General features: G+C 69.4%; 50 protein-coding genes and 1 other RNA gene (1 of these 51 running past the window's edge). 34 read left to right on the top strand and 17 right to left on the bottom strand.

Features of this window, described 5'->3' with window-relative positions:
- Positions 1 to 537, top strand: partial view of an adenosylhomocysteinase gene (gene ahcY / locus Psi02_RS29750; RefSeq protein ID WP_203979151.1) — the 3' portion only. Its footprint begins 891 nt before the window's first position; 537 of the gene's 1,428 nt are visible here — the last part of the coding sequence; the start codon falls outside the window, past its left edge; its stop codon occupies positions 535 to 537.
- Between the two features lie 481 nt (positions 538 to 1,018).
- Positions 1,019 to 2,248, top strand: a complete 1,230-nt coding sequence (locus tag Psi02_RS29745; protein ID WP_203979156.1) for an adenosylhomocysteinase — start codon at positions 1,019 to 1,021, stop codon at positions 2,246 to 2,248.
- A gap of 146 nt (positions 2,249 to 2,394) precedes the next feature.
- Here Psi02_RS29745 and Psi02_RS29740 read toward each other — a convergent pair whose 3' ends face one another.
- Entirely contained in the window at positions 2,395 to 3,396 is a 1,002-nt protein-coding gene (locus Psi02_RS29740; RefSeq protein ID WP_203979150.1) for an RDD family protein, read from the bottom strand.
- Between the two features lie 40 nt (positions 3,397 to 3,436).
- Here Psi02_RS29740 and Psi02_RS29735 point away from each other — a divergent pair, with 40 nt between their 5' ends.
- Positions 3,437 to 4,429, top strand: coding sequence for a stage II sporulation protein M (locus Psi02_RS29735; RefSeq protein ID WP_203979149.1), 993 nt, complete (start codon positions 3,437 to 3,439; stop codon positions 4,427 to 4,429).
- Positions 4,430 to 4,437: 8 nt separating this feature from the next.
- Here the strand turns inward: Psi02_RS29735 and Psi02_RS29730 are convergent, their stop codons facing one another.
- The 5 genes from Psi02_RS29730 to Psi02_RS29710 all read right to left on the bottom strand — a co-directional run bounded on the left by Psi02_RS29730 (position 4,438) and on the right by Psi02_RS29710 (position 10,419).
- Positions 4,438 to 5,814 carry a DUF58 domain-containing protein gene (locus Psi02_RS29730; protein WP_203979148.1) on the bottom strand — a complete coding sequence of 459 codons (1,377 nt, stop codon included), beginning with the start codon at positions 5,812 to 5,814 and terminating at the stop codon, positions 4,438 to 4,440.
- A 186-nt stretch (positions 5,815 to 6,000) separates the two neighbouring features.
- Positions 6,001 to 7,005 (bottom strand): AAA family ATPase, encoded by a 1,005-nt coding sequence (locus Psi02_RS29725; RefSeq protein WP_203956987.1) that lies wholly within the window; start codon positions 7,003 to 7,005, stop codon positions 6,001 to 6,003.
- The gene (locus Psi02_RS29720) at positions 7,002 to 8,222 is read right to left on the bottom strand and encodes a DUF4350 domain-containing protein (RefSeq protein WP_203979147.1); all 1,221 of its coding nucleotides are present in this window, start codon (positions 8,220 to 8,222) and stop codon (positions 7,002 to 7,004) included. Before Psi02_RS29720 ends, Psi02_RS29725 begins: the two co-directional genes overlap by 4 nt.
- Complete coding sequence (locus tag Psi02_RS29715; RefSeq protein ID WP_239095270.1) at positions 8,219 to 8,866, bottom strand: DUF4129 domain-containing protein; 648 nt, start codon at positions 8,864 to 8,866, stop codon at positions 8,219 to 8,221. Before Psi02_RS29715 ends, Psi02_RS29720 begins: the two co-directional genes overlap by 4 nt.
- A complete protein-coding gene (locus Psi02_RS29710) occupies positions 8,863 to 10,419 on the bottom strand; it encodes a glycerophosphoryl diester phosphodiesterase membrane domain-containing protein (RefSeq protein ID WP_203979146.1) in 1,557 nt (518 codons plus the stop codon). Before Psi02_RS29710 ends, Psi02_RS29715 begins: the two co-directional genes overlap by 4 nt.
- A 332-nt stretch (positions 10,420 to 10,751) precedes the next feature.
- Here Psi02_RS29710 and mtrA point away from each other — a divergent pair, with 332 nt between their 5' ends.
- The 6 genes from mtrA (at position 10,752) to Psi02_RS29680 (ending at position 17,910) form a co-directional block, all read left to right on the top strand.
- The gene (mtrA, locus tag Psi02_RS29705) at positions 10,752 to 11,429 is read left to right on the top strand and encodes an MtrAB system response regulator MtrA (protein WP_203885046.1); all 678 of its coding nucleotides are present in this window, start codon (positions 10,752 to 10,754) and stop codon (positions 11,427 to 11,429) included.
- A 16-nt stretch (positions 11,430 to 11,445) separates the two neighbouring features.
- A complete protein-coding gene (mtrB, locus tag Psi02_RS29700) occupies positions 11,446 to 13,197 on the top strand; it encodes an MtrAB system histidine kinase MtrB (RefSeq protein WP_203979145.1) in 1,752 nt (583 codons plus the stop codon).
- The gene (locus Psi02_RS29695; RefSeq protein WP_203979144.1) at positions 13,187 to 14,989 is read left to right on the top strand and encodes an LpqB family beta-propeller domain-containing protein; all 1,803 of its coding nucleotides are present in this window, start codon (positions 13,187 to 13,189) and stop codon (positions 14,987 to 14,989) included. The genes mtrB and Psi02_RS29695 overlap by 11 nt, the downstream gene beginning before the upstream one ends.
- 72 nt (positions 14,990 to 15,061) lie before the next feature.
- A complete protein-coding gene (locus Psi02_RS29690) occupies positions 15,062 to 15,793 on the top strand; it encodes a ComF family protein (protein WP_203979143.1) in 732 nt (243 codons plus the stop codon).
- 627 nt (positions 15,794 to 16,420) lie between these two features.
- Entirely contained in the window at positions 16,421 to 17,080 is a 660-nt protein-coding gene (gene hpf / locus Psi02_RS29685; protein WP_203956981.1) for a ribosome hibernation-promoting factor, HPF/YfiA family, read from the top strand.
- Between the two features lie 128 nt (positions 17,081 to 17,208).
- A complete protein-coding gene (locus Psi02_RS29680) occupies positions 17,209 to 17,910 on the top strand; it encodes a response regulator (RefSeq protein ID WP_203956980.1) in 702 nt (233 codons plus the stop codon).
- On the opposite strand, the gene Psi02_RS29675 is transcribed toward Psi02_RS29680, so the two are convergent.
- Together Psi02_RS29675 and Psi02_RS29670 are read right to left on the bottom strand one after the other, a co-directional pair.
- Positions 17,903 to 19,144, bottom strand: coding sequence for a winged helix-turn-helix domain-containing protein (locus tag Psi02_RS29675; protein ID WP_239095269.1), 1,242 nt, complete (start codon positions 19,142 to 19,144; stop codon positions 17,903 to 17,905). The genes Psi02_RS29680 and Psi02_RS29675 overlap by 8 nt on opposite strands.
- A gap of 68 nt (positions 19,145 to 19,212) precedes the next feature.
- Complete coding sequence (locus tag Psi02_RS29670) at positions 19,213 to 19,476, bottom strand: HGxxPAAW family protein (RefSeq protein WP_203979142.1); 264 nt, start codon at positions 19,474 to 19,476, stop codon at positions 19,213 to 19,215.
- A 214-nt stretch (positions 19,477 to 19,690) separates the two neighbouring features.
- Here Psi02_RS29670 and secA point away from each other — a divergent pair, with 214 nt between their 5' ends.
- The gene (gene secA, locus Psi02_RS29665) at positions 19,691 to 22,492 is read left to right on the top strand and encodes a preprotein translocase subunit SecA (RefSeq protein WP_203979141.1); all 2,802 of its coding nucleotides are present in this window, start codon (positions 19,691 to 19,693) and stop codon (positions 22,490 to 22,492) included.
- Positions 22,493 to 22,573: 81 nt separating this feature from the next.
- On the opposite strand, the gene Psi02_RS29660 is transcribed toward secA, so the two are convergent.
- The 3 genes from Psi02_RS29660 to Psi02_RS29650 form a co-directional block, all read right to left on the bottom strand.
- A complete protein-coding gene (locus Psi02_RS29660; protein ID WP_203979140.1) occupies positions 22,574 to 23,092 on the bottom strand; it encodes an Rv3235 family protein in 519 nt (172 codons plus the stop codon).
- Between the two features lie 413 nt (positions 23,093 to 23,505).
- Entirely contained in the window at positions 23,506 to 24,840 is a 1,335-nt protein-coding gene (locus Psi02_RS29655; protein WP_203979139.1) for a PTS transporter subunit EIIC, read from the bottom strand.
- A gap of 36 nt (positions 24,841 to 24,876) precedes the next feature.
- Positions 24,877 to 25,644, bottom strand: coding sequence for a GntR family transcriptional regulator (locus tag Psi02_RS29650; RefSeq protein ID WP_203956975.1), 768 nt, complete (start codon positions 25,642 to 25,644; stop codon positions 24,877 to 24,879).
- A gap of 125 nt (positions 25,645 to 25,769) precedes the next feature.
- On the opposite strand from Psi02_RS29650, the gene Psi02_RS29645 reads away from it, so the two are divergent.
- The 13 genes from Psi02_RS29645 to Psi02_RS29590 all read left to right on the top strand — a co-directional run bounded on the left by Psi02_RS29645 (position 25,770) and on the right by Psi02_RS29590 (position 36,844).
- On the top strand, positions 25,770 to 26,804 hold the full coding sequence (locus Psi02_RS29645) for an SIS domain-containing protein (protein ID WP_203979138.1): 1,035 nt from the start codon (positions 25,770 to 25,772) through the stop codon (positions 26,802 to 26,804).
- Between the two features lie 13 nt (positions 26,805 to 26,817).
- On the top strand, positions 26,818 to 27,054 hold the full coding sequence (locus Psi02_RS29640) for a PTS sugar transporter subunit IIB (RefSeq protein WP_203956973.1): 237 nt from the start codon (positions 26,818 to 26,820) through the stop codon (positions 27,052 to 27,054).
- A gap of 124 nt (positions 27,055 to 27,178) precedes the next feature.
- Positions 27,179 to 27,625 carry a PTS sugar transporter subunit IIA gene (locus Psi02_RS29635; RefSeq protein WP_203979137.1) on the top strand — a complete coding sequence of 149 codons (447 nt, stop codon included), beginning with the start codon at positions 27,179 to 27,181 and terminating at the stop codon, positions 27,623 to 27,625.
- Positions 27,625 to 28,272: an HAD family hydrolase gene (locus Psi02_RS29630; protein ID WP_203979136.1), complete on the top strand. Its 648-nt coding sequence runs from the start codon at positions 27,625 to 27,627 to the stop codon at positions 28,270 to 28,272. The genes Psi02_RS29635 and Psi02_RS29630 overlap by 1 nt, the downstream gene beginning before the upstream one ends.
- 21 nt (positions 28,273 to 28,293) lie before the next feature.
- Positions 28,294 to 28,551 carry an HPr family phosphocarrier protein gene (locus Psi02_RS29625; protein ID WP_203956971.1) on the top strand — a complete coding sequence of 86 codons (258 nt, stop codon included), beginning with the start codon at positions 28,294 to 28,296 and terminating at the stop codon, positions 28,549 to 28,551.
- A gap of 5 nt (positions 28,552 to 28,556) precedes the next feature.
- Positions 28,557 to 30,290 carry a phosphoenolpyruvate--protein phosphotransferase gene (ptsP, locus tag Psi02_RS29620; RefSeq protein ID WP_203979135.1) on the top strand — a complete coding sequence of 578 codons (1,734 nt, stop codon included), beginning with the start codon at positions 28,557 to 28,559 and terminating at the stop codon, positions 30,288 to 30,290.
- A gap of 81 nt (positions 30,291 to 30,371) precedes the next feature.
- Positions 30,372 to 31,691 carry a beta-N-acetylhexosaminidase gene (gene nagZ, locus Psi02_RS29615; RefSeq protein ID WP_203979134.1) on the top strand — a complete coding sequence of 440 codons (1,320 nt, stop codon included), beginning with the start codon at positions 30,372 to 30,374 and terminating at the stop codon, positions 31,689 to 31,691.
- 40 nt (positions 31,692 to 31,731) lie between these two features.
- The gene (locus Psi02_RS29610; protein ID WP_239095268.1) at positions 31,732 to 32,403 is read left to right on the top strand and encodes an HAD family hydrolase; all 672 of its coding nucleotides are present in this window, start codon (positions 31,732 to 31,734) and stop codon (positions 32,401 to 32,403) included.
- A 24-nt stretch (positions 32,404 to 32,427) separates the two neighbouring features.
- The gene (locus Psi02_RS29605) at positions 32,428 to 32,934 is read left to right on the top strand and encodes a DUF6912 family protein (protein WP_203979133.1); all 507 of its coding nucleotides are present in this window, start codon (positions 32,428 to 32,430) and stop codon (positions 32,932 to 32,934) included.
- Positions 32,935 to 32,985: 51 nt separating this feature from the next.
- Positions 32,986 to 33,621, top strand: coding sequence for an HAD family hydrolase (locus Psi02_RS29600; RefSeq protein ID WP_203956967.1), 636 nt, complete (start codon positions 32,986 to 32,988; stop codon positions 33,619 to 33,621).
- 118 nt (positions 33,622 to 33,739) lie between these two features.
- Positions 33,740 to 34,534, top strand: a complete 795-nt coding sequence (locus tag Psi02_RS29595) for an HAD family hydrolase (RefSeq protein ID WP_203979132.1) — start codon at positions 33,740 to 33,742, stop codon at positions 34,532 to 34,534.
- A 40-nt stretch (positions 34,535 to 34,574) separates the two neighbouring features.
- On the top strand, positions 34,575 to 34,796 hold the full coding sequence (locus tag Psi02_RS41355; protein WP_505859856.1) for a serine hydrolase: 222 nt from the start codon (positions 34,575 to 34,577) through the stop codon (positions 34,794 to 34,796).
- Between the two features lie 62 nt (positions 34,797 to 34,858).
- Positions 34,859 to 36,844 (top strand): acetoacetate--CoA ligase, encoded by a 1,986-nt coding sequence (locus tag Psi02_RS29590; protein ID WP_203979131.1) that lies wholly within the window; start codon positions 34,859 to 34,861, stop codon positions 36,842 to 36,844.
- 344 nt (positions 36,845 to 37,188) lie between these two features.
- On the opposite strand, the gene Psi02_RS29585 is transcribed toward Psi02_RS29590, so the two are convergent.
- The 4 genes from Psi02_RS29585 to Psi02_RS29575 form a co-directional block, all read right to left on the bottom strand.
- On the bottom strand, positions 37,189 to 38,652 hold the full coding sequence (locus tag Psi02_RS29585; protein ID WP_239095267.1) for an NADH-quinone oxidoreductase subunit NuoF family protein: 1,464 nt from the start codon (positions 38,650 to 38,652) through the stop codon (positions 37,189 to 37,191).
- Positions 38,649 to 39,452, bottom strand: a complete 804-nt coding sequence (locus tag Psi02_RS40325) for a hypothetical protein (RefSeq protein ID WP_239095266.1) — start codon at positions 39,450 to 39,452, stop codon at positions 38,649 to 38,651. Before Psi02_RS40325 ends, Psi02_RS29585 begins: the two co-directional genes overlap by 4 nt.
- Positions 39,453 to 39,699: 247 nt before the next feature.
- Positions 39,700 to 40,983, bottom strand: coding sequence for a DUF1996 domain-containing protein (locus tag Psi02_RS29580; protein WP_203979129.1), 1,284 nt, complete (start codon positions 40,981 to 40,983; stop codon positions 39,700 to 39,702).
- A gap of 22 nt (positions 40,984 to 41,005) precedes the next feature.
- Positions 41,006 to 41,593, bottom strand: coding sequence for a DUF4142 domain-containing protein (locus Psi02_RS29575; RefSeq protein ID WP_203956962.1), 588 nt, complete (start codon positions 41,591 to 41,593; stop codon positions 41,006 to 41,008).
- 129 nt (positions 41,594 to 41,722) lie between these two features.
- Here Psi02_RS29575 and Psi02_RS29570 point away from each other — a divergent pair, with 129 nt between their 5' ends.
- From Psi02_RS29570 to Psi02_RS29555, 4 genes are all read left to right on the top strand, one after another.
- Positions 41,723 to 42,283 carry a sigma-70 family RNA polymerase sigma factor gene (locus tag Psi02_RS29570; RefSeq protein WP_203979128.1) on the top strand — a complete coding sequence of 187 codons (561 nt, stop codon included), beginning with the start codon at positions 41,723 to 41,725 and terminating at the stop codon, positions 42,281 to 42,283.
- Positions 42,283 to 42,480 carry a zf-HC2 domain-containing protein gene (locus tag Psi02_RS29565; RefSeq protein ID WP_203956961.1) on the top strand — a complete coding sequence of 66 codons (198 nt, stop codon included), beginning with the start codon at positions 42,283 to 42,285 and terminating at the stop codon, positions 42,478 to 42,480. Before Psi02_RS29570 ends, Psi02_RS29565 begins: the two co-directional genes overlap by 1 nt.
- Before the next feature lie 115 nt (positions 42,481 to 42,595).
- On the top strand, positions 42,596 to 43,417 hold the full coding sequence (locus Psi02_RS29560; protein WP_203979127.1) for a tryptophan 2,3-dioxygenase: 822 nt from the start codon (positions 42,596 to 42,598) through the stop codon (positions 43,415 to 43,417).
- A 44-nt stretch (positions 43,418 to 43,461) separates the two neighbouring features.
- The gene (locus Psi02_RS29555) at positions 43,462 to 48,402 is read left to right on the top strand and encodes an NAD-glutamate dehydrogenase (RefSeq protein ID WP_373317706.1); all 4,941 of its coding nucleotides are present in this window, start codon (positions 43,462 to 43,464) and stop codon (positions 48,400 to 48,402) included.
- A gap of 9 nt (positions 48,403 to 48,411) precedes the next feature.
- Here Psi02_RS29555 and Psi02_RS29550 read toward each other — a convergent pair whose 3' ends face one another.
- Positions 48,412 to 49,458, bottom strand: coding sequence for a DUF8094 domain-containing protein (locus Psi02_RS29550; protein ID WP_203979125.1), 1,047 nt, complete (start codon positions 49,456 to 49,458; stop codon positions 48,412 to 48,414).
- An 83-nt stretch (positions 49,459 to 49,541) separates the two neighbouring features.
- On the opposite strand from Psi02_RS29550, the gene prfB reads away from it, so the two are divergent.
- The 7 genes from prfB (at position 49,542) to Psi02_RS29515 (ending at position 56,551) form a co-directional block, all read left to right on the top strand.
- Entirely contained in the window at positions 49,542 to 50,651 is a 1,110-nt protein-coding gene (gene prfB, locus Psi02_RS29545) for a peptide chain release factor 2 (RefSeq protein ID WP_203979124.1), read from the top strand.
- 369 nt (positions 50,652 to 51,020) lie between these two features.
- Positions 51,021 to 51,710, top strand: coding sequence for a cell division ATP-binding protein FtsE (gene ftsE / locus Psi02_RS29540; RefSeq protein WP_203956955.1), 690 nt, complete (start codon positions 51,021 to 51,023; stop codon positions 51,708 to 51,710).
- A gap of 14 nt (positions 51,711 to 51,724) precedes the next feature.
- A complete protein-coding gene (gene ftsX, locus Psi02_RS29535; protein WP_203956954.1) occupies positions 51,725 to 52,624 on the top strand; it encodes a permease-like cell division protein FtsX in 900 nt (299 codons plus the stop codon).
- Positions 52,625 to 52,693: 69 nt separating this feature from the next.
- Positions 52,694 to 53,176, top strand: coding sequence for an SsrA-binding protein SmpB (gene smpB / locus Psi02_RS29530; RefSeq protein WP_203956953.1), 483 nt, complete (start codon positions 52,694 to 52,696; stop codon positions 53,174 to 53,176).
- 9 nt (positions 53,177 to 53,185) lie between these two features.
- On the top strand, positions 53,186 to 55,102 hold the full coding sequence (locus tag Psi02_RS29525) for a penicillin-binding transpeptidase domain-containing protein (protein WP_239095264.1): 1,917 nt from the start codon (positions 53,186 to 53,188) through the stop codon (positions 55,100 to 55,102).
- Positions 55,103 to 55,395: 293 nt separating this feature from the next.
- Positions 55,396 to 55,781, top strand: a transfer-messenger RNA (tmRNA) gene (ssrA, locus tag Psi02_RS29520).
- 170 nt (positions 55,782 to 55,951) lie between these two features.
- Positions 55,952 to 56,551 carry a GntR family transcriptional regulator gene (locus tag Psi02_RS29515; RefSeq protein ID WP_239095263.1) on the top strand — a complete coding sequence of 200 codons (600 nt, stop codon included), beginning with the start codon at positions 55,952 to 55,954 and terminating at the stop codon, positions 56,549 to 56,551.
- Here the strand turns inward: Psi02_RS29515 and Psi02_RS29510 are convergent, their stop codons facing one another.
- The gene (locus tag Psi02_RS29510; RefSeq protein ID WP_203979123.1) at positions 56,552 to 57,571 is read right to left on the bottom strand and encodes an adenosine deaminase; all 1,020 of its coding nucleotides are present in this window, start codon (positions 57,569 to 57,571) and stop codon (positions 56,552 to 56,554) included.
- Positions 57,572 to 57,671 lie beyond the last annotated feature (100 nt).

Here is a 57,671-nt window from a genome sequence, read left to right as displayed (position 1 = left end):
GGTTTCCAGGTCACCACCCTGGAGGACGTCGTCGGCATCGCGGACATCTTCGTCACGACGACCGGCAACTTCGGCATCATCACGGCCGAGCACATGTCGCAGATGAAGCACCAGGCGATCGTGTCCAACATCGGGCACTTCGACAACGAGATCGACATGGCCGGGCTGGGCCGCATCCCCGGCATCGTGAAGAACAACATCAAGCCGCAGGTCGACGAGTGGGTCTTCCCTGACGGGCACTCCATCCTCGTGCTGGCCGAGGGCCGTCTGATGAACCTCGGCTGCGCCACCGGCCACCCGTCGTTCGTGATGTCGAACTCGTTCACCAACCAGGTGATCGCCCAGATCGAGCTCTTCACGAAGACCGAGGAGTACCCGGTGGGCGTCTACGTGCTGCCGAAGCACCTGGACGAGAAGGTCGCCCGCCTCCACCTCGACGCGCTCGGGGTCAAGCTGACCAAGCTGACGAAGAAGCAGGCCGAGTACATCGGCGTGCACGTCGAGGGCCCCTACAAGCCCGACCACTACCGCTACTGAGCCCCGTTGTACGGCGTGACCCCGGTCTTGTGGGGCGTGATCCCAGGCTTGTGGGGCGTGATCCCAGGCCTGTAGGGCGTGATCCCAGGCCTGTAGGGCGTGATCATGCACAGGGTCGTGCGCATGCCCTCTGAGCTGCGACGCTCCTGTGCGTGATCATGCACACATTCGGTCGAATGGCCGCTGAGCGGCCACGTCGCCGATCGTGATCATGCACACCTTCGTGAAAGTGGTGCATGAGCCGGGGCTGCGAGGTTCGTGATCATGCGGTGCCGTACGGTCACGCGCAAAGCGTGGCCGTACGGTGCATGATCACAAACTGTATTTTCGCAGGTCAGGATGGTCGTTTCCGAATCTGTGCATGATCACGCTCAGTGAAGGGCCAGGTCAATGCGGGTAACGGCGAACCTGTGCATGATCACGCGGGTGGTTGGCGCAGGTGGCGGCGGGAATCGAGGAATCTGTGCATGATCACGGCGGGATGGCGGAGGCGGGGGAGCGGCGGATCGGCTGGGCCGCCAGGTCCATGCCCGTGCTCGAGGCCATCGGGGCGGGGTTCGCCCAGGACAGGCCGCTGGACGGACTGCGCATCGCCGCCTGCCTGCACGTGACCGCGGAGACCGCGGTGGTCATGGGCGCGCTCAAGGCGGGTGGCGCCGAGATCGCGCTGGCCGCCTCCAACCCGTTGTCCACCCAGGACGACGTGGCCGCGGCGCTGTCCACGTACGGCATCGCCGTACATGCCCGGGCCGGGGTGGACAGGGACACCTACTACCGGCACATCCATCGGGCGCTCGACATCGCGCCGAACATCGTGCTCGACGACGGCTGCGACCTGGTCAACATCCTGCACACCGAACGAGTCGAACTGCTCGACGAGGTCATCGGCGGCTGCGAGGAGACCACGACGGGCATCATCCGGCTCCGCCAGATGGCGGCCGAGGGCGCCCTCAGGTTCCCCATGGTCGCGGTCAACGACACCCGCACCAAGCGGATGTTCGACAACAGGTACGGCACAGGCCAGTCCACCCTCGACGGCATCATGCGGGCCACGAACATCCTGCTGGCGGGGCGTACGGTCGTCGTCGCGGGCTTCGGCTTCTGCGGCCGGGGTGTCGCGGAGCGGGCCAAGGGCCTGGGCGCACGGGTCGTCGTCACCGAGATCGACCCGGTGAAGGCCCTGGACGCGGCGCTTCAGGGATACGACGTGCAGCCGATGTGGCGGGCCGCGGAGATCGGCGACGTGTTCGTAACCGTCACCGGCAACCGCGACGTGATCCGCGCCGAGCACCTGGCCGCCATGAAGGACGGCGCGATCCTCGCCAACGCCGGTCATTTCGACGTCGAGATCGACGTCCGCGCCCTGGAAGAGATGGCGCAGACCGTGCATTTCGGGATCCGCCCGAACACGGATGAATACGTCCTGGAGAACGGCAGGCGACTGCTCCTCCTCGCCGAAGGCCGCCTGGTCAACCTGAGCGCCGCCGAGGGGCACCCGGCCGCCGTGATGGACATGTCCTTCTCCGCCCAGGCCCTCGCCGTCGCATGGCTCGCCCAAGAGGCCGTACGGCTGACGCCCGGCGTCTACGACGTTCCGGCGGAGGTCGACTTCCAGGTGGCGAGACTGAAACTGGGAGCGGCGGGGATCACGATCGACGCGCTCACCTCCGAGCAGGAGGACTATCTCCACTCCTGGCGGGTCGGCTCCTGAGCTCACAAACGAGCTGAAAAGAAAGGTGGGCACGACCCGTGCGGCCTCTCCTCCGCACCTGGTCGTGCCTCACCTCAACCCCATTAGCAGGCATGGCCCCATGACCTGCATTCCAGACCAATGCCCCTATGGTCTGGGTCTACACCTCATGTCGGGGGGACGAATCCTCCCGGTGTCGGACCGGCCGGCTCCGCGGGCGGGTTCGGGACGGAACCGGGAGTCTCCTGGCCGGGGTTCCGAGGTGCCATGCCCGACGGGTGCGCCGGTGTCACGCCGGACGGGTGCGCCGACGCCGTGCCGTACGGGAACGCGGGTGATCCGGGCGCTCCGTTGTACGGCGGGGCGACCGACTGAGAGGCCCCTTGATTCCACTGCGAAGCCCGGCCGTACGGCGAGGCGGGACCCCGGGTCTGCGCGAGCCGCAGTTCCTCCCGGCGGCGGCGCTCGGCGAGCACGGCGGCGAGGTAAGCGTACGGCGGGACGCCGGGCGGGGGCGGCGGCGCGACGCAGGCGCTCACCTGGCCCGCGATTCGCATCCCCATGTCGTGTTGGGCGTTCGGGGACAACTGGTGCCAGCGGGAGAGGTACTGCCGGGCGGTGTTGGCCAGCTCGTCCTGGAGTTGGGAGAGCTGCAGCGAGGAGGCCCATCCGGCGAGTTGCGGCGGCATCGGGGGCGGCGGCGCCTGTCGCGGCGAGCGCTCGCCGATGACGATGGTGCCCGCGAATATGTCGCCGAGTCGCTTGCCTTTTTGGTTGATCAGCGAGGTGATGAGCGCGGGAGCGCCGGACAGCGTCCAGAACTCCACCAGGCCGGCCAGTCCGCGGAAGAGGGCCTGGCGGAAGCGCTCGGGTCCGCCGTCCTCGCTGACGACTCTGAGCCCGAGCGCGAGCTTGCCCAGGCTCCGTCCTCTGCTGACCGTCTCGAAGATCACCGGGTAGCCGACCAGGACCAGCGCGGAGAACAGGATGCCCAGGCCGGCGGCGAGCGCGCCGTCGGTGATGATGGTCGCGTTGGCGAGCAGCAGGGAGATCACGATGAGGGCGGCCACCTGCACGAGCCAGTCGATGATGAAGGCCGCTGCGCGGCTGGGCAGCTGGGCGATCCGCACCTCGACGACGACGGCCTCACCCGTCACGACTTCTGACACACTCGCACCCTACTGTGCGGCGGTCGATAGGGTTTGATCTGTGGACATCGATGCGTTTGTCGCGGCCAGCAAGCCGACCTGGGACCGGCTTGAGGACCTGGTCCGGCGGCGTCGCTCGCTGAACGGCGCGGAGGTCGACGAACTGGTCGAGTTGTACCAGCGGGCCGCGACGCACCTGTCCATCGTCCGGTCCGGTTCCAGGGACGCCATCCTGGTCGGCCGCCTGTCCACGCTGGTCGCCCGGGCCCGCTCGGCCGTCACGGGGGCGCACAGCCCGGCCTGGCGTGAGGTCGCCCGGTTCTTCACCGTGTCATTCCCCGTGGTCGCCTACCGGGCGCGCCGGTGGTGGCTGGGGGCGACGCTCGCCTCGCTGGTGGTCGCGTGGGTCATCGGCGTCTGGATAGCCAAGAATCCCGACGTCCAGGCCGCGATCGGCACCCCCGAGGACATCAGGCAACTGGTCGACCACGACTTCGCCGACTACTACTCGGAGAATCCGGCCGCGTCGTTCGCCGGACAGGTGTGGATCAACAACGCGTACGTGAGCATGCAGGTCATCGCCTCCGCGGTCCTGCTGGGCCTACCGATTCCCTACATCCTGTTCCAGAACGCGGCGAACGGCGGCCTCCTCGGCGGTCTGATGGCGGCGCATGGCAAGGCCGACATCTTCTGGGGGCTGATCCTTCCGCATGGCCTGCTGGAGCTCACCGCCGTCTTCCTCGCCGCCGGGGTCGGGATGCGCCTCGGCTGGACGGTCATCGACCCCGGGCCGCGGCGGCGCGGGGAGGCGCTGGCCGAGCAGGGGCGGGCCGTGATGAGCGTCGCGCTGGGCCTGGTCGCCGTGCTCTTCGTCTCCGGCCTCATCGAGGCCGGCGTCACCCCGTCCGGCCTGCCCACATGGGCCCGCATCGGCATCGGCGCGCTCGCCGAGACCCTCTTCCTCGCCTACGTGATCGTCTTCGGGCGCCGGGCCGTACGGCAGGACGAGACGGGCGACATCGAGCTCGCCCCGGACCTGGCCCCCACCAGCTGACGCACGCGTCAGAGACGGCCCGCCGCCTTCAGCGCGATGTAGGCGTCCGCCAGCGCGGGGGCGACGTCCTCGGGGAGGGCGTCCACGACCTCGACGCCGTGACGGCGCAGCAAGGACGTGATCCGCCGCCTCTCGCCCCGCAGTTGCTCGGCCGCCGCCGCGTCGTAGACCTGCTCCGACGTATCCCGGCCCGAGGCCATGGCCGCGACGCGCGGATCGGCGACGGCGGCCACGAGCACCAGGTGCCGCGAGGACAACTGCGGGAGCAGGGGCAGGAGGCCCTCTTCCATGGCGGTGGCGTTGAGGTCGGTCAGCAGCACCACCAGGCAACGCCGCTTCGCCCGGGCGAGGACGGCCGCCACCATGCCGGGCGAGTCCGCCTCGACGAGCTCGGCCTCGATCGGCGCCATGACGTTGACCAGGGACGACAGCAGTTCCGTACGCGCCGCCCCCGACAGCCAGGCACGGACCGCGCGGTCGTAGGCGAGGAAGTCGACGCGGTCGCCGGCACGGGCGGCGAGGGCGGCCAGCAGCAACGCGGCGTCCATCGACCAGTCCAGCCGGGGCCATCCGGGAGGCGGCCGCCGCCTGCCGTCCCCCTGGTCCGTTCGGTCGGCTTCGGCCTGTCCGGCCGCTGTCGGGACCGGAGCCGTGCCCACCCGGCCCGCCGAGGTGCGGCCGGTGTCGAGCACGATGAGGACCCGGCGGTCACGTTCCGGGCGCCAGGTGCGCACGACGACGTCGTTGCGCCGCGCGCTGGCCCGCCAGTCGATGGACCGCACGTCGTCGCCGACCACGTATTCCCGCAGCGAGTCGAACTCGGTGCCCTGGCCCCGCACGAGCGCGGGGTGCTGACCGTCCAGCTCCCTCAGGCGGGCCAGCTTGGCGGGCAGATGCCTGCGGCTCAGGAACGGGGGCAACACCCGTACCGACCACGGAACCCGATGCCGCCCCTGCCGCCCGGCCAGGCCGAGCGGCCCCAGTGAGCGGACCGTCACCGTGACCGCCTCACGATCGCCCCTCCTGGTCGGCGTGAGTGTGACGGTGAGGCGCCGGCGCTCGCCTCTCGGCACGTCGATGGCGAGTCGCCGCGGCGCGGCTCCCGCCGAGGGCGGCCAGGCGTCGCGCAACACCCCGCGGACCCGGCGTGTGCCGGGGTTCTCCACGATCAGGCCGACGGTGACCGACTGGCCGAGCCGTACGAGCCGCTCGCCCTCGCGGCTGAAGCGCAGGGGGCGCACTCCGCCCGCGAAGATCAGGTCGACCACGATCAGGAAGGCGAGGAGCAGCACGATGCCCAGCACCGCGAGCCCCGGCCGCGGGGCGAAGAGCACCACGAGGGCGCCGAGGGCCGCGAGCAGCCCCGCACGTCCTGTCAGCGCCATGGTGCCGCCCTTCCTTCTTGTACGGCTCCCGCTCGTACGGCTCCCGCCCGACAGTGCATGATCACGAACTCCATTTTCCCAGGTCAGCCCACTTGATCGCGAACTTGTGCATGATCACGCCCGGAGTAATGCCAGGTCAGGCGGCCTGTCCACGAACCTGTGCATGATCACGCCAGAGGGGGCGGGTCAGCGGGGGACGGGGACTGAGGCCAGGATGCCGTCCAGGACGCCGTCGGGGGTGGCGCCCTCGAGCTCCGCCTCCGGCCGCAACTGGACGCGGTGCCGCAGAGCCGGCCGGGCCAGGGCCTTCACGTCGTCAGGGGTGACGTACGAACGGCCGGACAGCCAACCCCACGCCCGAGCGGCCGCAAGCAGGGCCGTCGCGCCTCGAGGTGACACCCCGAGCTGCAACGACGGCGACTGACGCGTCGCCCTGGCCAGGTCGACGATGTACCCGAGCACCTCCGGAGCCACGTGCACCTGCTTGACGGCCTCCCGGCCGGCCTCCAGATCGGCCGCCGACGCGACCGGCTTGAGGTGCGTCAGGTCGCGCGGGTCGAAGCCGAGGGCATGCCGTTCGAGCACCGCGATCTCCTGCTCCCGGGGAGGCAGCGGCACGGTCAGCTTGAGCAGGAACCGGTCCAGCTGGGCTTCGGGGAGCTGGTAGGTGCCCTCGTACTCGATGGGGTTCTGGGTCGCCGCCACGATGAACGGGTCGGGGAGCATGCGGGCCGAGCCCTCGACGCTGATCTGGCGCTCCTCCATGGCCTCGAGCAGAGCGGCCTGGGTCTTGGGCGGCGTTCGGTTGATCTCGTCGGCGAGCAGCAGGTTCGTGAAGACCGGCCCCTCGCGGAACTCGAACTCCGACGACTTGGCGTCGTAGACCAGCGAGCCGGTCACGTCGCCCGGCATCAGGTCGGGGGTGAACTGCACCCGCTTGAAGTCGAGCGACAGCGTGGCGGACAGGGCGCGGACCATGAGCGTCTTGGCCACGCCGGGGACGCCTTCGAGCAGCACGTGCCCACGGCACAACAGGGCGATCACGAGGCCGGTGACGATGGCGTCCTGCCCCACCACGGCCTTGCCGACCTCGGCCCGCAGCGTGGCGAGCGCCTCCCGCGCCGCGTCGGCCCCCGGTGTGGAGGCCTGCGGGGCTCCGGCTCCGAAGGCTCCGGATCCAGGTGTCGTCACGAGTCTTGTACCTGCCTTTCGAGTGTGTCGAGGTATCCGGCCAGGGCGACGAGCCCGGCGTCGTCGGCGGGAGCGCCGCCGAACAGAGCCGGCCGTACCTGCTCCGGATCCTCTCCGGTTCGCGCGGACACCCCTGTGACGATCTCATCGGGTGTCGCCGTGCGGGGAAGTCCGAGGCGCGGGGTGATGCGGTCGATCGTGGCGGCGCGGAGCGCGAGGGCCGCCCGGTCCCGTGCGCGGCGTGCCCGGTAGAGGCGTCCCCGGCCTTCCACGGTCTCGGCCGCTCGCACGACCACCGGAAGGCGCTCGGCGACGACAGGCCCGAGCCGTCGTCCACGCCACAGGGCGACCACGCCCAGCGCGACGACGAGCTCGACGATCGCCCAGCCCACCCCCGAAGGGATCAGCTCGCCGAGGCTCTTCGGCTCGGAACCGGCCCCGTCGGACCCACCGGACCCGTCGGACCCACCGGACCCGTCCGGGCCGGACGGTTGGTCGGGTTCGGCCGGCGGCACCAGCCAGACGAGCCGCGGCTTCGTGCCCGCGAGGTTCATGGCGAGGGCGGCGTTCCCGTCCTCGGCCAGCCTGAGGTTCGTCATGAACTGGCCGTCGCCCACGACGGTCACCGTACGGCCGTCGACCGTGTAGCGGACGAGAGTCGGCTTGCCGTCCGACGGGTAGCACCCCGTCGATCCGGGTGGGCCGGTGAACGCGGAGCCGCCCATGTAGGCGCTGCCCGCCACGTTCGCCTCGCGCAGCCCGCACGACGGCGGCCGCGACCGTGAGGAGGTGCCGCCGACCTCGCTGATGACGCCGGGCGCCAGCACGTCGAGGTACGGCACCTGCCCGACGATCAGCCTGTCGGCTGGCGCGGCGGCGATCCGGCCGGCCTCGCTCGACGTCAGGTCCGTCGCCTCCGTGATGAGAAGCTGGCCGTCCGTGCCGAGCGCGGCCAGCGCCGTCGAGACGTCGTCCACGCGCTGGACGGAGACTCCATGCGCGCCCAGCACCTGGGCGAGGGCCTTGCTGCCGGCGAGGGAGGAGTCGCCGGGGTCGAGCGCGCTGCCGCCGCCGGTCGACCCGGACGGCAGCAACACCGGGACGACCGCCGCCACCACGACGATGACGGCGACCAGGACGATCGCGCGCCCCCGCTTCCAGATGCTTGCGGCCGTGGGCGAGACGGAGTACGACCGTTCGGTCGTCTGGAGCGTCATGCGGAGGCCTCCAGCGCGACGCGGGCGGCCATCAGGCGCTCGTCGAGGTCCTTGAGAACGGCGTAGGCCTCGGGCGTCCCCGCCACCTCGCCGTAGGTCACGTCGTCGAAGAGCCGGGCGGCCGACCGCAGGTCGGAGGCGTGCGAAGGCAGCGCCTGTCCCGCGGTCTGGGCCAGTTCGAGGGCGGTACGGCCAGGCAGCGGGCTGACGATGGCACGTTCTTCGAGCCCTCGGGCGATCGCCCGGAGACGTTCCTGGACGGCTCCGGTCCAGTCGCCCGCCGACGCCCGCCGTTCGGCCTCCGCCCGGTGCTCCGCGGCCGTCCGCGCCTGCCCGCCGAAGACGACGACGCCTGTACGGCTGCCGCGCGATGTGCGGCGCAGGGCCCACACCAGCAGAGCGCCGAGGATCACGAGGATGACCACGATGAGGATGAGCGAGATCGCGCTGCCGCTCGCGTTTCCACCTATGCCCAGGAGATCGTCGAGGAACTGCTGGATGACACGGCCTATCCGATCGAACAGGGACTCGTGCTGGTAGCCCGACTTGAGCAGTTCCCGCGCCGCCTCCTGCTGCGCCTGGTCACGCCCGATGTCGACGGGGGCCCCAAGCGGTGCGAGGGACGGCGACAGGAAGAGGGTCACGGCTGCGGCTCGTGTGGAGGGGTCTGCGCAGCCCCTTGTTGCGGTGCCTCGGGAGCCCCGGAGGAAGGAGCGGCCGGGGTCTCGTACGGCGCCGTGCCCGGGGCGGCGTAGGGATGTGCGGCCGGCGTGCCGTACGGCGCGCCGCCGTACTGCTGCGCGTACTGCTGCGCGTATTGCTGTTCGTATTGAGCGCCGTACTGGGCGCCGGACTCCGCCGCGTAGGAGGGGTGCCAGTAGTCGTCGACGCTCTCGTGGATCCAGCCCTGCTCCTGGTTCCGCCCGGCGGCCGTCTGCAACACGAGGTCGAACGCCTCGGCGCGCATCCGCCTGTCGGCGTAGAGGAGTCCGTGCACGCCCGCCGTGATCGGGTACACGATCATCGAGGCCAGCACGTTTCCGAGGAAGAACAAGACGCCGGACAGGACCAGCGAGCCCGCGGTGCCGTCGCCGAACGTCCCGAGCAGGGACGAGCCCAGCGAGAAGGGCACGGACAGGATGCCGCTGACCAGCGCGGTGAGGATCGACGTGACGATCAGGATGCCGAACACCCGCCAGAAATCGCCCTTCACCAGCCGCCACGAGCGCCGCATGCTGTCAGTGACACCACGTCGCTCGAGCACGAGGGATGGAGCCGACAATGCGAACTTCGTGTTGAAGAAGGCGTAGTAGACGGCATACCCGATCAGTAACAGGATGGTGACTACGGCGATCCCTACACCGGTGCCTGGGGTCACGTCCACGTTGCCGGAGGCGAGGCTGACGATCAGCACAGTGAGCAGCGCCACGAATATCACCAGTGGCGCCGCGAGGATCAGGCCCTGCAGCAGCACCAGGCCGCACAGGGCCCAGAACCGGGACTTCACCGACCGCCAGGCCTCCCCGGCGGTGATGCGGCCGCCGAAGACGGCCCGTCCGAGCACCCGCATCAGGATGCCGGTGAGGATGGTCGTGGCGACGAAGCCCATGATCGTCGACAGGATGGCACCGCTGTACTGTGCCACGATGCCGCCGAGCGGGAAGGTGCCGTCGAAGGACTCCGGGTCGCTCAGGATCCCGCTCAGGTCGCCGTAGGAGTAGGAGATCGCCTGCCCGATCGCGAGCGGGATCGCGCTGATCGCCGCGATGATGGCCGACAGGCCGAGCGTGGCCCGGGGGTTCGACCGGATCAGCTTGATCGTGCCGTCGAGGATGTCTCCGAGGCCGAGCGGGCGCAGCGGGATGATGCCCGGCCGCGGCGCCTGCGGGCGATAGCCGTACGGGGAAGGCGGGTAGGCGCCGTATGGCCCCGTCGGGTACGGCCCGTAACCCTGCTGGCCGCCGTACTGCTGGCCGCCATACGGTTGCCCGCCGTACTGCTGACCCCCGTATTGCTGGCCGTATTGCTGTTCGCCGTACTGCTGGCCGGGGGGAGGCGGAGCGGGCTGCCCCTGGGAATCGGGTGCGCCGGAGGCTCCCGGAGCGGTCCAGGCCCCCTCGGACCGTCCGTACGGTGGCGGCTGCTCGGCAGCCCAGCCTGATGGCACATCGGGGGTGGGGCCAGGGCCGTCTGTCATGTCCCAATCCTGGCACGATGTACGGACTAATGGCGCGGTGATCGCGTGAGCGCTCCCAGTCGAGCGGAAGTCCATGGTCAGACTGCGATCAGCAGGTCACGGGGGATAGCAGAATCGGCCTATTCCTGCGCAAACTTGGAACGTGTCATCCTTGAAGCGTTCCCCGCGGTTGTGGCCGCATCTGGTCAGATCATCGCGCGTTCTTCCCCGGCCCCTTAAACTGCATCCTTTGTCATGGTCGTGTAACACGTAAGTGGCAGCCACCGGTAACCTTCGGATGAACCCGTGACAAACGCCCAAATCTCCCGGTAGTGCAGAACGAATGAGGGGCCATGAAAGGTCGTGTGCTGGTCGTCGACGACGACGCCGCTCTCGCCGAGATGCTCGGCATCGTCTTGCGCGGGGAGGGGTTCGAGCCGTCGTTCGTCGCGGACGGCGACAAGGCGCTTGACGCGTTCCGTGACACCAGGCCCGACCTGGTGCTCCTCGACCTCATGCTGCCCGGCGCCGACGGCATCGACGTGTGCCGCAGGATCCGCGCCGAGTCCGGTGTGCCGATCGTCATGCTGACCGCGAAGAGCGACACCATCGACGTGGTGCTCGGTCTGGAGTCGGGCGCCGACGACTACATCGTCAAGCCGTTCAAGCCCAAGGAACTCGTCGCCCGTGTCCGCGCGCGGCTTCGCCGTACGGACGAGCCGACGCCCGAGATCCTCCAGATCGGCGACATCACCATCGACGTCGCCGGCCACTCGGTGAAGCGGGCCGACGAGACGATCAACCTCACGCCGCTCGAGTTCGACCTCCTGGTCGCGCTGGCCCGCAAGCCGCGCCAGGTGTTCACCCGCGAGGTGCTCCTCGAGCAGGTCTGGGGCTACCGGCACGCCGCCGACACCCGGCTGGTCAACGTGCATGTCCAGCGGCTCCGCGCCAAGATCGAGAAGGACCCCGAGCACCCCGAGATCGTGGTGACGGTCCGCGGCGTGGGCTACAAGGCCGGACCGGCCTGACGTCCGGGCTCCGACGATGCCCGCCCCGGCCCCGGCGAAGAAGAAGCCTCGCCGCAGGACCCTGCGCCAGATAGCGCGGGGGGTCCGCAGGCGCGCCCGGCGTGCCGCCGGGAGGGTGCGGCGCGTCTGGCGGCGCTCGCTCCAGTTGAGGGTGGTCACGAGCACGCTGGTCATCTCGATGGCCGTGGTGGCGGTGCTCGGCGTGTTCCTCATGCAGTCGATCGCGACGTCTGTCCTCAAGAGCCGCGAACTGGCGGCGGTCGAGGAGTCGCGGGCCAACATCGCCACGGCGAGCGGATACCTGGCTCCCCAGTCCGCCGAGGTGGCCGACGCGTCTCCGGAGGGCGGGTCGGGCGGCCAGGCCGCCAATCCGGTCGACGCCGCCGTCTCGGCCCTCACGGAGAGATCCGGCGGCCGCTACGACGTGGTCGTCTTCAACGAGGGCGGCATCGGCGACGGACGGGCCTCAGGGAAGATCGATTACACGAGCATCCCCGCGAGGTTGCGGCTCAAGGTCCAGGGCAGCGAGGAGGGCGTCCTCTTCACCCAGTCGGTGACCTTGCGCTATCTGGGGACGAAGTCGCCCGAGAGCGGCCTCGCCATCGGGGGCAGGGTCAACGGCACCTACGAGATCTACCACCTGTTCCCGCTCGACGCGGAGGAGACGACGCTGCTCGCGGTGCAGCGGGTGCTGATCGGCGTGGGTGTCGCGCTCGTCCTGCTCCTCGCCGCGATCGCCTACCTGGTCACCCGCCAGGTGGTCACCCCGGTACGGCTCGCCCGCCAGGCGGCGGAGCGCCTCGCGGCCGGACGGCTGGAGGAGCGGCTCAAGGTCCGGGGAGAAGACGACCTCGCACGGCTGGCCACGTCCTTCAACGAGATGGCGTCCAACCTGGCCGTGAAGATCCATCAGCTTGAGGAGTTGTCGCAGGTCCAGCGGCAGTTCGTCTCCGACGTGTCCCACGAACTGCGCACCCCGCTGACCACCGTGCGGATGGCCGCCGACCTGCTCTACGAGAGCAGGGAGGACTTCGATCCGGCGGCCGCCCGGTCGGCCGAGCTCATGCAGAACCAACTTGAGCGTTTCGAGTCGATGCTCGCCGACCTGCTCGAGATCAGCAGGTACGACGCGGGCGCGGCGACTCTCGACGTCGAGTCCGTCGACATGCGCGACGTCGTCCTGCGCGCGGTCGGCGACTCCGAGGCGCTCGCCGAGCGGCAGGCCACCAGGTTCGAGCTCAGGCTTCCCAGCGAGCACTGCATGGCCGAGGTCGACAGCCGCAGGGTCGAGCGCATCCTGCGCAACCTGCTGTTCAACGCCATCGAACACGGCGAGGGCAGGGACATCGTGGTCACTCTCGGAGCCGACCGCGACGCGGTGGCCGTGGCCGTACGCGATCACGGCGTCGGGCTGAAACCGGGGGAGGAGAACCTGGTCTTCGACCGCTTCTGGCGGGGCGACCCGTCACGCGCGCGCACGATCGGCGGCACCGGACTCGGTCTGGCGATCTCCCGTGAGGACGCGATGTTGCACGGCGGATGGCTCCAGGCCTGGGGGTCGCCGGGGGAGGGGACGCAGTTCCGGTTGTCGCTGCCGCGGCTGGCGGGCTCCGACCTGCGCGGCTCCCCGCTCCCGCTGGTGCCGCCCGAGGTCGAGATCCGGCGCGCGTGGCGCGGTCATGTCACCCCGGTCATGTCCCCGGCAGTCGCGGAGGTCGGCGCGCGGTCGCTCGAGAACGCCGACGCGGGCGGTTTCGATGTGGACTGACGGCACCCGATTCCGAGGGCGGCGCGGCCGGGGCGCGGCCTTCGCGGCGATGGCCCTCGTCGTGGTCGCGGCGGCCAACGCGTGCGCCGTCGTGCCCACGACCGGCAGCCCACGTGCCGCGGAAGAGGACAACAGCAGGGACACGCTCAACCAGCCGTACGTCCGCATGATCGCGACGCCGCCCCGCAAGGACGCCTCTCCTGAGGACATCGTCAAGGGGTTCCAGGCGGCGATGGCCAGTTTCGACGACCCGTCGCTCGCCGTCGCGCGGCAGTACCTCACGGAAACGGCCGCCCAGAAGTGGAACCCCTGGCGGCAGACGACGGTCTTCGAGACCAAGCTCGTGCCGGAGGGCCTGTCGGGCCAGGATCTCAAAGACGCCAAGGACACGACGGTCACCCTCAAGGGCACGGCGGTCGCCACCATCGACTCCGAGGGGCGGTACACCCCCGCCTCGGGGGTGGTCGCCCAGCAGTTCACCCTGGCCAGGGGGACCGGTGCGCAGTGGCGGATCGAGGCGCCGCCCGACGCCCGCCTGCTCTCGACCGACGACCTCAAGCGCGACTACCGGCAGATCGACCTCTACTACCCTCCGGCCACCCAGGCGGTGGGGCTCGTCGTCGACCGTGTGTGGGTGCCGATCAACCCCGGCACCGGTGTGCCGGAGACGCTGGTCCGCAGGCTGCTCGCCGGTCCGACGGCCTCGATAAGGGACTCCGTCACCAGCGCCTTCCCCGACGGGACCGATCTCAACCAGATCACCGTCGAGGGGGACACGGTCGTGGTCGACTTCACGTCCGCGGTGGAGTCGGTCCCCGATGACCGCATCGACGCGATGAAGGCGCAGCTCACGTGGACGCTGGGCGACCTGGTCACGGGCAGGACCGTCGAGATCCGGGTCGACGGGGAGCCCTTCCGCGGTACGGGTCTGCGCTTCAACCCCCGGGACTACTCGAGGTTCGATCCCAACGTGCTGCCGTCCCAGCCGCAGCAGTACTACATGCAGGACGGGAAGCTGTTCCGGGCGAAGGAGAAGGGCGGCGAGCCGGTGGGCGGGGCGGCTGGCACGCAGGGCGTGAGCTTCGACAAGCCGGCGGTGTCCGTGGACTACCCGCCCCAGGTCGCCGCGCTCGTCGGCGACGAGGGGATCTGGGTGACCAGCACCGCGGTCGGCGGTCAGTGGCAACGATGGATCGAGGGCAAGACCAACGACCTGACTCCGCCGTCATGGGACCGATACGGCGCCGTCTGGACGGCGGAGCGGGTCGGCGACCACGAGACGCGGATCTGGCGGGCGGTCGCGGGCCAGGCCAGGCGCGTCACCGTCATCGGCAAGGAACTGGCGGAAAGTCGCGTCCTGGCGCTTCGCGTGTCCCGCGACGGCGCCCGCGTCGCGGCGATCACTCAGGACGCCACCGGCGAAGCAGTCGAGATCGGGACGATCGTCAGGACCGGAGACGAGGCCACGATCACCAACGTCCAGAGGCTCGATGCCCGCACCGACCAGGACATCGCGGACATCGCCTGGCAGGACGCGGCGAGTCTGCTCGTGCTCTCCAAGGGAAAGGGCGGCCAGGAGTTGTCCACGTGGTCGGTCATGGAGGGCATGGAGGTCCCCGATGCCGCGATCAAGCTAGACGCGCAGGCAGAGATCGGATCCATCGTCGGCGCGCCGCCCGACCACGTGCTGGCAGGCTCCGACGGCGAGGTCCGCACCTACAACGTCGACAAGAAGGCCTGGGGCGTCATCGCGAAGGACGGCGCCACCGATCCGGTCTATCCCCTCGGCTGAGGGTGGTCCGGGCCGTCGCCGGGGCCTCCGGACGATGTCGAGTCTGTCGGTGGCGGGTGGCAGGGTGACACCGTGCTCGCGGCGCTCGTCGACCTGATCCTTCCCGCCCGCTGCGCCGGTTGCGGCGAAGCGGGGTCCATGGCGTGCCGTTCGTGTACCGCGGAGCTGGTCCGGGCCCCCGCCGCCCGTTCTCCCGAGCCGGCGCCGCCCGGTCTGCCGCCGTGCTGGTCGGCGACGGGCTACGACGGCGCGGCCCGGCGCATGGTGCTCGCCTACAAGGAGCGCGGCCGTACGGCTCTCGCGCCGGTGCTGGGGACGAGCCTCGCCGTCGTGGCCGTAGCGGCCCTGGCGGCCGCCGTCGGGGGGAGGGGCCCACTGGCACTGGTTCCGGTCCCGAGCGCGCGAGCGGCCTCACGTAGGCGCGGGCACGACCCTGTACGGGCGCTCGCCTCCGCGGCCGCGGCCCGGCTGCGTGAACGTGGCCTCCGGGCGACCGTGACACCGGTGCTGAGGCAGGAGAGGCGGGTGGCCGACCAGGCCGGGCTCGGGTCCGCCCAGCGTGCCGAGAACCTGTCGGGAGCCTTCGGCGTCATGGGCGGCGGCCTCGGCCCGCTCGGGGGCGCCCGCGTCGTGCTGGTCGACGACATCGTCACGACGGGCGCGACGCTGGCCGAGGCCGCGCGGGCGCTCAGCGCCGCCGGCGCTCCCGCCGCTCTGGCGATCACCGTCGCCGCGACCTCACGGCGGTCGGCGATCTCCACGCGGCCGTCAGGAAACGGTCGTACGGCGGCGCCCCGGCGCTGATCCGTCCGCCGGACGGCCGTGCGCTCACCCCGTGCCGCCCGGCGGCTTACGGCCGGAGCGAACCGCGACACGCCGGGACCGTCAAGTCTCTCTTTGTAACGGAGAGTAAAGGTTGGCCAATTCTCATGCTGACCGCCAGGACATACCTGTGTGACCCGTCCAGGAGGTCCAGCCAGCTCACCGGGATGAAGGAGCGCGCCGCGCGCGGGGATCCAACGATCCGGTGATCATCACCGGCGGCGCATCCGCCCGTGACGACATCACGGGCAGTGATCGTTTCGCGGATCTCCTGGCTGACATTCGGGCCGCTAGGGACTAGCGTGCAGACATGGCACCCGTCCGGGTCCGTGGTTGCACCGGGCCTCTCCCCGTCAGGGGATCGGTCTGGCTAGCCGATGCCAGCCGCAGGCGAAACGGTCCACGTAAGGCGACTCTTGGTCGACCGATCACGGTGCGGCTTAGAGGTAAGTCCTGCCTTCCCGGGGGTCCAGATGTCCCCCGCAAGAGGAGAAGGGCAGTAGTGGCAACTGAGCTGCGAACCCCTCAGCAGGCGGATGTGGGGACGAAGACCAGGTCGGACGGACGGGTGCCGCAGAGTCACAGTCGATATGCGAAGGGGGGCTTTGTGTGGACATCATCGTCAAGGGACGGCACACGCAAGTGAGTGACCGATTCCGCGATCATGCAACTACCAAGCTGGCCAGGATCGAGCGACTGAACAACAAGCTCATACGCGTGGATGTCGAGGTCTCCAAGGAGGCCGGCAACCGCGTCAGCGGACAAAGAGAACGCGTGGAGCTGACCATCCACTCGCGTGGTCCGGCGATCCGCGCGGAAGCGGATGCGGATGACCGATTCGCCGCACTGGACATCGCGCTCGGCAAGCTGGTCGAGCGCCTCCGCAGGCTCGGTGACCGGCGCAAGATCCACCATGGCAAGAACTGCCCGCCGTCGCTGGCCGAGATCACGGCCTTCATGGGCGAAGGGGGACTGGAAGCGGCCGAGGCACTCAGTCGGACGGAGCCGCCGGCCCGGGTCGAGTACGCGCAGGAGCGGCGCAGCCCCGCCGAGGCGGTCGTTCCCATCGAGATGGACGGCGACGGGCCGCTCGTCGTTCGTGAGAAGTTCCACGAGGCCGATCCCATGACGATCGAGCAGGCGCTCCTGGAGATGGAGCTCGTCGGCCATGACTTCTACCTGTTCCGCGACAAGGAAGGCGGCCAGCCCAGCGTCGTCTACCGGCGGCGAGGCTACGACTACGGCGTGCTGAGGCTCATCGAGAGCTAGTCGTCGCCCGTAGACCACCCGTGCGGAATCCACGGATCTGCGCATCCGGCATGACGAAGATCAGCACTGAGCGCGAAACCCGTGTAATGATGGCGATCCAGCGTCCTTGGCCCCCGCAAGGAGGTTCCGTGACCCGACCCGACGAGGCGGCCCGAGCATCCGGTCGTGAGCCGATCCGCGTGATGATCGTTGACGATCATGCGCTGATTCGGCGCAGCCTGGAGCTGGCCCTGGCCGCGGAGCCGGACATCGAGGTGGTCGGCGAGGCGAGCGACGGGCAGGAGGCGGTCGGCATGGCCGACCGCCTCCTGCCCGACGTCGTCCTGATGGACGTCCGGATGCCACGGCAGGACGGGATCGGGGCGACCCGGAGCATCAAGGAGTCCGTGCCGAGCACGCGGATCATCATGCTCACGGTCAGCGACGAGGAGGAGGACCTCTTCGAGGCGATCAAGGCGGGCGCCACCGGTTACCTGCTCAAGGATGTCCAGATCGACGAGGTGCCCGACGCGGTGCGCGGCGTGCACGAGGGGCAGTCGCTCATCAACCCGGCGATGGCGGCCAAGCTGATCAGCGAGTTCGCGAACATGAGCCGCAAGGAGGCGGAGCGGCCGCCGCAACTGCCGGTGCCCCGGCTGACCGACCGGGAGATGGAGGTCCTCCGGCTGGTCGCCAAGGGCATGAACAACCGGGAGATCGCCAAGGACCTGTTCATCTCCGAGAACACGGTGAAGAACCACGTCCGCAACATCCTCGAGAAGCTCCAGCTCCACTCCCGCATGGAGGCGGTCGTCTACGCCGTGCGCGAGCGTCTCCTGGAGATCACCTAGCCAGCTCGGCGCGCAGGGGCGCCTCGAGAGCGGGTGAGCTCACCCGCTCGACTCGGACGTCCGTGCAGCCCACCCAACTCGCCGCCTCCCAGAGGGCGTCGCTCATCGCGGCGACCGCCTTGGCGGGGCTGCCGCCCGGCTCGAATCCCACCTGGCGGGCGATCAGGGTGGTCCCCTCCCGCGCCGGGTCGACCCGGCCGATGATCCGGCCGCCGGCGAGCACCGGCATCGCGAAGTAGCCGTGGATCCGCTTGTCCTTCGGCACGTAGGCCTCCAGGCGGTGGCTCAGCCCGAAGATCCGCTCGGCGCGCGCACGTTCCCAGATGAGCGAGTCGAACGGGGACAGCAGCGTCGTGCGGTGGCGGCCCCGCGGCTCGGACTCCAGCGCGGCGGGGTCGGCCCAGGCGTTCGGGACGGCGGAGGAGGCGGGCGCGCCGCGCCCGGCCCGCGGTAAGGGCCACCCCGCGACGTGCACGGGCACGAGGCCGGCGGCCCCGCTCAGCAGGGCGTCGTCCAGCAGCGCGGCGTACTTGCCCTTGACTCGGGTGAAGTCGACGAGGTCGGCCCGGGTCGCCACGCCGAGGGCACGCCCGGCGATCCGGGTGAGGCCCGTCACGCCCTCGGCGTCGGGCAGGTCGCCGGCGAGAAGCTCCTCGGGGATCACCCGTTCGGCCAGGTCGTACACCCGCCGCCAGCCGACCCGCCGGGTGCAGACGACCTCGCCGATGTCCAGCAGGAACTCAATGGCGATCTTGGTGTCGGACCAGTCCCACCACCCGGCCGCCTCTGCCGTGCCGGAGGCGCGCAGGTCGACTCGGGCGCCGCCGATGTCGCCGGTGGTGAGGGGGCCGTCGGCGCGGACCTGCTCGAGGACCTTGTCGACGATGGGCGGCACCTCGTGCCAGCGGAACCGGCGATCACGGTAGGCCCGGCGGCGGAAGCCGTACAGGGGCCAGTCCTCCAGCGGGAGGATGCAGGCGGCGTGGCACCAGTATTCGAAGGCCCGCGCGGGGTTGTGCCAGTAGGCCCGCTCGATCGCGGACCGCCCGACGGCGCCGAGCCTCGCGTAGGCGATCAGCTCGTGCGAGCGGGCGAGCACGGAGATGGTGTCAAGCTGGACGGCGCCCACCCGCCGGAGCATGGCGGGCACCCCGCCTGTCCGCGAGCCGGCGCCGAGGAAGCCCTGGGCTCGCAGGATGATGCGGCGGGCCTCGTCGGCGGTCAGGTCGGTCACACCTGGAGATGCTAGATGGTGTGACCGACAAAACCCCTACAGCGGTTTCGGCCGCTTGAGACGGGTGATCAGTGCCGTTGCTCGAAGGGCGAGTGGTGCTCCAGCGCCGGCATGTCGCGGGGCGCGTCGACGATCACGTCGGAGAAGATGTCGAAGGCGAGGGCGAGCAGCCCGCCGATCGCGACGACTCCCGCGCCGACCCAGAAGAGGAACCAGTCGGGACCGATGGTGAGGGCCACCCCGCCGACCGTGAAGCCGATCAGGATCACGGTGACCGCCAGCCAGGACTTGGCGCTTCCGCCGTGGCTGCCTTGATGCGCGCTCTCTGCCATACCCGATTTCTACCTGATGAACGTCTCGGTCCGCACATTGGGGGAACCTGAGATGCCGTTTTTCCGTTGAAAGCAAGCGACCGATGACGCGCCGCTCCGTCCGGTTGCCGGTGGCTGTGTCTGGTGATGGAACGGCCTACGATGGCAACGGGGAAGTATCTCGTCCTCACACCCCGGCCGATCCCCGAGGTAGACCTGCGAGGAGCTCACGAAAGTGCCTGCAATTCTTGACAAGATCCTTCGCGCGGGCGAAGGCAAGACGCTGCGTAAGCTCAAGCGCGTCGCCGAGCAGGTCAACTCCATTGAAGACGACTTCACGAGTATGTCGGACGCGGAGCTGCGGGCGCTCACGGCGGAGTACAAGCAGCGTCACGCGGACGGGGAGTCGCTGGACGACCTGATGCCGGAGGCCTTCGCCACGGTGCGCGAGGCCGCCCGCCGGGTTCTCGGCCAGCGGCATTTCGACGTGCAGATCATGGGTGGCGCCAACCTGCATCTCGGCAACATCGCCGAGATGCGCACCGGTGAGGGCAAGACCCTGACCTGTACGTTGCCCGCCTACCTCAACGCCCTGTCCGGAAAGGGCGTCCACGTCATCACGGTCAACGACTACCTGGCCAAGCGTGACGCGGAGACCATGGGCCGCGTCCACCGCTTCCTGGGCCTCGAGGTCGGCGTGATCCTCGCCAACATGGCACCCGACGAGCGGCGCAGGCAGTACAACGCGGACATCACCTATGGCACGAACAACGAGTTCGGCTTCGACTACCTCCGCGACAACATGGCCCAGCAGCAGGAGGAGTGCGTCCAGCGCGGGCACAACTTCGCGGTGGTGGACGAGGTCGACTCGATCCTCATCGACGAGGCGCGCACGCCGCTGATCATCTCGGGTCCCGGCGAGCAGTCGGGCAAGTGGTACACGGAGTTCGCCAAGATCGTCCCGAGGCTGCGGCGCGGCGTCGAGGGCAAGGACGGCGAGGAGGGCTCCGGGGACTACGTCGTCGACGAGAAGAAGCGCACGGTCGGCGTCCTGGAGTCCGGTGTCGACCGCGTCGAGGACGTCCTCGGCATCGACAACCTGTACAAGCCCGAGCACACCCATCTCGTGCAGTTCCTCAACAACGCCATCAAGGCGAAGGAGCTGTTCAAGAAGGACAAGGACTACATCGTCGTCGACGGCGAAGTGCTCATCGTCGACGAGTTCACCGGCCGCGTGCTGCACGGCCGGCGGTACAACGAGGGCATGCACCAGGCCATCGAGGCCAAGGAAGGCGTGCACATCAAGGACGAGAACCAGACTCTCGCCACGATCACGCTGCAGAACTACTTCCGCCTCTACTCCAAGCTCTCCGGCATGACCGGTACGGCGGCGACGGAGGCCAACGAGTTCCACCAGACGTACAAGCTGGGCGTCGTCCCGATCCCGACCAACCGGCCGATGATCCGCAAGGACCAGGCGGACGTGGTCTACAAGAGCGAGGACGCCAAGTTCCAGGCCTGTGTCGACGACATCAAGGAGCGGTACGAGAACGGCCAGCCGGTCCTGGTCGGCACGACGAGCGTGGAGAAGTCGGAGAAGCTCTCCCGGATGCTCAAGCGTCAGGGCGTGCCGCACGAGGTGCTCAACGCGAAGAACCACGCGCGTGAGGCCGCGATCATCGCCGAGGCGGGCCGCAAGCACGCCGTGACGGTGGCCACCAACATGGCGGGCCGCGGCACCGACATCATGCTCGGCGGCAACCCCGAGTTCCGCGCCGACCTCGAGTTGCAGCAGCGCGGCCTGTCGCCCTCCGAGACTCCGGAGGAGTACGAGAAGGCCTGGCCCGAGGCTCTGGAGAAGGCCAAGGACGACGTCAAGGCCGAGCATGAGGAGGTCGTCGCCGCCGGCGGTCTCTACGTCCTGGGCACCGAGCGGCACGAGTCGCGCCGTATCGACAACCAGTTGCGCGGTCGTTCCGGCCGGCAGGGCGACCCGGGCGAGTCCCGGTTCTACCTGTCGCTCGAAGACGACCTGATGCGCCTGTTCAACTCGGCCCGGGTCGAGATGATCATGACGCGGCTCAACATCCCGGACGACGTCCCGATCGAGTCCGGCATCGTGTCGAAGGCCATCGCCTCCGCCCAGCACCAGGTCGAGCAGCAGAACTTCGAGATCCGCAAGAACCTCCTCAAGTACGACGAGGTGATGAACCGCCAGCGCAAGGTGATCTACGGCGAGCGCGTCCGGGTGCTGGAGGGCGCAGACCTCCACGACCAGATGCGCACGTTCGTCACCGACGTGACCGACGACTACGTCAAGGCGGCGACCGGCGAGGGGTTCGCGGAGGAGTGGGACCTCGACAAGCTCTGGGACGCCTTCGGGAAGCTCTATCCGATCTCGGTGACCGTCGACCGGCTCGTTCAGGAGGCGGGCGGCGAGCGTGAGGATCTGACCGCCGACTTCCTCGGCGAGAAGATCCGGGAGGACGCGCTGGCGGCCTACGGCCGGCGTGAGGAGGAGATCGGCTCCGAGCCTCTTCGCGACCTCGAGCGGCAGGTCATCCTCCACGTCCTGGACCGGAAGTGGCGTGAGCACCTCTACGAGATGGACTACCTCCAGGAGGGCATCGGCATGCGCGCCTATGCCCAGAAGGACCCGCTGATCGAGTACCAGCGTGAGGGCTTCGAGATGTTCTCCGCGATGCTCGACGGCATCAAGGAGGAGTCGGTCGGCTTCCTGTTCAACCTCGAAGTGCAGGTGCGGTCGAACCCGATCGTGGAGGAGAACGCCGAGGAGGACATGGCGGTCACCGAGGCCGGGGCGATCATCGCCCAGGCCCTGCGCGGACCCGCCCGCCCCGCGGAGATGGTCTACTCCGCACCGGGTGAGAGCGGCGAGGTCGAGGTCAGCCGCGTCCGCTCCACGCCGGAGCAGCGCGCGGCGTACGGCAACGTCGAGCGCAACGCGCCCTGCCCCTGCGGCTCGGGCAAGAAGTTCAAGCGCTGCCACGGCGATCCCCGGAACGCCCAGGCCTGACGCAGTGTGACGAACCCCCGCCGGGCAGGCCCCGGCGGGGGTTCGTCGTTCCCGGACGATCTCCACGAGTCTCGGAAGACTTCAGGCGGTCTCGAAGTCGGTGACCAGCCACTGCACGCCGAAGCGCTCGAGGCGGAGGGCCAGGACACGGCTGCGTTCCCCGCAATGGACGAGCACGCACATCTCGACGACCCCCTCGACGGACTGCTGCACGTGGGGCAGTCCGACCATCGGCGGCCGCTGAGTGTCGATCATCTTCCCCGCTCTGACCAGCCCGCGGTAGGCCCGCTCCGACAGCCGGTTCTGGACCGCCTCCGGCGGCCGGCGCCCGGAGAGGATCTCGGCCATCGCCTGCCCCAGGCCGCGCAGGCGCCGCTCGTCCGGCGCCGATCCCCTCGGGGCGACGATGAGTCCGCCACGCGCACCGGCCGTGCCGTTCTCCCCGTTCTCCTCGTGCCCCCCGTGCACATGGGGCTCGCGGGCCAGGGCGAGCGAGCCGTACGTGGCTGGAGGGCCCGCGTAGGGACCGCGCTCGTCGTCGTACGGAGGGTCCGCCGGGGGGACGGAGGCGAGCCTCGGCAGGGGGATCGGCTTGGGCATCGGGGGACTCCCTTGTCGTCGTCTGACCTGACGACTAATAGAGATTCCGGTCCTGCGCGCTGATACAGCGGCCGCCAACTTTGCCGATCAAGAGGCCTTTATGAGGTCATTTGTGCGGGAAAATTCCCATGGGTTGGGGTGAGGAGGCGGACGATGCCCGGCTGTTACGGATCCCGGAACCGAGCATTTCCGGCGACCGGAACCACGATGCAACCGACCGGGACCAGGCGGAACCACGGTGCAACGCACCGGCACCGCGGCGAGACCCACCGGCACCGCGGCGAGACCCACCGGGACCACGGCGAGACCCACCGGGACCGCGGTGAAACGCAGAAGGGGCGCCCAGGATCGCCGGGCGCCCCTTTCCCCGATACGTGCCCCGAGAGGGAGGTGCGGGGTACTGCGAGGGTGGGTCAGGTGCGGCTGGAAGCGGTCTCGGCGGTCTCTCCGGCGTCCACGTCGGGCTCCGGCTCGCGGCCGGGGGTCTTGAGGTTCAGCTTCTTGATCAAGAAGGTGAACACCCCGTAGTAGACGAAGAAGTAGATGACGCCGATCACCATGATCAGCAGGAAGTTGTGGGTGTTGTCCTTCGACGCGTTCAATCCGGCGTCGATGGCGCCCGCCGAGAAGCCGAAGCCCAGTCGGCCGTCGAGCGCCGCGACCACCGCCATCGAGACGCCGGTGAGCAGGGCATGGACCACGAACAGCACGGGTGCGACGAAGATGAACGCGAACTCGATCGGCTCGGTGATGCCGGTGACGAAGGAGATCAGCGCCGCCGAGATCATGATGCCGCCGACCGCCGCGCGGCGGTGGGGGAGGGCGGTGCGCCACATGGCGAGGGCCGCAGCAGGCAGGCCGAACATCATGACCGGGAAGAAGCCCGCCATGAACGCGCCCGCGCCGTCCTGGCCGGCGAAGTAGCAGTTCAGGTCGCCCGCGGCGTGGGTGGCGCCCACGGTGCAATCGGGCACGGTGAACCAGACGATCGAGTTGACGAAGTGGTGCAGGCCGAAGGGGATCAGCGCCCGGTTGACCACGCCGTAGATGCCGGCGCCGAGAGTGGAGTTGTCGGCCAGCCACTCGCCGAAGCTGCTGAGTCCCTGCCCGATGGGCTGCCAGATCAGGCCGAAGACGACGGCGAGGATGAGCGCGGCGAGAGCGGTGATGATCGGCACGAATCGACGGCCGCCGAAGAAGGCGAGCCAGGCCGGCAGCTTGATGCGGTAGTACCGCTGCCACAGGATGGCCGCCACGAGGCCGATGAGGATGCCGCCCAACACTCCGGTGGGGTTGGCCGAGGCGAGGTTGAGCGCGTCGGTGGGCTTGCCGTCCGCTCCGACGACGCTCTGGACCACCTTCGTGTGGACCGCGGAGTCGGCCGAGGCGTCGAAGAACATCAGGTGCGTGACCCGGTCCCAGACGAGGTAGCCGACCACGGCGGCCAGCGCCGTGGAGCCGTCGGAACGCCGGGCGAAGCCGACGGCCACACCGACGGCGAACAGCAGCGGCAGGGCGTCGAAGAGCGCGCCGCCGGCGCCGCCCACCATCTGGGCGATCTTGTCGAGCGTCGCGTTGTCCGTACGGCCGAGCAGGTCGTCCTGCCCGATGCGGAGCAGGATGGCGGCGGCGGGCAGGGCCGCGATCGGGAGCATGAGCGAGCGGCCGATGCGGGACAGCACGGCCATCACGGCGGATTGGCGCGCTGGAGCGGCGGGCAGACCCGCGTCTGCGGACGAGGATGTCATGGTGTCCTCCAGGAGTGGGGGTGCGGGAGGAGACCGCTAAGAGCGTCGGGTGGGGATCTCGAGGAGAGTCCGTAGCTGGTAGCGGTCGGCACGGTAGGTGGAGACCCCGAGTTCGGCGCATACCCCGCCGGCGTAGGACCGGCGCTGCAGAAGCAGCACGGCCCCTCCGCGGGGCAGTTTGAGCAGGTCGGCGTCACTCGGATCGGCGATACCGCCGTCGATGGTGAGCTCCCCGGCGTCCAGCACGAGTCCGTAGCGGGACTCGAGCAGGGCGTACAGGGATCGGCCGGACAGGTCGTAGTCATCGAGGTCGGGTGCGAGCACGACCGGGATGTGGGCGCGCTCGATGCTCAGCGGTTCCCCGTCCGCCGTGCGCAACCGCTCGATGAAGTGCACGGAGTCTCCCGGCTGTATGCCGAGTTCCCGTGCCAGATGCGCGCTGGCCCGGACTACACGCCGGTCCAGGTCGCGGGACCCCGGCTCCATGCCGCGTGCCCGCATGTCGTCACTGAAGGAGGTGAGCTGGAGTGCGAGTTCGATCTTCGGGCGTGCGACGAACGTGCCCTTGCCGGGGACCCGGTGCAGGCGGCCCTCCGACACCAGGTGGTCCACGGCCTGCCGTACCGTCATGCGGGACAGGCCGAAACGCTGGCAGAGCTCTCGTTCTGAGGGGATCGCCGCGCCGATCGGCAGCTCGTTGCTTTCGATGAGGTCGAGCACGATCTCTCTCAGCTGGAAGTACTTCGGCACCGGGCTGTCCGGATCGATCTGCGCCACTGATCCCTCCCCTCTCGTTCTGATCATGTGAAATAAGTTAAGGTTCTTACTGGTCTAGTCCGGACTAGACCATAGGCCGGAAATATGTGTCAATGAACGGGCCGGCGTCGGATCGATAACGGCCCCCATTCGCCAACGAGGATGAGCACCGGATGACGACGAAGATGCGCAGCGAGATCGCCGAGCAGCCGGCGGCGTTGCGGGCGACGATCGACGCCCTGCTGCCCCGCACCGCGGAGGTCCAGGCGCTGGCGCGGGACACCCGTCAGACGTTGTTCGTCGCGCGCGGCACCTCGGACAACGCCGCGGTCTACGGCCGGTACCTGATCGAGGCCCGGGCGGGCCGGTTGTCGGCGCTCGGAGCCCCCTCCATCGCCACGACCTACCGGCGCAAGCTCGATCTCGAGGGCGTGCTGGCCGTGGGGCTGTCCCAGTCCGGCCGCACCGAGGAGATCGTCGAGACCATCGAGTGGGCGAAGGCCTGCGGGGCCAAGACCGTCGCCATCACCAACGGCGGCGAGGACTCGCCGCTGGCCCAGGTCGCCGACCTCGCGCTGTGCACGCTGGCCGGTGAGGAGAAGGCGGTTCCCGCCACCAAGACCTACACCACCCAGCTCGCCGCCCTGGCCGTGCTGGCCCTGGGCCTCGGCGCCGACGTCGACCCGGACGACCTGCGGCGGGTTCCCGATGCGGTGGAGAAGCTGATCTCCGACCCCGGTGACCTGCAGGCCGTCGTCGACGGGCTCGCCGACAAGCCGGGGGTGGTCGTCTCGGGCCGCGGCCTGGCCTTCTCGACGGCGCTGGAGCTCGCGCTCAAGCTCAAGGAGGCGTGCTACCTGCACGCCATGGGGCTGTCCTACGCCGACCTGCTGCACGGCCCGATCGCGGTCGTCGACGAGGACACCCCGGCGATCCTGGTGGCGGCGGGTGAGGGCCCGACGCTCGCGGGCACGATCGCCCTCGCCCAGCGCGTCACCGGCGCGGGCGCCTCGGCCTTCGGCGTCGGTGGCGGCACCGAACTGGCCGCCGCGTCCACCGCCGCGCTGAACGGCCCCGATCTGCCGGAGTGGGTGGCCCCGCTGGGACTCATCGTTCCGGGACAGTTGCTGACCGAGGCGCTCGCGCGCAGGCTCGGTATCGACCCGGACGCACCCCGTGGTCTGAACAAGGTCACCCAGACCGACTGAACGGAGAACCCCCATGGCCGCAGACGCCGAGGCGATCGTCGCCGGACTCGGTGGCGCCGACAACATCATCGAGATCGAGCCGTGCATCACGCGGCTGCGCACCGAGGTGCACGACGCCTCGAAGGTCGACCAGGCGGCCCTCAAGGCGGCCGGCGCCCACGGCGTGATGGCCGCGGGCAACGTCGTCCAGGTCGTGGTGGGCCCCGAGGCGGACACCATCGCCAGCGACATCGAGGACATCATCGGCTGAGCCCGCGCAGTGGACGCGAGCTCGGGCGCTGGTCGCGCAGCTCGCGTGCACGAGCGGGCCCGCGTCGCGGCGATCGGGCTCTTGGCGGGCCGGCCGTCGCGCGCCGGAGGAAGGGCGCTTCACCTTGACGACTGTTCTCGCGCCGATGTCGGGCTCGGCCGTTGGACTGGCGGCCGTCCCCGACCCTGTGTTCTCCCAGGCCATGGTGGGCCCGGGGACGGCGATCGATCCCGAGCGGGCACCGGGTCAGGCGGTGGCTCCGATCACCGGGACGATCGTCAAGCTGCACCCGCACGCGTATGTGGTGGTCGGGGCCGACGGCAGAGGGGTCCTGGTCCATCTCGGCATCGACACGGTGCAGCTCAGGGGCGAGGGCTTCCGCCTGCTCGCCGCCGAGGGCGACCACGTCGAGGCGGGACAGCCCGTCGTGGGCTGGAACCCGGCCGAGATCGAGGCGGGCGGTCGCTCTCCCGTCTGCCCCGTCGTGGCGCTGGACGCCCCGGCCGAGTCGATCAGCGACGTGGCCTCCGGGCGGATCGTCGTCGGCGACGAACTCTTCCAGTGGTCGTGATGCGGGCGGCCCTGTTCGACCTGGACGGCACGCTGATCGACACCGAGCGCCGCAGCATCGCCCTGTGGGCCATGTTGCTGGACAACCACGGTGTGGAGCACGACACCGTGGTGCTGCGGCGTTTCATGGGCCGCCGCGGCGCCGACGTGCTCCCGGAGTTCTTCCCGGACGCCGACGTCGGCGCTCTGCTCGCCGAGTTGCGCTCCTACTACGACCGTCCGGGCCTGCCGGACATCGTGCCCGTCCCCGGAGCGGCCGACCTGGTGCGCCGGGTGGCCGGCCACGGCTCGCCCGTCGGCCTGGTCACCTCGGCGAACCTCGCGTGGGCGCGGGAACGGCTGGCCCAGGTGGGTGTCATCGATCTGGTCCAGACCATCGTGTCCGCCGAGGACGTCGCGGTGGGCAAGCCCGACCCGGCCGGGTTCCTGGAGGGCGCGGCCCGGCTCGGAGTCGAGCCCGGAGACTGTGTGGCGTTCGAGGACTCGCTGGCGGGAATCGCCGCCGCGCAGGCGGCAGGTATGGCATGTGTGGGAGTGGCCACCACACACCGTCCCGATGAACTGTCGCACGCGGATCTGGTAATCAGCGATCTGTCGGGTATTGATTGGCCCTTGACAGGAATAAGGTGGTCTAGACCGCGTTATTAGGTTCGCTTGAAGGAGGAAATCGTGGCCGAGCGCAAGGTCAGTGTCGAGTCCGAGGTGGGTCTGCACGCCCGTCCGGCGGCGACGTTCGTGCAGACCGCGGCGAAGGCGCCGTTCGACGTCACCGTCGCGAAGGCGGGAGGTCAGCCGGTGAGCGCGAAGAGCATCCTGTCCGTCCTGGCGCTGGACGTCAGGCAGGGCGAGTCCATCGTCATCTCGGCTGAGGGGGAGGGCGCCGACGAGGTGCTCGACCGGCTCGCCGAGATCGCCGCGGCCTCCTGATCCCCATGGACCGGCGCGAGACCGGGAGCACCACCCCGGAGTCCCAGGAGCAGGCTCCCCGGCTGCTCACGGGAACGGGCGTCAGCCCGGGCTCCGGGTACGGCCCGGCCTTTCTCGTGGTGGGAGACATCCCCGAGCCCGCCGCGGGATCGCGGCACGACGGTGACGCGCCGGCTGAGCGGGGCCGGGCCGAACAGGCCCTGGACGATGTCGCCGCCGACCTGGAGTCGAGAGGCGCCCGGGCGGGCGGCGAGGCCGAGGAGGTGCTCGGCGCGCAGGCCATGATGGCCCGCGACCCGGGGCTCGCCGTGGAGGTGGGCCAGCTGATCGACCAGGGTGTCGCCGCACCCAGGGCCGTCTTCGAAGCTTTCGGGAAATATCGGGATCTGCTGTCGGCGGCGGGCGGATACCTCGGCGAGCGGGTCGCCGACCTCGACGACATCCGCGACCGGGCGATCGCCCTGCTCGCCGGGCTGCCGATGTCCGGTGTCCCCACCAGCGCCGCCGTCCCGTTCGTGCTGGTCGCCAAGGATCTGGCTCCGGCGGACACGGCTCTGCTCTCCAAGGACGTCGTCGCCGCGTTCGTGACCGAGCAGGGTGGCCCGACGAGCCACACCGCGATCCTCGCCCGTTCGATGGGAGTCCCGGCGGTCGTCGGGTGCGCCGGTGCGACCACCATCGCGCAGGGCGCGGCCGTGCTCGTCGACGGTTCGTCCGGGCGTGTACGGCTCTCGCCGGACGAGGACGAGGTCACCGCGGCACGCAACGCCGACGAGGCCAGGCGTGCCGTCCTGTCGGCGGTCACCGGGCCCGGCACGACCGCGGACGGCCATGCCGTCCCCCTGCTCGCCAACATCGGCGGCCCGCGCGACCTCGACGCCGCCCTGGCGGCGGGGGCCGAGGGAGTGGGCCTCTACCGCACGGAGTTCCTCTTCCTGGACCGGGAGACCGCGCCCACGCCCGAGGAGCAGGAGGCGGCCTACCGGGCCGTCTTCGACGCGTTCCCCGGAGGGCGCGTCGTGGTCAGGACCCTCGACGCCGGTGCCGACAAGCCGCTGGCCTTCCTGCCGTCTCCCGGCGAGGAGCCGAACCCGGCACTCGGCGAGCGCGGCATCCGCATGTTCCGGCGGTATCCGGACATCATGGCCGTTCAGCTCGGCGCTCTCGCGCGCGCGGCGGCGGGCACCGCGGCCAAGGCCGAGATCATGGCTCCGATGGTGGCGACCGTCGAGGAGGCCGCGTGGTTCGCCGAGGCCTGCCGTACGGCGGGGCTGGAGAACGCGGGGATCATGATCGAGGTGCCGTCGGCGGCGATCAGGGCCACCGACCTGATCGAGGAGGTCGACTTCTTCTCGATCGGGACGAACGATCTCACGCAGTACGCGCTCGCCGCTGACCGGCAGGTCAGCGAGGTCGCCGCGCTCCAGGATCCGTGGCATCCCGCCGTCCTCGACCTCATCGGCATGGCCGCGTTCGCGGCCACGGCCGCGGGCAAGGGATGCGGGGTCTGCGGAGAGGCCGCGGCCGACCCGATCCTCGCCTGCGTGCTCGTGGGCATGGGGGTGACCTCGCTGTCCATGTCCGCGCCCGCGCTTCCGTTGGTGCGGGCCGCGCTGGCACGGCACACGCGCGAGCAGTGCCGTTCGGCCGCCGTGGGCGCCCGGTCGGCCACGTCGCCCGCCGGTGCGAGGGCGGCCGCACGGGCGGAGCTTCCGGAACTCGGGTCGCTGGCGCTTTGAGCGTCGCGACCGGGACCGTGTGTGGGGTCCCCGATGCGCGTTCGCGCACGGTTGGCGGGAGAGCGCCGATAACGTAAAGACATGCTAAAACTGCGGTCTGGTGCGGTTGGTCTGGCGGCTCTCCTGATGACCGGATGCTCGGCCGGGTTCGGGGCCACCGCGTCGTCGTCATCGCCCGCCACGCCGGTCGCGTCTCCGTCCGCGCCCTCGCCCACACTCCCGCCGTCCCCGGTCGTGAGCGCCACGCCGTCTCCGTCGCCGGGGGACCTCGAGGCGACGGTGGCCGCGATGACGGACGAGGACAAGATCGGGCAGTTGCTGGTGGCCGTCGTGTACGGCGGGCGCGCCGACTCCGCCCGCAAGGAGAACCAGGCCAGGTACGGCGTGGACACCCCGGCGGAGGTCGTCGAGAAGTACCGGCCGGGTGGCGTGATCTTGTTCAACTGGGCGGACAACGTCTCCGACGCGAAACAGGTCGCCGCGCTCACCACCGGGCTGCGCAAGGCCTCGGACACGCCGCTCATGATCGGCGTCGACCAGGAGAACGGCATCGTGTCCCGGCTGTCCCCGCTGATCACCGAACTGCCGGGAGCCCTGGCCATCGGCTCGACCGGCGATCCCGGCAACGCGCGCGACTCCGCACGGGTGACCGGTGAGGAACTCAAGGCGCTCGGCATCTCCGTCGACTTCGCGCCGGTCGCCGACGTCAACATCAACCCGCGCAATCCGGTGATCGGACCGCGGGCCTACGGGTCCGACCCGCAGAAGGTGGCCGCGATGGTCGGGGCGGCCGTGGACGGGTTCCACGACGCGGGCGTCGCCACCGTCGCCAAGCACTTCCCCGGCCATGGAGACACCGCGGTCGACAGCCACACCGGGCTTCCCGTGATCAAGCACTCGATGGCCCAGTGGGAGAAGCTGGACGCGCCGCCGTTCCGTGAGGCGATCAAGCGGGGCGTCGACGCGATCATGACCGCGCACGTCGTGATGCCGAAGCTCGACCCCTCCGGGGACCCCGCGACCCTCTCGCACAAGATCCTCACCGGTCTCCTGCGCGACAAACTGGGCTTCGACGGAGTGGTCACCACCGACGCGCTCGACATGGCGGGCGTCAGGAAGAAGTACGGCGACGCCGAGGTGGCCGTGCGCTCGATCCTCGCCGGCGCCGACGTGCTGCTGATGCCGCCCGACTACCCCACGGCGTACAAGGCGCTGCTCAAGGCCGTCGAGACCGGACGCATCACCGAGCAGCGGCTCGACGAGTCGGTCCTGCGCATCCTGCGGCTGAAGAAGGCGCGCGGCGTGTTCGGCCCGATCGAGACCGATCCCGGTGCGCTGAAGTCGAGCGAGCATCTCAAGGTCGCCAAGCGGCTCAAGGCGGCCGCGCGGTCCGCGGCCTGAACGGTTCGCTCCCGGCGGCGACCCGCATATCCTGTAACGCGTGTCAACGGGAGGTACCGTGCTCAAGGGCGTTCTGATCGACTGGGGTGGTGTCCTCACCACGAGCCTGGGCGACTCCATCGTCCACTGGCTCGAGGCCGACCGGATCGACTCGGTGCACTACCGCGACGTCATGCGCGACCTCGTCATGCACGCGTACGAGACGGGTGCGGACGGCGGCGCGGAGAACCCGATCCACGCGCTGGAGCGCGGGGAGGTCCCGGCCGCCGAGTTCGAACGGGACCTGGCCGCCCGGCTGCGGACGCTGGACGGCGTGCCACCGGAGGCCGACGGGCTGCTCACCCGCATGTTCGCCGGGTTCCAGCCGGTCGAGGAGATGAACGAGATGGTGCGGCGGGCCCGCGCGGCCGGGCTCACCACCTGCCTGTTGTCGAACTCGTGGGCCAACGACTATCCCCGCGACGCCTGGGACGAGCTCTTCGACGCCGTGGTCATCTCGGGTGAGGTCGGCATGCGCAAGCCGGAGCCGCGCATCTTCCACCACGCGCTCGGGCTGGTCGCCCTGGAGCCGCAGCAGTGCGTGTTCATCGACGACATCGAGGCCAACATCGAGGCCGCCCGTGCTCTGGGCATCGTCGGCGTCCATCACCGCGAGGCCGTCACGACGATCAGCGAGATGGAGAAGCTTTTCAGCCTGCCGTTCCGGGCGTGAGCCGGGAGGAAGTAGAGAAGACACATGCGCGTGTACCTGCCGTGCACGCTCCCCGCACTGGCCCGGGTGGTCGCCGCGGGAGAGCTGGGACCGGCCCCGCTGACCGGCTACGCCGTGACCCCGGCACTCGTCGAGTGGTACGCCTCGGGTGACACGGAGGAACTCGAGTACGTCGCGCTGACCGAGGCCGCCCGCGCCTCCCTCCGGATGCTCGCCGCCGACCGCGCGGACGGCGTCGAGGTCGCCGCGCGGCGGGTCGTCGTCGCGGCCGAGATTCCGGACAGCATCGTGACGATGGGCACCGACCTGGAGGAACGCGCGCGGGTGCGCCTGCTGAAGTCGGTCCCGATCGCCGAGCTCGCGTCCATCCACGTCGACGACCTGTCCGCCGCCGCCGACGTCGAGGCGGCCGTGGCCGCGTTGCCCGCAGCCGACCACGGGGACGACGACGCACAGTTCGCCGTCGACGGCGCGGAGGACCACGAACTGATGTGGTACGCCACGCAGGAAATCCCCGACTTGCTGAGTTGACCTGGAACGTTCACGGACTTGTCACAGGTCGCCCTTAAGCTCTAGAGCGATATGAGACACATAGTTTGGGACTGGAACGGCACGCTGTTCCACGACATAGACGCGGTGGTCGGGGCCACCAACGAGGTCTTCCTCCCCTACGGGCTGGCCCCTTTCGACGCGGACTCCTTCCGCGAGGTCTACACCCGGCCGATCTGGGTGGCCTACGAGCGCATGCTCGGCCGTCCGCTCGACGAGGGCGAGTGGGAGCGGCTCGACGTCGCGTTCCACGAGCACTACCACCAGCTCATGCTGGCCTGTGAGCTGGCGAAGGACGCGCAGTCCTGCCTCCGGGAGTGGGAGGGCTCCGGCCGGACGCAGTCGCTGCTGTCCATGTGGGCCCATGACCGGCTGGTCCCCAAGGTCGGCGAGTTCGGCATCGGCGGGCACTTCGCCCGGGTCGACGGACTGCGCTCCGCCTCGGGCGGCACCAAGGCCGAGCACATGGTCGCCCACCTGCGAGCCCTCGGCCTCGACCCGGAGACCGTGGTGGTCATCGGCGACAGCGTCGACGACGGGCACGCGGCCCAGCACGTCGGCGCGCAGGCGATCCTGTACACCGGCGGCATGACCAGACGGTCGGAGCTGGAGGCCCTGGGCTTCCCGGTCGTCGACTCGCTCGCCGACGCCCTCGGCAGGGTCGTCTGACCGAGGAAGCGGTCCGTGGACGGCTCTCGCCCGTTCTCTGTGACCCACCGCTGACCCGCAGGGTGACCCCGTGCGTGACCAGGGGTGTGAGAACGGGCCGGGCGGCTACAACCTCGGTATGACAGGTCCTCATGACCGGGTGATAGCCGTACCCTTGGGCACGAGCCATGCCGAATCCCCCACGGAGGCCATTATCAACCGTCTCGTCCTCTGGAACGTCGATCTCACTCTCGTCGACGCGACCATCGTCACCCGCGAGGCCTACGCGGACGCGTTCCGGATGGTGACCGGCCGACCGCTGGTCAAGCTCGCTCCGGCGATGGGCCGCCCGGACTCCGAGATCATTTTCGAGACGCTGGCCATCAACGGCATCGTGGTCGAGGATCAGCACCTGCCCAAGTTCCTCGACGCGCTCGCCGTCAGCTTCGCCGCCAAGCACAAGCGACTGGCGAAGGAGGGCCGGATGATGCCCGGCGCCAAGGAGGCGCTCACTGCCGTGTCCCGGCTCGACGGGGCCGTCCAGTCCGTGCTGACCGGGACCATCAAGGGCAACGCCGTCCACAAGCTGACGGCCTTCGGCCTGAACAAGTGGGTCGACTTCGAGGTGGGCGGCTACGGCGAGGAGGTCTACCCCAAGGCGACCCTCCTCCAGGTGGCGCAGGGAAGGGCCAAGACCAAGTACGGTGCGCCCTTCACGGCGCAGAACACCGTGCTGATCGGCGACTCGACCCGCGACGTGCAGGCGGCCAGGATCGGCGGGGCCGCGGTGATCGCCGTCGCCTCGGGCCGTTCCATGGCGGCCGAGTTGCACGAGGCCGGCGCCGACATAGTGCTCCCCGACCTGACGAACGCCTCGGAAGTCGTGGCCGCCGTCGCGCGGCTCACCAGCCCCGCCGACCGCAAGGCCGGCTGAGCGCGTCAGAGCGCGTCGAGGAAGCGCGGCCGCTCCGGGTGTGCTTCGGAGTTTCCGTTCGACGACGTGCGGTCGGTTTCGAGACCGGACGCCGCCCACACTCCGCAGCGAGATCGGTGTCGTCGAGCACCCCGACGGAGGCCGGTACGCCGTCGCGACCTTCACCCGCTCGTCCGGGACGGCCCAGAACCAGCCCCGGGCGGACGCCGCGATCGGGTCCGCCGCGCGGATCGCGATCGACCACCTGAGCGCACACATATGACAGCTGGTTTCTATGTGGGCGGTGACGGTGACATACGCCGTCCGCCTCGTAAGGATGGACACATGGTTGAGGAAGGCGCTCTGCTCTGGGAACCGACGCCGGAGATCGTCCGCGACGCTCGGGTGACGCGCTACGCGGACCGGCTCGGGCGGTCCGGGACGTACGACGACATCTGGCAGTGGTCGGTCGACCATCCGGCCGACTTCTGGACGTCGGTGTGGGACTACTTCGGCGTGGTGGGGGAGCGTGGTGACGGGCCCGTCATCAGTGGGACGATGCCGGACGTCCGATGGTTCACCGGAGCCACGATCAATTACGCCGCCAATGCGTTGCGCGGCGACTCCGACCACCTTGCTGTGATTTTTCGCGATGAAGCGGGGAATCGGCGGACGTACACGCTCGGGCACCTGCGCGAAGAGGTCGGCCGGGTGCGCGCGGGGCTGGTCAGACTCGGGGTGGGGCGTGGCGACCGGGTGGCGGCGTACGTCCCCAACATCCCCGAGGCGCTGATCGCCTTCCTGGCCACCGCCTCGCTCGGGGCCATCTGGTCCTCGTGCTCGCCGGACTTCGGCGCGCCGAGCGTCATCGACCGGTTCACCCAGATCGAGCCCAAGGTGCTCATCGCGGTCGACGGGTACCGGTACGGCGGCAAGGCCTTCGACCGCTCGGGCGTCGTCCGCGAGATCGCGGCCAAGCTGCCCACCCTCGCGGCGACCGTGTGGATCCCCCATCTGGGATCCGTCGCCTCAGTCGTCGGCGAGAGCCGTACTGGGGAGGGGGGACTGACCTGGGAGGACCTCAGCGGTGAGACCGGCGAGCTCGTGTTCGAGCCGGTCCCGTTCGGGCACCCGCTGTGGGTGCTGTACTCCTCGGGCACGACCGGCCTGCCCAAGCCCATCGTGCACGGGCACGGCGGAATCGTGCTCGAACACCTCAAGTCGCTCTCCTTCCACCAGGACCTCGGCGACGGGGATGTGTTCTTCTGGTACACCACGACCGGCTGGATGATGTGGAACTACCTCATCGGCGGCCTTCTCGTGGGCGCCACCGTCGTCCTCTACGACGGCAGCGCGGCCCATCCCGGGCCCGACGCCCTGTGGAGGCTGGCGGACGAGGAGGGGGTCACCTACTTCGGCACGGGCGCGCCGTACATCGTCGCCTCGATGAAGGCGGGGCTGAAGCCGACGGGCCTTTCACGGCTGAAGGGGATCGGCTCGACCGGATCGCCGCTGCCGCCGGAGGGGTTCGCGTGGGTCTACTCCGACGTCAAGGCCGATGTGCAGCTCGGGTCGTTCTCCGGGGGCACGGACGTCTGCACGGGTTTCGTGGGCGGGGTGCCGTCGCTGCCGGTCAGGGCAGGTGTCATCCCGTGCCGGTGTCTCGGGGCGATGGTGGAGTCGTTCGACCCGTCCGGGGCGTCCGTGATCGGCGAGGTGGGCGAACTCGTGGTGACGCAACCCATGCCCTCGATGCCGGTCATGTTCTGGAACGACCCGTCCGGTGACCGCTACCGCGAGTCCTATTTCGCCGACTACCCCGGCGTCTGGCGGCACGGCGACTGGATCAAGCTCAACCCCGACGGGAGTTGCGTGATCTACGGGCGGTCCGACTCGACCCTCAACCGGGGTGGCGTCCGGATGGGCACCAGCGAGTTCTACCGGGTCGTCGAGCGGTTCGAGGAGATCGCCGACAGCCTGGTGATCGACACCGGACGGCTCGGACAGGAGGGCCGTCTCCTGCTGTACGTCACGCTGGCTGAGGGCGGCGCGTTCTCCGACGATCTCGTGAGCCGGCTCAAGGGGGCGCTGCGAAGCGAGCTGTCCCCGCGGCACGTGCCCGACGAGATCCACGAGGTCCCCGGCATCCCCCGGACGTTGTCCGGTAAGAAGCTGGAGATCCCGGTACGGAAGATCCTTCTCGGGACACCCGTCGAGCAGGCCGCCAACCCCGACGCCATGGCCAACCCAGAGGTCCTCCGCCATTTCCACCCCCCGTGCCCCCCGCACCCTCCGCGTGATCATGCACAGGTTCGTGATCAGGCCCCTTGAGCTGCGTGACTCCTTGTCGTGATCATGCACAGATTCGGGGTTGGAGTCCTTGAGCTGCGCAGACTGTTTTCGTGATCATGCACAGGTTCGCTTGCGTGCCGTACGAGCTGGGGGAACGCCTTCCGTGATCATGCAGTAGGCCTGGGTGTGCATGATCACGCAGCAGAAAAGCACAGGTCGCCGGTGGTCGCGCCGAACCTGTGCATGATCACGAACAGAAGAGTCGCAGGTGGTAGGGGCATTCTCCGAATCTGTGCATGATCACGGTTGAAAGAGGCGCAGGTCGGTGGGGCATCGCACGAATGTGTGCATGATCACGCCGGGTGTGATCACGCTGGGTGTGATCACGCTGGGGTGGGGGGGAAGCGGAGGGCTAGGGCGGGGCACATCTCCACGGCTCGGCGGGCTTCGGCACGCAACCACGGGGGTACGCCGCCCTCCTCGACGACAGGGAAGCCGTGCTGGTCGAGCTTGACCAGTTCGGGGGCGACGTGCGCGCAGAGCCCATGGGCCTGGCAGCGGGTCCAGTCGACCACCAGCTTGGCCTCGGGCGATTCGGAGGCCGGGAGGGGCAGCATCTCGAGCACCGGCCGCCCGCAGGTCCCGTGGATCCGGTGCTCCTCCACGTCGTCGGCGAACGCTTCGAGCGCCGACATGACGAACCGGGACGAGCCGTCGGGGTGGAAACACGCCCCCCGACCTCGTACGGCTGACGCGGCCCGCCGTACGAGCTCGATGCCGTGCGACGAACCGCCCGACAGTTCGGCCACGGCGCGGGCGAGATCGGGCAGGCCGAGCCGGCAGGGGCCGCACTGGCCCGACGACTGGGCGGCCAGGTAGTTCGCGACGCGCAGCGTCTCGCCGAGGGGGCAGGTCTCGCCGCCGAGCGGCACCACGATGCCCGCGCCCAGAGATCCACCGGCCTGCGAGATGCCGCGGCGGGACACGATCGCCCCATACGCCTCGGCGGCGGACAACCACGCCCCGTGGTACCCGCCGACCAGAACGCCGTCACCGACGGCCGCCTCGCACAGGTCGAGCACAGAGGCCAGCGGCACCCCCGGCGTGACCTCGACGACGGCCGGGAAGACGGCCGAGCCGCCGACGGTCAGGAGGGTCGTCCCCGGCTCCTGTACGGTTCCCACCGAGCCGTACACCTCCGCGCCCAGTTCCCCGAGGACGGCGAGCTGGGCGAAGGTCTCGGTGTTGGACAGCAGCGTCGGCAGGCCGTCCACGCCGCTGTCGGAGGAGCGGGCCTTGCGCCCTGGCGGGATGCCCGCCTGGCCGTTCACGGCCTTGACCAGAGCGCCGCCCTCGCCCGAGATGAACCGTTCCGGGATGGCGGCGACGCGGACGGAGTCCTCGGCGCCCCGCTCGGCGACGGCGGCCGTCATGGAGGCCTCCGCCACGTCGCCGGAGGGCACCGCGACCACGACCTGCCGTGCGTTGAGCGCGCCGGCCGCCAGCAGGGCGCCCTCCAGGACGAGGTGAGGGGCCCGGGTGAGCAGCATCTTGTCCTTCACGCTGGCGGGCTCGCCCTCGGCGCCGTTGACCAGGACCACGGTCTCGGAGTCGCCGGCCCGCGCGGCGACCGCGCGCAGCTTGCGCGCGAACGGGAAGGCCGCGCCGCCGCGCCCCCGCAGATCGACGTCCTCCGCCATCGAGATGAGCGTGTCGACGGACTCGGTGCCGAGCTCGCCGTGGATGGCGCGGTGGGCGTCGAGGTCGAGCCTGCGGTGCTGGTCCAGCCCGGCCGTGAGCCGTGCGGGACCGAGCCGCCGGATCTGGGACACGCGATAGGGAATCACACGATCCTCCGAAGTTTGGTGTCCTGTGATCTCCGCGAGGCCCGTCCGATGGGCGTCGCGTCCGTGCCGGTGCGGCCGAGCAGGGGAACCGGTTCCGGCATCGTCCGGGGGGCCTTCTCCGGGGACGACTTGGGTACGGCTCGCGGCATCGGCTGCGTCTGCGTCATGTCGACGGCGTTGACCACGCCGGCCTCGAGGGCGGGCCGGAAGGTGGCCATGACCCGGATCAGCAGAGCCGATCCGACGGCCACGAGACAGAGCACGTAGCTCCAGCTCACCCATGCGGCGGGGGTCCGGCCGGCCATGAGCCCGTGGAGGATGGACAGCGGCCACGCCAGGTAGGCGAGGTCGTGCAGGACGCGCCACGTCCAGGGACGCTCGGCCTGGGCGAACCGGCCGCGCATCACGCCCGTCGCGACGACGACGATCATTAGGTCGGACGCCAGCGCGCCCATCCCCACGTACAGCGAGGTGGTGGGCACGATCGAGCCGTACGCGGGAACGAGCCCAGCGGCGATCTTCATGCCGATGTGGGTGACCAGGAAGCCGACGCCGACCAGGGCGGCGGCCCGGTGCACGAGCTGGGCGCGGACGCGCTGGGGGATCGGCAACACCACGCGCTCGCTGGCGGCGAGCCCGAGCGCGACGGTCGTGGTGAGGGCGACCAGGGAGATGACGCCCGCGTAATAGGTGAGAAAGGTCTGCGCCGCGTCCAGCAGCGGCGTGCCGATCCCGTTGTAGGCGGCGAAGAGCGCACCGGTCATCACCACGGTGACCGCGGCGCCTAGGCCGATGCGCACGCCCGGTTTGTTGAGATCCAGACCTTCGTCTGGCCGGGTGTGCCGTGGAGCCCGTCGGTGGGGCAAGGATTCCTCCGTCGGATGAAACCGTGATCGGTGTTCCGGCGATCTCGGCACGAGCGAGGAGATCGCCGCGGGGAGTGCGAGGCTCAGGACGCGGAAGGGTGCCGCTCCCCGTCCTCACGCGGGGTGGACCGCGGGAGTTCGGACGGGGAACGGCACGTCCTGGGTTTCCGGGACGGCGCGATCAGCAGCGGCGGCCGCGGTTGATGCAGTTGACGACCGTGTTCATCAGGCGTGCCGGCATCACGTTCTCGAAGTCGGCGTGGTCGGTTATCGGGTTGTGCAGCTGTTCGGGGAAGCTGTCGACGGCGAAGGACGCGCCACGCGGCACCGAGTAGCCGAGCGTCATGCGCAGCTGCGGGATCGGCTTGGTCCCGGCCGCGCACCGGCCGTTGGCGGCGGGGAAGGTGACGTGCGTACGGTGGTTGGCGCTGTCGATGTTCGCGCCGTCCCAGCAGCTCGGGAAGTCCAGGATCCGCAACACCATGCTGCCTCTGGGGCAGATGGGGTACTTGGTGGTGGTGCGGTTGGTGAATCCCGAACAGGTCCACTGGGCGCGCGCGTTCGCGGGGCCGTTGGTGGCGGACTTGGCGTCACCGGTGATCAGCCGGAGGAATCGGGGCATGGCCACGACCCGGTTGAACCGGTTGCCGCGGAACTGCAGCGTCACGACCTTCGGCAGGAGGATCGTCCCGACGTTCCCCTCCGCGCCGTGTCCCGGGTCCGCAGGAGCGGGAGCCGACGCGCTGGGGGCCGGAGCCGTGTCCGCCGGGGCGGGCGCGGCGGGATCCGCCTCTGCGCCCGGCGACGTCGCCGCGTCCGTCGGAGTCTCGGAAGTCGCCGTCTCGGAAGTCGGAGTCTCCGAAGCCGGAGTCTCGGCGACCGCGGGGTCAACCGGGGCGTCGGTAGCCGGGGCGTCGGAAGCCGGCGCCTCGGACGCTGCGGGTTCGGACGCGGGAGGCTCGGAGGCCGGCGCCTCGGAATCGGCGTCGGCGTTCGCGTCGGCGTCCGCTTCCGCACGGCTCTTGATCGGCGTCGCTCCGGTCCTGCTCCGCAGAACCGGCCAGAAGTAGGTGGACTTGTCGCCCAGGCGGCAGGTGGTGCCGCCTGCGGCGAGGCTCTCGTCTGTGGAGAACCCGTTGGTGGTCAGGTTGCCGACGTAGTCGTGGATGTGGTGTGCGCCGTTCGACACGCCGGGGGCGACGATGTGGTTGTCCGAGTTGTGGTGCCCGTTCTCGTTGCGGCCGCAGCGGGAGATGAACGACCCGCGACCGGCGACGACGCCGGTGTTCGCGCGGGGGACCTTCCGGATGTCGACGAAGTCCTCCAGGAAGGGGCCGACGTCCTCACACTCGTCGTGTCCCTGCACGGTGGGATCGCAGTGAGCGGAGGCCGCCGGCACGTCGAGCCCGACGAGCGCGCTGCTCAGCAGGAGGCCGGCACTCGCAAGCATCAGCCGTTTTCGCATGTTTGATAGCTCCTGAACCTGACTAGACCGTGGGGGCGGGAAGCGTGGAGTAATCCACGAGGCCTGTGCTCTCCAGTAGGGACATGTGCTTCATGACGACGTTGTTCGCCGTCGTGGCGAACTCGCGGATCAGGTCGTTGCGGGTGCCCGCGCGTACGGCGGCGACGACCGCGAAGACCTTGCCGTGGGCGTTTCTCAGCCGGTCGACGAAGATCCGGTCGAACTCGGGCCCTCTGGCTCCCGACATCTCGTCGAGCCACCCCTGCTGGTCGGGGTTGGGCTCGTTGGGCAACAGGACCCCGAGCTTGTCGGCCAGGGCGCGCACCTCGGCGTCGAGCTTGGTGTGGTCGGTCACCAGGTGCATGCCGACGTCCTTGACCTTGTCGCTGTTCGAGCGATCCTGAGCCCATCGGCCGGCGGGGATCTCCCAGAGTCCTGCCCACCGGACCCGCACGAGCAGGTCGCGGTCGGCCGGGCTGAGGGGCCCCCACTGCGTCTGAGTCCATCCAGCCTGGGCCGCCTCACCTCGGGGGACGACCACGACCACGGCGATGGCCGCGGCGAAGAGGAAGACGCCGAACACCAGGAGTTCCCCAAACCGGAACCGCATCGTGCCTCCTTTCGTGACCTTCGGTGGGAGGTACGCGGAGGTGTGGCAGGCGGTTCAGGAAATAGTCAGAAATGACTGGAGTTAGCGGAGTCGAGTACAGGCGAGGAAAACTGATGCAAACATGTGCCCGTGCGTCGACAACTCGACAGCCGGTTCGCGCGTCAGGACTCCTACGGCGACCCTGATCGGGACGATCATCTGATCAGGGAGCTGTACCAGGAGTTCGGTGGTCCGCTGCTGCGTCAAGTGCGGAAGACGACCGGCAACGATCTGCAATGGGCCGAGGACGTGGTCCAGGAGACGCTTGTTCGCGCCTGGCGTAACTCCGCGAAGCTGACCTGGGAACCCGGCCTCCTGTGGGCCTGGCTTTTGACCGTGGCCCGCCGCATCGTGATCGACGGGCGCCGGCGCAGGGGCGTCCGCCCCAGAGAGGTGGAGGCTCCGGAAGAGGACACCATCGCCGTCCCGGACGGTTCCGATCGCACACTGGCGGCCATCGTGGTCGCCGACGCTTTACGCGGACTGTCGGTCCAGCACCGGGAAGTTATCGAAGAGACATACTTACGGGACCGTACGGTAAGCGAAGCGGCGGAGATTCTGGGGATTCCGCCGGGTACCGTGAAATCGAGGCTCTTCTATGCCCTGCGCGCTCTGCGTTCGGCACTGAAGGAAAGGGGGGTGGCGAGCTGATGTCCGCGTCGTCGGAACACTTCGATGTGGCCGCCTATGCCCTTGGAGTGCTCGATGACGACGACGTGGAGGCATTCGAGCGCCACCTCGACGGCTGCGCGCAGTGCCAGTCGGAGTTGCTGGAGAGCCACGACGTTCCCGGTATGCTCGACGCGGTCAAGGCTGACTCCGTGTCCCCCGAGCGGACCCGCCCCTGAGTCGCCTGTACGTTAAGTTGACGTATGGGGCCTTTTCGGGTGATATCGGGTGCGGTGGTGCCACGCTTCCTGTCAATGGGGACAGGGAGATGCTGTGCCACCAGAGGAGTGGTGCATGGCTGCGTTGCCGGATAGGCAGGCCCGGGCCGCGAACGCTTCGCCTCCTCCGCGTAGTTTCGGCGAGGAAGGCGCTCGCCTGTCCTATGGCGACTACCTCCGCCTGAGAGATCTCCTCGCCCAGCAGGCGCCCCAGTCGGGCGCGAGCGACGAACTGCTCTTCATCACGGTCCACCAGGTCTACGAACTGTGGTTCAAGCTGCTCCTGCACGAGTTGGAGCGCATCAGGGACGCGATGATCGAGGGTGCGCTGTGGCGCGCCAGGCACCTGTTCCGCCGGGTCCACGCGGTGGAGCGGGTCCTCGTCGAGCAGGTCCAGGTGCTGGAGACCATGACGCCGCAGGACTTCCTGGAGTTCCGGTCGGTTCTCGCGCCGGCCAGCGGGTTCCAGTCGGTCCAGTTCCGTGAGCTCGAGTTCCTCTCCGGAGCGAAGGACGAGGCCTATCTCAGCCGGCTCCGGGACGCCGACGACGCGGAACTCGCCAGACTCAGGCGGCGGCTGGCCGAACCCACCCTGTGGGATGCTTACCTCACCGCACTTTCCCAGCGTGGCCTCGCTGTCTCCGATGAGGAGATCATGGACTCCCTGCTGGCCGTGGCGAGGGATCGCGGATCGTACGACGATCTGTGGGAACTCGCCGAAGATCTGCTGACGCACGACGAGACCACCGCTCATTGGCGGATGCGCCACGTTCAGATGGTCGAGCGCCAGATCGGCACCAAATCCGGTACGGGCGGCTCGTCCGGAGCGCCGTACCTCCGCGGACGCACACGAATGCAGTTCTTTCCCCTCTTGTGGGAATTAAGGGCCTGGCTTTAAACCTAAAAGCTCACAAAGGGGTGAGTAGCGACATGCCGCTCGATATGGCGCAAAATTCTCAGGAAGCGCTGGACGAGCTCCTCCGCACCGCAGCCGAGAGGTGCGCCCACGCGCCTGGCGCGCCGGGCGACGGCAAGGAGGTGCTCGCCTTCCTCCGGCGGTACTACCTCCACGTCGCCGTCGAGGACCTGGCCGACCGTGATCCCGTGGACGTGTTCGGGCCGGCCGTGGCCCACCGCCACCTGGCCGAGCACCGGCCGCAGGGACGGGCGGTGGTCCGGGTCTACACGCCCACGCTGGAGGAGAACGGCTGGGACCCCGGCCGCTCCGTGGTGCAGATCGTCACCGACGACATGCCGTTCCTCCTCGACTCGGTGACGAGCGAGATCGACAGGCACGAGCTCGGCACCCATCTGATCGTCCACCCGCAGATGCAGGTGCGCCGTGACATGACCGGCGCGCTGGTGGCCGGAGCCGGCCAGGAGGACGTCGCCGGTCACAAGGAGGTCACCGGCCAGCTGCTCCGCGAGTCGTGGATGCACATCGAGATCGATCGCCAGACCGACCCCGCCGGGCTCAAGCAGCTGGAAGGCGATCTGCAGCGGATCCTGCTCGACGTGCGCTGCGCCGTAGAGGACTTCGCCAAGATGCGGGCGCTGGCCGTGCACACGGCGGACGAGCTGTCGGCCGATCCGCCCCCGCTCGACCCCGCCGGGGTGGAGGACAGCCAGGAGCTGCTCCGCTGGCTGGCCGACGGCCACTTCACGTTCCTCGGCACCCGGGAGTACCGCCTGGTCGAGACCGAGGGAGGGGAGAGCCTGCGGGCCATCCCCGGCACCGGGCTCGGCATCCTGCGGGCCGACAAGGCCGGATCGGACAGCTTCGCCGCCATGCCGCCCGCGATGCGGGCGAAGGCGAGGGAGAAGCAGGTCCTGATCGTCACGAAGGCCAACAGCCGCGCGACCGTCTACCGCCCGCAGTACCTCGACTACATCGGCGTCAAGTTCTTCTCCCCGGACGGCGAGGTGACCGGCGAGCGCCGGTTCCTCGGGCTGTTCACCCACGTGGCGTACAACGAGTCGATCTCCAGGGTCCCCGTGCTCCGGCGCAAGCTCGGCGAGGTCCTCGACCGGGCGGGGCTCCCGCCGGACAGCCACGACGGCAAGGACCTGATCGAGATCCTGGAGACCTACCCGCGTGCGGAGCTCTTCCAGATCTCCGTGGACGAGCTGCTGCCCATCGCGCTCGGCGTGCTCCGGCTGCGCGAGCGCAAGCAGGTCAAGCTCTTCCTGCGCCGTGACGACTACGGCCGGTACATCTCCTGCCTGATCTTCCTGCCGCGCGACCGCTACACGACCAAGGTCCGCCTGGCCATGCAGCAGCTCCTGCTCAAGGCGCTCGGCGGCACCACGCTCGACTACAGCGCCATGATCGGCGAGTCGGCGCTGGCCCGGCTGCACGTGGTCATCCGGGGCGAGCGCGGCAAGCCGCTCGGCGATCTCCCGGTCGACGTCGAGGACCTGGAGACGCGCCTCGCGGCCGTCACCCGCTCCTGGGAGGACGACCTGGCTGTCGCCATCAACGAGCTGTGCGCGGAGGAGGAGGCGCCCGCGCTGATCCGCCGCTACAGCACGGCCTTCCCCGAGGGGTACAAGGCCGACTTCCCGCCGCGTACGGCCGTGGCCGACCTCCGGCGGCTGGAGCAGCTCGCCGAGGACCCGTCCGAGATCGGCATGAACCTCTACGAGCCGTACGGCGCGGCAGAGGGCGAGCGGCGGTTCAAGCTCTACCGGATGGGCGCGCCCATCTCGTTGTCCCACGTGTTGCCGCTGCTCCAGCGGATGGGCGTCGAGGTGGTCGACGAGCGCCCGTACGAGGTGGACAGGGACCACGACAAGGGCTCCCAGGACGCCTGGATCTACGACTTCGGCCTGCGGTACACGCCGGCGGACGACGTGGAACGCGACGACTTCAAGCAGCTGTTCCAGGACGCGTTCGGCGCGTTGTGGCGCGGCGACGTGGAGAACGACGGCTTCAACGCGCTCGTGCTGGCCGGCGGCCTCACCTGGGAACAGGCCGAGATCCTGCGCGCGTACGCCAAGTACCTCCGGCAGGCCGGCACCATGTTCAGCCAGAGCTACATAGAACGCGTGCTGCTCGGCAACGTACGGCTGGCACGGCTGCTGGTCAGGCTCTTCGAGGCGCGGCTCGACCCGAGACGGCCCGACGACGGCAGATCCGAGGTGTGCGACGCGCTCACCGAGGAGATCCTCGCCTCGCTCGACGAGGTGGCCTCACTCGACGAAGACCGCATCCTCCGGGCCTACCTGGAGATGATCACCGCCACGCTGCGGACCAACATCTTCCAGGCCGCCGGCAGCGAGGGCAGGGACGCCGGAGCCGGGGGCAGCCACTTCGTCTCCGGCCGGCGCAAGCCGTACATCGCGCTGAAGTTCGACCCGCAGGCGATCAGCGTGCTGCCGCTGCCGCGCCCGAAGTACGAGATCTTCGTCTACTCGCCCAGGGTCGAGGGCGTGCACCTGCGCTTCGGCAAGGTCGCCCGCGGCGGTCTGCGCTGGTCCGACCGGATGGAGGACTTCCGCACGGAGGTCCTCGGCCTGGTCAAGGCCCAGACCGTGAAGAACACCGTCATCGTGCCCACCGGCTCCAAGGGCGGGTTCGTGGTGAAGCGCCCACCGGCGGGCGGGCGTGACGAGCAGCTCGCCGAGGGCATCGCCTGCTACCGCCAGTTCATCTCCGGCCTTCTCGACCTGACCGACAACCTGGTCGCCGGTGAGGTCGTGCCCCCGCCCGACGTCGTACGGCACGACGGCGACGACACCTACCTGGTGGTCGCCGCCGACAAGGGCACGGCGACGTTCTCCGACATCGCCAACGAGGTGTCCAAGGAGTACGCCTTCTGGCTCGGGGACGCGTTCGCCTCCGGCGGCTCGGTCGGCTACGACCACAAGGCCATGGGCATCACCGCCAAGGGTGCCTGGGAGTCGGTGCGGTACCACTTCCGCACGATCGGCGTCGACGTCCAGGCGACCGACTTCACGGTCGTCGGCATCGGCGACATGTCGGGTGACGTCTTCGGCAACGGCATGTTGTTGTCGGAGCACATCAGGCTGGTCGCGGCGTTCGACCACCGGCACGTGTTCGTCGACCCCTCGCCCGACGCCGCCCGCGGCTTCGCCGAGCGCAGCCGGCTCTTCGCGTTGCCGCGCAGCTCCTGGGCCGACTACGACCGCGCGCTCATCTCCGGCGGCGGCGGCGTGTGGCCGCGGACCGCCAAGTCCATCCCCGTGTCGGCGCAGATGCGCGCCGCGCTCGGCATCCCGGGCGGCGTCACCGCGCTGGCCCCCAACGACCTCATCAGCGCCATCCTCAAGGCCCCTGTGGACCTGCTCTGGAACGGCGGCATCGGCACCTACGTCAAGGCCACGTCCGAGACCCACGCCGACGTGGGGGACAAGGCCAACGACGGTCTCCGGATCAACGGCGCGGACCTGCGCTGCAAGGTCGTGGGAGAGGGCGGGAACCTCGGTCTCACCCAGCTGGCGAGGATCGAGTTCGCACTGGGCGGCGGCCTGGTCAACACCGACTTCATCGACAACTCGGCCGGGGTGGACACCTCCGACCACGAGGTCAACATCAAGATCCTGCTGAACCAGGTCGTCCGCGACGGCGAGATGACCGACAAGCAGCGCAACCAGCTCTTCCTCGAGATGACCGACGAGGTGGGCGAGCTGGTGCTCGACGACAACTACGCGCAGAACGTGGTGCTGGCCGCCTCGCGCGCCCAGGCGTCCTCGATGTTGCACATCCACGCCCGCTACCTGCGGCGCCTGGAGAGGGCGGGACTGGTCGACCGGCAGCTGGAGTTCCTCCCGTCGGACAAGATGCTGGCCGAGCGCCGCCAGTCCGGGCTGGGGCTCACCGCGCCGGAGTTCGCGGTGCTGCTCGCCTACACCAAGCACGTGGTGGACGCCGAGTTGCTCGCCTCGGGTATCCCCGACGATCCGTACCTCGCGTCGTGGCTCGTGTCCTACTTCCCCTCGGCCCTGCGGCAACGCCTGCGCACCTACATGGACTCCCACCCGCTGCGCCGGGAGATCATCACGACCCGCGTCGTGAACGACGTGGTCAACGCGGGCGGAACCAGCTTCGTGTTCCGCTTCGGGGAGGAGACCGGCGCCTCGACGGCCGACGTCGTCCGGGCGTACCTGGTGACCCGCGAGGTGTTCGACCTGGCCGCGTTCCGACGCCAGGTGGAGGCGCTGGACAACAAGGTCGACACCGCCACCCAGCTCGCGATGCTCTTCGAGAGCCGGAAGCTGTCCGAGCGCGGGACCCGGTGGCTGCTCGGCAACCGCCGGCCGCCTCTCGACCTCGCGTCCACGGCCAAGGCGTTCATCGAGGGCTCCAACGGCCTGCTTCCCCACCTGCCGAAGCTCCTCACCGGGCCCGACCTGGTGGCGTACGAGGAGAGGAGGGACTCCTTCGTGGCCCGCGGCGTGCCGGACGACCTGGCCGAGCGCGTGGCCTCGATGGTGCCCGCCTACTCCACGTTCGACCTGGTGGAGATCTCCTCGTTCACCGGGAGGCCGGTGAACGAGGTCGCCGAGGTCTACTTCGACCTGGCCGACCGGCTCCAGCTCGCACGGCTCAGGGAGCGGGTCATCCACCTGCCGCGGGACAGCAGGTGGAACTCGATGGCCCGGTCCGCGCTGCGGGACGACCTGTACGCGGCCCACGCCACGCTCACCCGTGACGTGCTGATCCACAGCAAGCCCGGCCTGTCCCCGGAGGAACGGCTGGCCAGCTGGTCGGAGGCGAACAACGCGGCCGTCGAGCGGGCCAGGCAGACGTTGTCGGAGATCTGGGAGAGCGACACGTTCGACCTCGCGACGCTCTCCGTGGCGCTGCGGGCCATTCGGACCCTGGTCGCGACGAGCAACCTGCCGCACGCCGAGTCGTGAGACCCGGGATCAGGTGGCGGAGGCCCTGGTGACGAAGTTGTCGTAGGCGATGACACGAGCGGGCGCGGTGGACGTCTTGGGCGGCACCGCGCTCACGTACTGCTGCGTCTCCTCGATCCGCCTCTCGTCCCAGATGACCGGGTTCTGCAGCGTCCAGCGAGCCGCCGGGGGGATGGGCACCGGGCGCCCCTTGGCGAACTCGAGCTCCGGCGTCCACGTGGACGTGCGGATCAGCGTGTAGAACATCAGCGCGCCTCCGTCGCCCGTCCGCAGGGCGAAGCTCGGGTAGGTCGCCGCTATCGCGAAGAGGGAGTTGTAGTTCAGGCCGTTCTTCAGCGCCTTCTGCTTGTCGGCCTTGATCACGGCGGAGAAGCCGGTCGTCTGCGGGCCCGGCGCGATGAGGCCCGAGGCGTAGCCGTCCTGTCCCTCCTCGGCGACCGTGGCGTGCAGGGGGCCCATCAGGTTGGGACTGATCGCGACGCTCTGGTCACGGGTGGCGAGCGACGTCGCATAGCCCTCAGCGTCCACGGAGATCTTCGGCGGCTCGTCGCCGGGGTAGACCAGGGACTCGAAGCTGTTCTGCCAGCGGGAGGCCGCGCTGGGCCGTGTGAAGGCGAACACGGCCGTGCGGACGTCACCCGTCGAGTTCCGGCGCTCGGCCGTCGCGGCGAACCACTGGAGGCCGGCTCCGGCGCTCTGCCGGGGCACGAAGACGGCGGGATGCGCCCAGGTGTAGTGGGGCGGCTTGGCGCCGTACGAGTGGATCTGGGCCGCGGTGATGGGGCGCTGGCCGTCACGGGCGAGTGAGAGCGTCCATCTGTCCGCGCCCGCCGCCCTGAGGACGTCGTCGGTGGCGAGGAACCCGCTGAAGGCCTTCTCGGCCTCCGGGACCGTCACGGCCTGCGGTTCGGGGCTGTGGCTGGGACTCGGCACGGGAGCGCTCGACGTGGCGGCGGCAGGGCTCGCCGACGGCGCGGCCGGCGCCGGGCCGGTGCAGGCGGCAGCCGTACCGGCGAGGAGCGCCACGACGAGCGCACTCCGGACGACCCCGTTCACGCCAGCCTCCTAATACAAGGATCCACATGCTAGCCGAGGTGCGAGACCCGACAGGGTCTCGCGTTCGCGTACCCTTTGGAGACGTGGCAGTCATCGATCCAGCCGAAGAGATCAGCGAGCTTACCGGCACCCTCCGGGGCATCCAGGACGTGCTCGACCTCGATTCCCTGCGCAAGCAGGTCGCCGACCTGGAGGCGCAGGCTGCCGCGCCTGATCTGTGGAACGACCCCGAGCAGGCGCAGAAGGTGACCAGCAAGCTGTCCCATCTGCAGAGCGAGATCAATCGCGTCGAGGGCCTGGCCCGCCGCCTGGAGGACCTGCCGGTCCTGTTCGAACTGGCGGCCGAAGAGGGCGACGAGGACGCGCTCGCGGAGGCGGAGAAGGAGCTGGGCTCGCTCAAGTCCGACGTCGGCGCGCTCGAGGTGCGCACCCTGCTGGCGGGCGAGTTCGACTCGCGGGAGGCGCTCGTCACGATCAACTCCCAGGCGGGCGGCGTCGACGCGGCCGACTGGGCGCAGATGCTCCTGCGCATGTACCTGCGGTGGGCCGAGCGCCACGGATACTCGACCGAGGTCTACGACACCTCCTACGCCGAGGAGGCCGGCATCAAGTCGGCCACATTCGTGATCAAGACGCCCTACGCGTACGGCACGCTCCGGGGTGAGCACGGGACCCACCGTCTGGTCCGGATCAGCCCGTTCGACAACCAGGGCCGCCGCCAGACCTCCTTCGCCGGCGTGGACGTGGTCCCGGTCGTGGAACAGACCGACCACATCGACATCAACGAAGACGATCTGCGCATCGACGTCTACCGGTCGTCCGGGCCCGGCGGCCAGGGCGTGAACACCACCGACTCCGCCGTCCGGATCACCCACCTGCCGACCGGCATCGTGGTGTCCTGCCAGAACGAGCGGTCCCAGTTGCAGAACAGGGCCTCCGCGATGACCGTCCTGTCCGCCAAACTGCTGGAGCGCAAGCGCCAGGAGGAGGCGGCCGCGATGAACGAGCTGCGCGGCGAGTCCACCACCTCCTGGGGCACCCAGATCCGCAACTACGTGCTGCACCCCTACCAGATCGTCAAGGACCTGCGCTCCGGCGTCGAGGCGGGGAACCCGACCGCCGTCCTGGACGGCGACCTCGACGAGTTCATCGAGGGCGAGATCCGGTGGATGCGCCGCCAGGAGGCGCAGTGAGCGGTCTAGTACCCGCTGATGTGTGACAGGGCCAGCAGAGCGACGGCGAGCAGGATGGCCAGTGCGATGAGCACGGGCGGAAGACCCATGAACCCGTGATGGTGAAGTTTGGCGCGTCCTTCGCGGCAGACGGGGCACCGGCCCTCTACCACAGGGCCCGCGCAGGCCGCGCAGATCAAATGTTCGCAGCTCATAACACCCTTACCGTCCCATGACCCAAGGCCTAATCGTTTTGTTTCCGTTATGGACGTTCCATGCCAGTGTTACCCCTACACTGAGGTACGGCCAACCGGAACGTCGATCGGAACTTACGGTCGCCCTCCGCGCTGGATGTCCCCGCCCCCTAGACTGGCTTGCCGTGATGCGCCTGTGATCCATTTCGATAATGTCACCAAGGTCTACACGAACCAAAACCGGCCTGCCCTCGACCACGTGAGCGTGGACGTCGACAAAGGCGAGTTCGTGTTCCTGGTCGGTCCCTCCGGATCAGGGAAGTCCACCTTCCTTCGCCTGGTCCTCAAGGAGGAGCGGCCCAACTCCGGGGCGATCCATGTCGCCGGCAAGGACCTCTCCCGGCTGTCCAACTTCAAGGTTCCCCACCTGCGGCGCCGCATCGGATGCGTCTTCCAGGACTTCCGGTTGCTGCCCAACAAGAACGTCTATGAGAACGTGGCGTTCGCGCTGGAGGTCATCGGCAAGCCGCGGCGGTTCATCCGCAAGGTGGTGCCGGAGGTCATCGAGCTGGTCGGGCTGGAGGGCAAGGCGCATCGCATGCCTGACGAGCTCTCCGGTGGCGAGCAGCAGCGTGTCGCCATGGCGCGCGCCTTCGTCAACCGGCCCATGATCCTTCTGGCGGACGAGCCCACTGGAAACATCGACCCCGCGACGAGCATCGGCATCATGAAGGTGCTCGACCGCATCAACAGGACCGGCACCACCGTCCTCATGGCCACACACGATGCCGCCATCGTCGACTCCATGCGCAAGCGCGTGGTCGAGCTGGAGGACGGAAAGATCGTCCGTGACCAGTCGCGTGGCGTCTACGGTCAGGCGTATTAGGAGTAACTGGGAGCATGCGGGCCAACTTCATCTTCTCCGAGGTCTGGATCGGCCTTCGCCGTAACCTCACGATGACGATCGCCGTCATCGTGACCGTCGCGGTCGGCATGGCACTGCTCGGCATCGGACTGATGATCAACTCTCAGGTCTCGTCCATGACCAGCTACTGGACCGACAAGGTCGAGCTGTCGGTCTTCTTGTGCAAGAAGGACGACGTCTTCCCGTCCTGCAAGAACAAGCCCCCGCTCACCGACGAGCAGAAGGCGGCCCTGAAGCAGACGATCGGGGGCATGCCCGAGGTCGAGCGGGTCGACTTCGAGGACCAGGCGCAGGCGTACAAGAACTTCCAGGCGCAGCAGGGCAACAGCCTGCTGCTGTCGGTCGTTCAGCCCGACGACCTGCCGGAGTCCTTCCGCGTCAAGCTCAAGGACCCCAACAACGCCACCGCCGTGACCGAGAGCATCACGGGACAGGCGGGCGTGTCCAACATCGTCAACCAGCGCGAGATCCTCGACACCTACTTCGGGTTCCTGGGCAAGCTGAGGAACATGGCCCTGGGTGTGGCCATCCTGATGGTGTTCGCGGCGACACTGCTGATCGGCAACACGGTCCGATTGTCGGCGTACAACCGGCGCCGGGAGACCGGCATCATGCGGCTGGTCGGCGCCTCGAACATCTACATCCAGTTGCCGTTCGTGATGGAGGGTGTGATCGCGGGCCTCATCGGCGGCGTGTTCGCCGCGGTCCTGCTGATCGTCACCAAGATCTTGTTGTTCGAGGGAATCCAGACCTACATGGCCATCCCCCTCGGATGGAACACGGTCGCGGGTGTGATCACGTTCACCATGGCCGTCGGCGTGGTGATCTGTGTGCTCGCCTCGTTCGTCACGCTCCGTCGTTACCTGCGCGTGTGACCGGTGGGCGGTCTCCCGAGCGTACGCGCACGTCGTTTCCGCCCCCCGCGTCAACGGTAGGCTCCCTGTATGCCACGTGAGATCGGGCGAAAACTGATCGCCCAGAACAAGCGTGCCCGGCACGAGTACTTCATCGAGGACACCTACGAGGCCGGGCTGGTCCTGACCGGCACCGAGGTGAAATCCCTCCGCGCGGGCAAGGCCAACCTCACCGACGGTTACGCCTCGGTGGAGAACGGCGAGGCGTGGCTGATCAACGTGTACATCCCGGAGTACAGCCAGGGCACGTGGACCAACCATGCCTCACGACGCACGCGCAAGCTGCTGCTTCACGGCAAGGAGATCAGCAAGATCAGCGCCACCCTCAAGGAGCGCGGCCTGACCCTGATCCCGCTCGCGATGTACTTCAAGGACGGGAAGGCCAAGATCGAAATCGGCGTCGCCCGGGGTAAGAAGGACTACGACAAACGGCAGACCCTGATGGAGAAGCAGGCGAACCGGGACATGGCTCGCGCCATGTCCACCGCGGTCCGTCGCCGAGGGGGCCGCTAGGCCGTGTCCGTGCACGCGAGAGTCCTGCGCGCCGCGCTGGCGATCGGCCTGGTGGCGCCGATGCTCACCGGATGCTTCGAGGAGCCGTCACCGCACGAGGCCGTCCGAGGTTTCCTGGTCGGCTGGCAGACCGGCGACTACGCCGACGCCGCTCAGCGGGTCGACGGCGATCCGGCGACCGTGCGGAGCGCTCTGCAGAACTTCGAGGTACAACTCGACGCCGCCTCGATCCGGTTCTCGCTGACCGGCATCCAGCGCACCGGCGACGACGCCAAGGCCGAGTTCCACGCCCAGGTCGACCTGGGGGAGAACAACCCTCTGTGGGAGTACGACGGCGCCCTGCCGATGCACCTGGTGGACGGCGTATGGAAGGTCCGCTGGTCGCCGAGCATCATCCACCCGGATCTCCACGCGGGGCAGCGCCTCGCTGTGGCGACGGTGCCCGAAGGCCGCAAGCCCGTCCTCGACAACCAGGGCAACCCGCTCCAGGAGGAGACGAAGCTCTACGTGGCCGGGGTCTACCCCGCGAAGGTCAAGGACCCGGGCCGGCTGTGCGACCAGCTCTCGAAGGTCACCGGCTTCGCCCAGGACCGCCTGCTGAGCCGGATCCTCTCCTCGCCGCCGCGGGAATTCGTCCCGCTCGCCACCTTCGGCGGCACCAAGTACGCCAGCATCCAGGCCAAGCTGGCGGCGATCAAGGACCTTGAGATCCAGCCGGACACCCCGCCGGTCGCCCCGAAGTCGCCCGTCCAGATAGTGGGCCGCGTCGCGGCGATCACGCCGGAGGCCGAGCAGCAGCTCGGCGGGCCGCAGCGGGCGGGCGACACCGTGGGCAGAGACGGGCTCCAGAAGGCCTACCAGGACCAGCTGACCGGCTCGACGGAGACCCGCGTCGTCATCCTGGACACCGCCACGTCTGATCAGGTCAAGGAGCTCAAGGCCTGGCCCGGGCGCAAGAACGAGTCCGTCAGGACCACGATCGACAGCCGCGTCCAGCACGCCGGTGACGGTGCGGTGGCCGGTTCCCGACCGGCCGCGCTCGTCGCCGTCAACGCGACCACGGGTGAGGTCCTCGCGGTCTCCACGAACCAGCTCAACCAGGAGAAGGACGCCCTCGCCGGGAAGTACCCGCCAGGAACGGCGTTCTCCATCGTCGCCTCCGACGCGCTCCTCAAGGGCGGCCTCAAACCGTCGCAGAGGCTGCCCTGCAGCGCCGACCGAACGGTCGGCGGCGCGCGATTCACCCAGCCCGGACTGCTGGGGGCCGTGACACCCACGTTCTCGGGAGACTTCGCCCAGGGATGCGTGACCGCGCTGGCCTCCCTGGCCCGGCGGGTCGACGGGGCCGCCATCGCCGAGAGCGCGTCGAAGTTCGGCATCGGCGGAGACTGGGGCCTCCCGCTCAAGACCTTCACCGGGTCCATTCCGGAGGCGGCGACCGATGCCGCCGTGGCCAAGATGATCGCCGGCCGGAGCGTCCAGGTGAGCCCCCTGTCGATGGCGCTGGTCGCGGCGGCGGTCGATTCCGGCACCTGGCGGCCCCCCGTGCTCGTCACCTCACCCTCCACGCCGGACGCCTCGGCCGAGGCGCCCCCGACGGTCCCGCCGGCGCCGCAGGTGCTCGACCCCGCCAGGGTCGAGACGCTGCGGACCCTGATGCGGCTGGGCGTCACGCATGGCACGGCCCGCGGTGCCGCGGCCCGAGGTGAGCCTGTGCATGGTGTGGCGTCTGAGGTGACGCAGGTGGTGAAGAAGAAGCGCACCAACCTGTCGTGGTTCGTCGGCTATCAGGGCGACGTGGCCGTGGCCGTGCTCTCCCACAGCGCAGACGCGACGACGTCCGCCGTCATCGCCGGGGACTTCTTCCGCTACCTGCAGAAACAGAGCGACCCGCAGACCAACGCGCCGGTCGATTCACAGACCTGAAAAAACTTCCGCACCAGAGGCAACCATCGGGGGCGCTCACTGCGTCTTCCTAGGTGACTGGGCACCGCTTGGGGGGTTGCGGTCCCGGTCACCGTGATGAGATCAGGGCTCCATCTCGGGGGGAGCCCTTCCGTCCGGACCGGCTCGACCCTGCCGGTCGGCCCCCGGGGGCGCGTGCTATGCCGCGTCCCCGGGGGCTTCGCCGTACCGGCTGGAATTCGGTTCGCGCCGCGAACGTTGAGAATGTAGGGTTCCATTCCTGGCTCCTTGAGCTGGGGATTGACAACTCAACAGGGGGTGACCGGTTTCGACTTCGGCATTGCAAGTCAAGGGAAGCGGGCCGAGGACTGCGGACATAACCTCGTTAACACTGTGACCGCAAACCAATAAGTGCCAATAACATGCGCACTGAGGCTAGCCAGGGTTCCCTGGCTCTCGCCGCCTAAGCAGCGAGTGACCTCTGTCAGCCCGGGAGGGCCTCCGGCCCGGAGCTGACATCGCTAGGAGGCTCAACCGACCGACCCGGTCACGGGGTCGAGCGGGAAAACAAACAGTGACTGAGCCCGTCGGCGACTCGCCTGTGAGATTGCCGGGGCTGAGAAAATCGCAACAGGCTGCGCCCGGAGAAGCCTTGTCTTGGTGTTGAAGGACGCGGGTTCGATTCCCGCCACCTCCACGTGTACGTCTTTCCTGACGTACGGATCGCTTGAGGGCGGTCGGTTCGGCGACATCGCCGGACCGGCCGCCCTTTGATCGTTTCTGAGGGGTCTCATGGCCTCGCGTCAGGCCGCCCCGGTCGCTGGTTAGAGTCGCTGTGGTGGTGAACGGGTGGAAGGAGACCAAGCGGCTGTGGACGAGCGGGTACGAGGCGGGACGACTCCCGTCACCAGCGGAAAGGACCGCCCGCGTGTCGTCGTCCGGCGTGCCCTGCCCACCGAACCGGCGGTGCGCGGCTCGGCGTCCCTGTTCATGACCGAGGCCGGGTGGCAGGGGATCCGGGCCGACCGGCGCATGTTGTACGTGGGACCGGAGCCGGCCTCCGAGCACATCGCCCTGGCCCTGCGCGTCGAGCCCGGAGCCGAGATCCTGGCCCGGCGCAAGATGATGCTGGCCGACGACGTGCCGGTCCGGGTCGCGACGAGCTACTTCCGGCTCGACGTCTTCGGCGGGACCCCGCTCTGCGAGCCGGGCTTCGTACGGCCGAGCCTGCAGGCGGGGATCGAGGCGCTGGGCCACCGCTTCGGCCGGGCCGAGGAGCAGTTGACCGCGCGGCCTCCCACGGAGGTGGAGGCCGCCGTCCTGGATCTCGAGCGCGGAGAGTGGGTCGTGCAGATCGTGCGTGCCGGCTACTCCGCCGACGACGTGCCGATCCATGTCCTGGAGACCATCTGCGCCGCGTCCCGCCACGTCTTCCCCATCGTCCAGGTGACCGGCGCCGACGAGTTCTGATTACCCCGCGTACGCGTCGATCTCGGCGATGAGGGCGGACTTCCCCTCGGGCGCGAGGAAGGAGGCCCGGACGGCCGACCGTGCCAGGTCGGCGATCCCGTCCCGGTCGAGATCGAGCAACTCTGCGGCGACCGCGTACTCCTGGTTGAGGGTCGTGCCGAACATCGGCGGATCATCGGAGTTGATCGTGACGGGCACGCCCGCCTTGACCAGCTCGGGCAGGGGGTGGTCGGCCATGCTGGGGACGACGCGGGTGCGGATGTTGGAGGTCGGGCAGACCTCCAGCGTGATGCCGTGGGTCGCCAGGTGCTCCAGCAGGGCGGGGTCCTCGACGCTGTGCACACCGTGGCCGATCCGCTCGGCGCCCAACTCGCGGATGGCGTCCCAGACCGTCTCCGCGCCGGTGCTCTCTCCGGCGTGCGGCACGGAGTGCAGGCCGGCCGCCCTGGCGGCGGCGAAGTGAGAGGTGAACATGCCGCGCGGCACGCCGATCTCCGGTCCGCCGAGGCCGAAGGAGACCAGGCCCTCGGGCCGCTGGTCGAGGGCGACCGACAACGTCCGGTCGGCGCCGGCCACGCCGTACTCGCTGGGGATGTCGAAGCACCAGCGCAGGGTCGTGCCGAAGTCGGCCTCGACGCGGTGGCGCGCGTCCTCGATGATCTCGCAGAACTCGGCGTCCGCGAAGCCGCGCAGCAGGTGCGTGTAGGGCGTGACGGTCAGCTCGGCGTAGCGCACCCGCTGACCGGCCAGGTCGCGGCCGACCCCATGGATCAGGGCCCAGAGGTCGTCCGGCTCCCTGATGAGGTCCACGACGGCCAGATAGATCTCGATGAAGTGCGCGAAGTCGCGGAAGTCGTAGAACGTCTCGAGTAGCGCGGGGTCGGCGGGAACGGACGTCGACCCTTCGTGGCGCGCGGCCAGCTCGGCGACGATCCGGGGGGAGGCGGCGCCGACGTGGTGGACGTGCAGCTCGGCCTTGGGCAGCCCGGCGATGAACTCGGTGGTTTCGGGGGTGAGCACGGCATGACGGTAACAAGGGGATCCGGCCCGTCACCAAGCTAAATCATCATTTCTCGCACTATTTTGTCAGCTTTGTCCGTTCTGACTGGGCAACGCTAGC

The organism is Planotetraspora silvatica, assembly GCF_016863315.1.
Classification (GTDB): Bacteria; Actinomycetota; Actinomycetes; order Streptosporangiales; family Streptosporangiaceae; genus Planotetraspora; species Planotetraspora silvatica.
The sequence above is the reverse complement of the archived record's forward strand: the minus strand, read 5'-3'. Positions and strand labels throughout refer to the sequence as shown.

What these genes read in the sequence shown, in the direction of transcription:
- Psi02_RS29580 (WP_203979129.1), bottom strand. Translation starts at nt 40,983, where the DNA reads ATGCGAAAACGGCTGATGCTTGCGAGTGCCGGCCTCCTGCTGAGCAGC.
- Psi02_RS29710 (WP_203979146.1), bottom strand. Translation starts at nt 10,419, where the DNA reads ATGACAGACGGCCCTGGCCCCACCCCCGATGTGCCATCAGGCTGGGCT.
- Psi02_RS29600 (WP_203956967.1), top strand. Translation starts at nt 32,986, where the DNA reads ATGAGACACATAGTTTGGGACTGGAACGGCACGCTGTTCCACGACATA.
- smpB (WP_203956953.1), top strand. Translation starts at nt 52,694, where the DNA reads ATGCCACGTGAGATCGGGCGAAAACTGATCGCCCAGAACAAGCGTGCC.
- Psi02_RS29730 (WP_203979148.1), bottom strand. Translation starts at nt 5,814, where the DNA reads ATGGCGCTGACAGGACGTGCGGGGCTGCTCGCGGCCCTCGGCGCCCTC.
- Psi02_RS29670 (WP_203979142.1), bottom strand. Translation starts at nt 19,476, where the DNA reads ATGGCAGAGAGCGCGCATCAAGGCAGCCACGGCGGAAGCGCCAAGTCC.
- Psi02_RS29595 (WP_203979132.1), top strand. Translation starts at nt 33,740, where the DNA reads ATGACAGGTCCTCATGACCGGGTGATAGCCGTACCCTTGGGCACGAGC.
- Psi02_RS29660 (WP_203979140.1), bottom strand. Translation starts at nt 23,092, where the DNA reads ATGCCCAAGCCGATCCCCCTGCCGAGGCTCGCCTCCGTCCCCCCGGCG.
- ftsX (WP_203956954.1), top strand. Translation starts at nt 51,725, where the DNA reads ATGCGGGCCAACTTCATCTTCTCCGAGGTCTGGATCGGCCTTCGCCGT.
- mtrA (WP_203885046.1), top strand. Translation starts at nt 10,752, where the DNA reads ATGAAAGGTCGTGTGCTGGTCGTCGACGACGACGCCGCTCTCGCCGAG.
- Psi02_RS29720 (WP_203979147.1), bottom strand. Translation starts at nt 8,222, where the DNA reads ATGACGCTCCAGACGACCGAACGGTCGTACTCCGTCTCGCCCACGGCC.
- mtrB (WP_203979145.1), top strand. Translation starts at nt 11,446, where the DNA reads ATGCCCGCCCCGGCCCCGGCGAAGAAGAAGCCTCGCCGCAGGACCCTG.
- ptsP (WP_203979135.1), top strand. Translation starts at nt 28,557, where the DNA reads ATGGACCGGCGCGAGACCGGGAGCACCACCCCGGAGTCCCAGGAGCAG.
- Psi02_RS29605 (WP_203979133.1), top strand. Translation starts at nt 32,428, where the DNA reads ATGCGCGTGTACCTGCCGTGCACGCTCCCCGCACTGGCCCGGGTGGTC.
- Psi02_RS29575 (WP_203956962.1), bottom strand. Translation starts at nt 41,593, where the DNA reads ATGCGGTTCCGGTTTGGGGAACTCCTGGTGTTCGGCGTCTTCCTCTTC.
- Psi02_RS29590 (WP_203979131.1), top strand. Translation starts at nt 34,859, where the DNA reads ATGGTTGAGGAAGGCGCTCTGCTCTGGGAACCGACGCCGGAGATCGTC.
- Psi02_RS29650 (WP_203956975.1), bottom strand. Translation starts at nt 25,644, where the DNA reads ATGATCAGAACGAGAGGGGAGGGATCAGTGGCGCAGATCGATCCGGAC.
- Psi02_RS29655 (WP_203979139.1), bottom strand. Translation starts at nt 24,840, where the DNA reads ATGACATCCTCGTCCGCAGACGCGGGTCTGCCCGCCGCTCCAGCGCGC.
- Psi02_RS29695 (WP_203979144.1), top strand. Translation starts at nt 13,187, where the DNA reads ATGTGGACTGACGGCACCCGATTCCGAGGGCGGCGCGGCCGGGGCGCG.
- Psi02_RS29555 (WP_373317706.1), top strand. Translation starts at nt 43,462, where the DNA reads ATGGCGCAAAATTCTCAGGAAGCGCTGGACGAGCTCCTCCGCACCGCA.
- nagZ (WP_203979134.1), top strand. Translation starts at nt 30,372, where the DNA reads ATGCTAAAACTGCGGTCTGGTGCGGTTGGTCTGGCGGCTCTCCTGATG.
- Psi02_RS29565 (WP_203956961.1), top strand. Translation starts at nt 42,283, where the DNA reads ATGTCCGCGTCGTCGGAACACTTCGATGTGGCCGCCTATGCCCTTGGA.
- Psi02_RS29640 (WP_203956973.1), top strand. Translation starts at nt 26,818, where the DNA reads ATGGCCGCAGACGCCGAGGCGATCGTCGCCGGACTCGGTGGCGCCGAC.
- Psi02_RS29745 (WP_203979156.1), top strand. Translation starts at nt 1,019, where the DNA reads ATGGCGGAGGCGGGGGAGCGGCGGATCGGCTGGGCCGCCAGGTCCATG.
- Psi02_RS29560 (WP_203979127.1), top strand. Translation starts at nt 42,596, where the DNA reads ATGGCTGCGTTGCCGGATAGGCAGGCCCGGGCCGCGAACGCTTCGCCT.
- Psi02_RS29630 (WP_203979136.1), top strand. Translation starts at nt 27,625, where the DNA reads ATGCGGGCGGCCCTGTTCGACCTGGACGGCACGCTGATCGACACCGAG.
- Psi02_RS29645 (WP_203979138.1), top strand. Translation starts at nt 25,770, where the DNA reads ATGACGACGAAGATGCGCAGCGAGATCGCCGAGCAGCCGGCGGCGTTG.